The organism is Aeromonas sp. Y311-2 (genome assembly GCF_027706025.1).
Classification (GTDB): Bacteria; Pseudomonadota; Gammaproteobacteria; order Enterobacterales; family Aeromonadaceae; genus Aeromonas; species Aeromonas veronii.
Genome location: NZ_JAPDCL010000005.1, coordinates 187,541 through 234,901, shown reverse-complemented (window position 1 = coordinate 234,901; position 47,361 = coordinate 187,541). Strand labels below are relative to the sequence as shown.

41 protein-coding genes, 2 tRNA genes and 1 pseudogene are annotated in these 47,361 nt (G+C 58.5%); 24 read left to right on the top strand and 20 right to left on the bottom strand.

Annotation, left to right across the window (positions count from 1 at the left end; translation table 11 throughout):
* Positions 1-212: 212 nt before the first annotated feature.
* Positions 213-503: a hypothetical protein gene (locus OKC42_RS07530; RefSeq protein ID WP_042082561.1), complete on the top strand. Its 291-nt coding sequence runs from the start codon at positions 213-215 to the stop codon at positions 501-503.
* On the opposite strand, the gene OKC42_RS07525 is transcribed toward OKC42_RS07530, so the two are convergent.
* Positions 477-3,794 carry an ATP-binding protein gene (locus OKC42_RS07525; RefSeq protein ID WP_270819379.1) on the bottom strand — a complete coding sequence of 1,106 codons (3,318 nt, stop codon included), beginning with the start codon at positions 3,792-3,794 and terminating at the stop codon, positions 477-479. The genes OKC42_RS07530 and OKC42_RS07525 overlap by 27 nt on opposite strands.
* A gap of 248 nt (positions 3,795-4,042) precedes the next feature.
* On the opposite strand from OKC42_RS07525, the gene OKC42_RS07520 reads away from it, so the two are divergent.
* Positions 4,043-4,681 carry a response regulator gene (locus OKC42_RS07520; protein ID WP_103250811.1) on the top strand — a complete coding sequence of 213 codons (639 nt, stop codon included), beginning with the start codon at positions 4,043-4,045 and terminating at the stop codon, positions 4,679-4,681.
* Here the strand turns inward: OKC42_RS07520 and OKC42_RS07515 are convergent.
* The 4 genes from OKC42_RS07515 to OKC42_RS07500 all read right to left on the bottom strand — a co-directional run bounded on the left by OKC42_RS07515 (position 4,678) and on the right by OKC42_RS07500 (position 9,590).
* Positions 4,678-5,883 carry a hypothetical protein gene (locus tag OKC42_RS07515; RefSeq protein WP_270819378.1) on the bottom strand — a complete coding sequence of 402 codons (1,206 nt, stop codon included), beginning with the start codon at positions 5,881-5,883 and terminating at the stop codon, positions 4,678-4,680. The two genes, OKC42_RS07520 and OKC42_RS07515, sit on opposite strands and share 4 nt — an antisense overlap.
* Positions 5,870-8,287, bottom strand: a complete 2,418-nt coding sequence (locus tag OKC42_RS07510; protein WP_270819376.1) for a TcfC E-set like domain-containing protein — start codon at positions 8,285-8,287, stop codon at positions 5,870-5,872. The genes OKC42_RS07515 and OKC42_RS07510 overlap by 14 nt, the downstream gene beginning before the upstream one ends.
* Before the next feature lie 64 nt (positions 8,288-8,351).
* Positions 8,352-8,840, bottom strand: coding sequence for a CS1 type fimbrial major subunit (locus tag OKC42_RS07505; protein WP_270819375.1), 489 nt, complete (start codon positions 8,838-8,840; stop codon positions 8,352-8,354).
* Between the two features lie 45 nt (positions 8,841-8,885).
* A complete protein-coding gene (locus tag OKC42_RS07500; protein WP_270819374.1) occupies positions 8,886-9,590 on the bottom strand; it encodes a hypothetical protein in 705 nt (234 codons plus the stop codon).
* Positions 9,591-9,865: 275 nt separating this feature from the next.
* On the opposite strand from OKC42_RS07500, the gene OKC42_RS07495 reads away from it, so the two are divergent.
* The 3 genes from OKC42_RS07495 (at position 9,866) to OKC42_RS07485 (ending at position 12,471) form a co-directional block, all read left to right on the top strand.
* Positions 9,866-10,603 carry an EAL domain-containing protein gene (locus OKC42_RS07495; protein ID WP_270819373.1) on the top strand — a complete coding sequence of 246 codons (738 nt, stop codon included), beginning with the start codon at positions 9,866-9,868 and terminating at the stop codon, positions 10,601-10,603.
* 256 nt (positions 10,604-10,859) lie between these two features.
* Positions 10,860-12,221 (top strand): prephenate-dependent tRNA uridine(34) hydroxylase TrhP, encoded by a 1,362-nt coding sequence (gene trhP / locus OKC42_RS07490; protein ID WP_005334895.1) that lies wholly within the window; start codon positions 10,860-10,862, stop codon positions 12,219-12,221.
* A gap of 1 nt (position 12,222) precedes the next feature.
* Positions 12,223-12,471, top strand: coding sequence for a YfhL family 4Fe-4S dicluster ferredoxin (locus OKC42_RS07485; protein WP_005334896.1), 249 nt, complete (start codon positions 12,223-12,225; stop codon positions 12,469-12,471).
* Positions 12,472-12,545: 74 nt separating this feature from the next.
* Here the strand turns inward: OKC42_RS07485 and OKC42_RS07480 are convergent, their stop codons facing one another.
* Positions 12,546-12,938 (bottom strand): DUF1090 domain-containing protein, encoded by a 393-nt coding sequence (locus OKC42_RS07480; protein WP_270819371.1) that lies wholly within the window; start codon positions 12,936-12,938, stop codon positions 12,546-12,548.
* Positions 12,939-13,096: 158 nt separating this feature from the next.
* Between OKC42_RS07480 and OKC42_RS07475 the strand changes: the two genes are divergently transcribed.
* Positions 13,097-13,450, top strand: a complete 354-nt coding sequence (locus OKC42_RS07475; protein WP_167574305.1) for a DsrE/DsrF/TusD sulfur relay family protein — start codon at positions 13,097-13,099, stop codon at positions 13,448-13,450.
* Positions 13,451-13,625: 175 nt separating this feature from the next.
* Positions 13,626-14,708: a diguanylate cyclase domain-containing protein gene (locus tag OKC42_RS07470; protein WP_069526364.1), complete on the top strand. Its 1,083-nt coding sequence runs from the start codon at positions 13,626-13,628 to the stop codon at positions 14,706-14,708.
* 34 nt (positions 14,709-14,742) lie between these two features.
* Here the strand turns inward: OKC42_RS07470 and OKC42_RS07465 are convergent, their stop codons facing one another.
* Both OKC42_RS07465 and sohB read right to left on the bottom strand, forming a co-directional pair.
* Positions 14,743-15,966: an MFS transporter gene (locus tag OKC42_RS07465; RefSeq protein ID WP_270819369.1), complete on the bottom strand. Its 1,224-nt coding sequence runs from the start codon at positions 15,964-15,966 to the stop codon at positions 14,743-14,745.
* A gap of 199 nt (positions 15,967-16,165) precedes the next feature.
* The gene (sohB, locus tag OKC42_RS07460) at positions 16,166-17,173 is read right to left on the bottom strand and encodes a protease SohB (RefSeq protein ID WP_103250804.1); all 1,008 of its coding nucleotides are present in this window, start codon (positions 17,171-17,173) and stop codon (positions 16,166-16,168) included.
* Positions 17,174-17,395: 222 nt separating this feature from the next.
* On the opposite strand from sohB, the gene OKC42_RS07455 reads away from it, so the two are divergent.
* Together OKC42_RS07455 and OKC42_RS07450 are read left to right on the top strand one after the other, a co-directional pair.
* Complete coding sequence (locus OKC42_RS07455) at positions 17,396-18,151, top strand: YciK family oxidoreductase (RefSeq protein WP_005334909.1); 756 nt, start codon at positions 17,396-17,398, stop codon at positions 18,149-18,151.
* Positions 18,152-18,278: 127 nt separating this feature from the next.
* Positions 18,279-19,175, top strand: a complete 897-nt coding sequence (locus OKC42_RS07450; protein WP_270819368.1) for a LysR family transcriptional regulator — start codon at positions 18,279-18,281, stop codon at positions 19,173-19,175.
* Positions 19,176-19,208: 33 nt separating this feature from the next.
* Here OKC42_RS07450 and OKC42_RS07445 read toward each other — a convergent pair whose 3' ends face one another.
* Positions 19,209-20,381: an MFS transporter gene (locus tag OKC42_RS07445; RefSeq protein ID WP_270819367.1), complete on the bottom strand. Its 1,173-nt coding sequence runs from the start codon at positions 20,379-20,381 to the stop codon at positions 19,209-19,211.
* Between the two features lie 182 nt (positions 20,382-20,563).
* Between OKC42_RS07445 and OKC42_RS07440 the strand changes: the two genes are divergently transcribed.
* Positions 20,564-21,709: a MalY/PatB family protein gene (locus tag OKC42_RS07440; protein WP_236767428.1), complete on the top strand. Its 1,146-nt coding sequence runs from the start codon at positions 20,564-20,566 to the stop codon at positions 21,707-21,709.
* Positions 21,710-21,790: 81 nt separating this feature from the next.
* Positions 21,791-23,203, top strand: coding sequence for a TAXI family TRAP transporter solute-binding subunit (locus OKC42_RS07435; protein WP_270819365.1), 1,413 nt, complete (start codon positions 21,791-21,793; stop codon positions 23,201-23,203).
* A 124-nt stretch (positions 23,204-23,327) separates the two neighbouring features.
* On the opposite strand, the gene OKC42_RS07430 is transcribed toward OKC42_RS07435, so the two are convergent.
* On the bottom strand, positions 23,328-24,242 hold the full coding sequence (locus OKC42_RS07430) for a LysR family transcriptional regulator (protein WP_005353868.1): 915 nt from the start codon (positions 24,240-24,242) through the stop codon (positions 23,328-23,330).
* A 170-nt stretch (positions 24,243-24,412) separates the two neighbouring features.
* Here OKC42_RS07430 and OKC42_RS07425 point away from each other — a divergent pair, with 170 nt between their 5' ends.
* The 4 genes from OKC42_RS07425 to ygjK all read left to right on the top strand — a co-directional run bounded on the left by OKC42_RS07425 (position 24,413) and on the right by ygjK (position 29,891).
* On the top strand, positions 24,413-25,669 hold the full coding sequence (locus OKC42_RS07425; protein ID WP_005334922.1) for an adenylosuccinate synthetase: 1,257 nt from the start codon (positions 24,413-24,415) through the stop codon (positions 25,667-25,669).
* 198 nt (positions 25,670-25,867) lie between these two features.
* Entirely contained in the window at positions 25,868-26,404 is a 537-nt protein-coding gene (locus OKC42_RS07420) for a YbhB/YbcL family Raf kinase inhibitor-like protein (protein ID WP_270819364.1), read from the top strand.
* Between the two features lie 11 nt (positions 26,405-26,415).
* Complete coding sequence (locus OKC42_RS07415; RefSeq protein WP_270819363.1) at positions 26,416-27,216, top strand: helix-turn-helix transcriptional regulator; 801 nt, start codon at positions 26,416-26,418, stop codon at positions 27,214-27,216.
* Between the two features lie 194 nt (positions 27,217-27,410).
* Positions 27,411-29,891 (top strand): alpha-glucosidase, encoded by a 2,481-nt coding sequence (ygjK, locus tag OKC42_RS07410; protein ID WP_270819362.1) that lies wholly within the window; start codon positions 27,411-27,413, stop codon positions 29,889-29,891.
* Positions 29,892-29,991: 100 nt separating this feature from the next.
* On the opposite strand, the gene OKC42_RS07405 is transcribed toward ygjK, so the two are convergent.
* From OKC42_RS07405 to OKC42_RS07395, 3 genes are all read right to left on the bottom strand, one after another.
* A complete protein-coding gene (locus tag OKC42_RS07405; RefSeq protein ID WP_005362195.1) occupies positions 29,992-30,543 on the bottom strand; it encodes a hemerythrin domain-containing protein in 552 nt (183 codons plus the stop codon).
* Between the two features lie 70 nt (positions 30,544-30,613).
* The gene (gene ung, locus OKC42_RS07400) at positions 30,614-31,291 is read right to left on the bottom strand and encodes a uracil-DNA glycosylase (RefSeq protein WP_005353881.1); all 678 of its coding nucleotides are present in this window, start codon (positions 31,289-31,291) and stop codon (positions 30,614-30,616) included.
* Between the two features lie 69 nt (positions 31,292-31,360).
* A complete protein-coding gene (locus tag OKC42_RS07395; RefSeq protein ID WP_270819361.1) occupies positions 31,361-32,095 on the bottom strand; it encodes a substrate-binding periplasmic protein in 735 nt (244 codons plus the stop codon).
* 369 nt (positions 32,096-32,464) lie between these two features.
* Between OKC42_RS07395 and grcA the strand changes: the two genes are divergently transcribed.
* Positions 32,465-32,845, top strand: coding sequence for an autonomous glycyl radical cofactor GrcA (gene grcA, locus OKC42_RS07390; RefSeq protein ID WP_101529498.1), 381 nt, complete (start codon positions 32,465-32,467; stop codon positions 32,843-32,845).
* Between the two features lie 118 nt (positions 32,846-32,963).
* Here grcA and OKC42_RS07385 read toward each other — a convergent pair whose 3' ends face one another.
* The 7 genes from OKC42_RS07385 to hemA all read right to left on the bottom strand — a co-directional run bounded on the left by OKC42_RS07385 (position 32,964) and on the right by hemA (position 40,149).
* A complete protein-coding gene (locus OKC42_RS07385; RefSeq protein WP_270819360.1) occupies positions 32,964-34,244 on the bottom strand; it encodes a dicarboxylate/amino acid:cation symporter in 1,281 nt (426 codons plus the stop codon).
* Between the two features lie 301 nt (positions 34,245-34,545).
* Positions 34,546-35,400 carry a 3-deoxy-8-phosphooctulonate synthase gene (gene kdsA, locus OKC42_RS07380; protein WP_270819359.1) on the bottom strand — a complete coding sequence of 285 codons (855 nt, stop codon included), beginning with the start codon at positions 35,398-35,400 and terminating at the stop codon, positions 34,546-34,548.
* A 183-nt stretch (positions 35,401-35,583) separates the two neighbouring features.
* Positions 35,584-36,384: a SirB1 family protein gene (locus OKC42_RS07375; RefSeq protein ID WP_005334938.1), complete on the bottom strand. Its 801-nt coding sequence runs from the start codon at positions 36,382-36,384 to the stop codon at positions 35,584-35,586.
* A gap of 12 nt (positions 36,385-36,396) precedes the next feature.
* Entirely contained in the window at positions 36,397-36,780 is a 384-nt protein-coding gene (locus OKC42_RS07370) for a SirB2 family protein (RefSeq protein WP_005334939.1), read from the bottom strand.
* Between the two features lie 56 nt (positions 36,781-36,836).
* A complete protein-coding gene (prmC, locus tag OKC42_RS07365) occupies positions 36,837-37,688 on the bottom strand; it encodes a peptide chain release factor N(5)-glutamine methyltransferase (RefSeq protein WP_270819357.1) in 852 nt (283 codons plus the stop codon).
* Positions 37,689-37,749: 61 nt separating this feature from the next.
* Positions 37,750-38,838 (bottom strand): peptide chain release factor 1, encoded by a 1,089-nt coding sequence (gene prfA, locus OKC42_RS07360; RefSeq protein WP_042061304.1) that lies wholly within the window; start codon positions 38,836-38,838, stop codon positions 37,750-37,752.
* Positions 38,839-38,889: 51 nt separating this feature from the next.
* Positions 38,890-40,149, bottom strand: coding sequence for a glutamyl-tRNA reductase (gene hemA, locus OKC42_RS07355; RefSeq protein WP_005362209.1), 1,260 nt, complete (start codon positions 40,147-40,149; stop codon positions 38,890-38,892).
* A gap of 126 nt (positions 40,150-40,275) precedes the next feature.
* Between hemA and lolB the strand changes: the two genes are divergently transcribed.
* The 8 genes and pseudogenes from lolB to OKC42_RS07315 all read left to right on the top strand — a co-directional run bounded on the left by lolB (position 40,276) and on the right by OKC42_RS07315 (position 47,360).
* Positions 40,276-40,854: a lipoprotein insertase outer membrane protein LolB gene (lolB, locus tag OKC42_RS07350; RefSeq protein WP_005353907.1), complete on the top strand. Its 579-nt coding sequence runs from the start codon at positions 40,276-40,278 to the stop codon at positions 40,852-40,854.
* A pseudogene (ispE, locus tag OKC42_RS07345) lies at positions 40,854-41,724 on the top strand (4-(cytidine 5'-diphospho)-2-C-methyl-D-erythritol kinase). The gene lolB and the pseudogene ispE overlap by 1 nt, the downstream one beginning before the upstream one ends.
* Positions 41,704-41,778: transfer RNA gene (locus OKC42_RS07340), tRNA-Gln, on the top strand. Before ispE ends, OKC42_RS07340 begins: the two are co-directional and overlap by 21 nt.
* Before the next feature lie 195 nt (positions 41,779-41,973).
* Positions 41,974-42,921 carry a ribose-phosphate pyrophosphokinase gene (locus OKC42_RS07335; RefSeq protein WP_005343846.1) on the top strand — a complete coding sequence of 316 codons (948 nt, stop codon included), beginning with the start codon at positions 41,974-41,976 and terminating at the stop codon, positions 42,919-42,921.
* A gap of 116 nt (positions 42,922-43,037) precedes the next feature.
* The gene (locus tag OKC42_RS07330; protein WP_270819355.1) at positions 43,038-45,026 is read left to right on the top strand and encodes a bifunctional metallophosphatase/5'-nucleotidase; all 1,989 of its coding nucleotides are present in this window, start codon (positions 43,038-43,040) and stop codon (positions 45,024-45,026) included.
* A 218-nt stretch (positions 45,027-45,244) separates the two neighbouring features.
* Positions 45,245-45,841: an aminoacyl-tRNA hydrolase gene (gene pth, locus OKC42_RS07325; protein WP_058059203.1), complete on the top strand. Its 597-nt coding sequence runs from the start codon at positions 45,245-45,247 to the stop codon at positions 45,839-45,841.
* A 116-nt stretch (positions 45,842-45,957) separates the two neighbouring features.
* Complete coding sequence (ychF, locus tag OKC42_RS07320; RefSeq protein WP_005334961.1) at positions 45,958-47,049, top strand: redox-regulated ATPase YchF; 1,092 nt, start codon at positions 45,958-45,960, stop codon at positions 47,047-47,049.
* 234 nt (positions 47,050-47,283) lie between these two features.
* Positions 47,284-47,360: transfer RNA gene (locus tag OKC42_RS07315), tRNA-Met, on the top strand.
* Position 47,361 lies beyond the last annotated feature (1 nt).

Sequence of the window (47,361 nt, the reverse complement as noted above, 5' to 3'; positions counted from 1 at the left end):
CGGCCAAAGGGATCAGACTGTAAATCTGACGGCTCTGCCTTCGAAGGTTCGAATCCTTCTCCCTCCACCATCATTCAAGAAAACCCGGCCTCGCGCCGGGTTTTCGCTTTCTGCTATCCCCCTCACACTTTTTCGGCATTGTCAGATCTGACAGTTGCAATTGCATCCCATCTTGCTCATCGTGGCATCATCGACATCAGAGTGTTCACATCATGTTTGAAGTCTGGGACGAGCATGGTCACGCCACCGGTCTGACATTGCAGGCGCTCAAAGTCAGAATCAGCAACGACTATCAGGGTGATCTGATGGTGCGCTACAGCAACAAGCTGGGACTCCCCACGACCCTCTTTCTGACCATTCATCAGGGCGTTGCCTATCAACGCTTCAAAGCGGGCTCGCCAAAACTGGATTGGGAATGGCTGGCCACCGCAGGCAATGGCCACAGCCCCCGCAATTTTATGAGCGAACAGTTCCCCTTACTCCAGCTCTCCCTCGATAACTGAATGCCCCTCTCTTTCGCTCAATAACGTCAATTCATCGATGATTTGCTGTAATTGGGTACGAAAGCGTGTCAGCTCATCGGTACAAGCTGGCGATCCAAACTGACGGATTTTTTCTTCCAATCGCCATGCCTGTTCAGCCAATTCCGGCGCCATCATCATGCTGATGGTCCCCGCCTGACGATGCACCCAATTGGCCAATGCATTGTCATCAAGTGGCTCCTGCACCATCGACTGTTCAAGCTCCTGGCGAAATAGTGGAAACATCTGCTGCAACTTGTCACCATGACCAAAAAATGCCTCCATAGCTGCAATATCAATCAAGGTTGGCGCGGGTAAGATCTGCCACTTCTGCAACATCTGATGCAGAGCATCCAGCAGCACCGGTTTGCCCAACAGATCGTCCATGCCCGCGGCAAAACAGCGCTGAGCCTGCTCTGGCAACACATTGGCCGTCATGGCGATGATCAGCTGCCGCTCGCCTTTCTCTGCAGCCCGTATTCTGCGGGTAAACTCGTAACCATCCATCACCGGCATCTGACAGTCACAGAGCACCAGCTCATAGGGATGCTGCGCGACCATCTCGAGAGCCTGCTGGCCATGCTCTGCCACATCGCAGTTCATCCCAAGTTGCCTGAGCTGGCGTATCACCAGCGACTGGTTGAGGGGATTATCCTCCACCAGCAATACCCGGCAGGGCTGCATGGGTGCGCTCTTTCGCATCGCTTTCGTTGCCGTCCCATCGCTCAAGCCAAGCTGGCGATAGCAAACTTCCCGCACCGCATGCCAGGTCATGGGATTGCTGTTGAGGATGTAACCCTCCTCATCACAACGATAACCGAGAGGGGTTGCCAGCGGCAGCACCCGGATGAGCCCGTTGCCCGCCAACTCATGGTCTGTGAAACGCAAATGAGCATCACCAGACTCCAACGTTCGTGTTACCCCCAAGGCATCAAGATGCAACAGCAGGGTGTGGCACAGCTTCTCGTCATGGAGATCGATATGGGCTTGCACGCCATTGAGACGGAGATCAGGCTCTCGCTGTGCCAGCACTGGCAACGTGACCGTCAGGCTGATGAAAGTGCCCAGCCCAGGAGCACTCTCCAGCCGGATCTCGCCACCCATCAAGGTGGCCAGGGTCTGGCAGATACTCAGGCCCAAGCCGGTACCACCATAACTGCGGGTGGTGGAGCTCTCTGCCTGTTCAAAGGCATTGAAGATCCGGCCAAGCGCCTCTGGGCTCATACCGATGCCGCTGTCGCGCACACCGAAGCACAATTGCTGATGCCCCTCCCCCTGCGACAGCAGTTGCACCGAGATCTCGATAAAGCCCCGCTCGGTAAATTTGATGGCATTGCTGACAAAGTTGAAGAGGATCTGGCGCAGACGCAGCGCATCACCACTAACCCGAGCCGCCACACCGGCATCCGCCCAGAGATAGACGCGCAATCCCTTGCGATGTACTTCGCTCACCGTCATGGTCAGCACGCTGTCGATCAATTCACGGATGAGAAAAGGGGCCTCTTCGAGTTGCATTTTGCCCGCCTCCAGCTTGGCGAAGTCGAGCACGTTGTCGATCAGCGCATGCAACCCCTGGGCACCGCGGTTGATAACCTCGACCATCTGGCGCTGATCCTGGGTCAGCTCGGTAAAAGTGAGCTGTTCCGCCATACCGACAATGCCATTCATGGGCGTGCGAATCTCGTGGCTCATGGTGGCCAGAAACTCCCCTTTCTGGGTGGCGGCAGACTCCGCTTTGGCCTTGGCTCTGGCCAATGCAGCCTCAACCTGATGACGACGGACTATCTCCTGACGCAGCCGCCAGTAAGCCACCGACAACACCAGAATAAAGAGCGTGATCGCCACCCCGGCGGGCAGCAGGGTACGCACCAGTTTCGCTCTGGGGATACCTTCGCTGTAATTGAGCGCCAGCCAGCTGTTGCGTATCTGGCGCTTCTCCTTGTCGCTCATGCTGGCAAGCACCCGGTTGGTCAAGGGCAGCAAGGGGACGTAAGGCTCACGTACTGCAACGGCCAACTCATCCTTGAAGGGGGTGGGTGCGGCAATATGAAGTCGGTCATCAAACTGTTCGGTGATAAGACGGGAAACCACCACCAGATTGCCGATATAGGCATCCCCCTGCCCTGCTGCAACCCGGGCGAGCCCCTCGCCAGCACTCTTGGTCGTGATCAGTTTAAGGTCAGGCACCATTGCCCTCAGCTGGGGGATCAGCATACTGTCGGTCAGCAACAGCTTTTTACCAGCCAGATCAGAGAGATCCCCGATCGGAATACTACCGCGCGCCGTCACCAGCACCATCGGGAATGATGCGAAGGGTTCGCTGGCATGCCAACCCACCAGCCGCTCGATAATGCGAGCGGGTAATACCGCCAGGTCGACTTCGTGATGCAGCAGTTGCTGTTGCAGGTCAGGCCAATCCTTTACCGATATTCGGCTGTAAGCCAACCCTAACTTCTCTTGCAACACCTTCAGATAATCCGCTATCAAGCCGACCGAGTTGCCCTCCTCATCGAGATGGGAGAAGGGCACCCAGCCGGGGATCAACCCCAGCTTGAGCGGTGGCAGCATCGAGAGCCAGCCACGCTCATCAGGACGCAGTAAAAAATGACTGTGCCCCATAAAGTTGGGCTCCAGGCTCTCCCCCAACCAGCGTTTCTCCAGTTCACTGCGCGCCTCGACCGTTAGCGACTGAATGGCAGTATCAAGCCGGATAGCAAGAGTGTGTTTCTGGCTGGCGACGCCAAGATGCAGGGTTTCCATCAACAAGGGAGACTGGGCAACCACCGCCAACGCCGGGTGACGCTCGATAAACAGATTGGCCACATGAAGGTTGCCGATGTAGGCATCTGCCCGACCTTGCTCAACCGCCAGCAATGCACGGTGCGTATCGACAAAGAGTCGCGGTGTGACATTGGGATAGTGCAGCTTGACCAGCTTCTCGGTCAGAAAGCCTTTTTCGATAGCAATGCTGGCGGACTGCAACCGGCTCACATCCCGAAACAGGGGGCTGTCCTGACGAACCACCACCACGGTCGGCGAAGTGTAGTAAGGCAGGCTATAGGTGACACACTGACGCACCTCAGAATTAAATGCATCGAGCAGGATATCCAGCTTGCCACGGCAGGCATCGGCATACATGGTTTTCCAGTCAGGGTAGACCTGCCAGGCAATCCGGTAGTCAAGCTTTTTGGCTATTTCCTCCATCAATTCAACACTGAAGCCAGCGGCGACCTTGCCGTCCCACTGCTGGAATGGTCCCCATCCGCCAGCCAATATGCCCACTTCAATCGTTGGTACAGAATGTACCTCCGCCGAAAATACGGAAGGCGTCAAGGAAAAAACAGCGACAATAATTATGAATCGCTTGATTAATGACATAAGCAAACAATACATAGACATAACGATTCACATATATTTGTCAAAAGATATATGCTCCTAAAAAAATGGGGTGCGCACGGTAGTATAGAAATGTTAGCTTTGGTAGCCTGAATATTATTCACCGTTTTATAAGAGGCTCATCCATGTCCTTCAAGATTATTCTTGCTGATGACCACCCCTTGATTCTGACCGGGATCCGTAGCCTGATTGACCAGATAACACCCCATTGTGAAGTGATCGCCGAGGCATATCAGGTATCTGACTTGCTGAAATTATTGCAACAGCATCATTGTGATCTGTTGATCACTGATTTCAGCATGCCGGGAGATATCCGCTGTGATGGACTGGTGATGATCCAGCAGTTGCGTCGGGATTATCCAAACCTGCCCATTATTGTGCTGACCCAGATCCAGAACAGCGCCATCTTGCAATCTCTTATTCAGGTTGGGGTCAACGGTCTGATACTGAAAAAATCGGTTATCAATGAACTGGCCGATGCCATTCGCCAGATATTGCTCGGTCATCGCTATATTGGTCCTGCGGTAAAAATACTGCTGGCCAATGCCGGAATCTCTGCCCAAGGCGAACCCCACCCGCTTACACCAAAGGAGAGCGAAGTGGTGCGCCTACTTGCCAGCGGCATGTCCGTCACTCAGGTTGCCGACTATCTTCATCGCAGTGTCAAAACCATCAGCACCCAGAAAAAGAGCGCAATGATACGGCTGGGTATTAGCAGCGATAGCGCCCTCTTTGACTATGCCAAAAGCAGCGGACTCTATTAATCAATAGCCGCATCAAATATCAGGGTAACATCACCTTTAAAGGAGGAGCCAGGGTATTTCATCATCTCGGCGACCGTCCCACCCACAATCTGAAATCGAATCGCTCTGGCAGCATTGATAACCGGACTTCCCTGTACAGGAAGTACAAATCTGGTTTTATTTGTAGTCAACAGAAACATTTCATTTATGCTGTTAACATAGTGCGTTTTTAAAGGCACTGTTCGCCCCTTGCTATCTTTTAATGCGCACTCGCCACTAGTAGACCATTGATATTGGCAACGAAGTGAGACAGTAAATGGGGCACTAAACCATATTCGAAAAGGAAGATCTTGCTGCAATATGCTTGGCTCTCGCTTTCCACTATGAATCCAATTACTCCACCCACCTGGTGGCAATAAGGTTACTTGGCTATGGCCATCGCTATCTCCTTTGGGAAAATCAACTTTCAATTGATGACGGACTGTCAGTGTAAATTTAAGTTCATGCTCTGTTCCCCCAGAATAGGTTGCATCACCCAGGTCAATATCCTTATTACGCCCCACCATTATTTTTAAACTACCAGTATACTTTCCGTTTGACATAGTCAATGGATTAGGTGCTTTGATACGAAAGCCATAATTCAGCCAATCGACAGAGTATGATGTTCCATTACCAAGTTGGCTATTGTGATAGCACTCAGACGCGCCATTTTGAGCTAAATCATTAATAGAATATAAAAAAAGTTGCCCAGTTACTACAGACCCGAACCACCCCCAAGTACTAAAGCTTTGATAGCAATCACCACCAATAGTATGCATGGGCCATCTATTATTATTGACAATTGGATACTCCATTTTTATTACCTTGGCACCTATATTGGTTGGAATAAATGCCAATTCATGGCGTTCTCCATTGTTGCTATTTGTCAACGTGACCTTTTTAGGCCCAGAAAGTCGATAGTAACTTAGGTAGTTCTGTTTACCCTTCGCCGAATTTATTGTTTTTCCTATCGACACAGGGAGTTTTACTATAACCGATGACTCTAGCGGCTTCAGGGGATCACAATAAGAAATCTCATTGCCGACATCGCACGGAGTGGTGTTGATAAAACGCCCACCACTCACTTCATAACTCTCCGGTTTATAGTCTGCCGTAATATCAATCACATCAGCCAAAGAAGAGTGACTGATAATCAGTAGAACTAATATTTTAATGCTTTTCATTTTTTACAGTAACACCAGGTGAACATATTAACTCTCCCAACATAATAATCTCCGATGCCTCCGTGCGACTCTGCACTCCTGACGAGTTGTTGCAACGGAGAGTGCCATTATGTTCCACGCTAAATTGTGGCTGTCGTCGACTCGCCTCCAGCGCAAAGAAGCCATCGTTTTCGGTAAATGCCCGCCCTATGGGGTTGCTGACCATGGCACCACGCAGCGGCCTATTTTGCTCGTCGAGCAGGCGACCAATCACAGTGACGGTACTTATGGCGTTCACCTGGCCATAGCCCACTCCGCCGCGATTAAGGTGGTAGGGGAGCACGGTGGGCTTGATGGTGAGCGGCGTCCCCTCGTGGTCGGCCATCTCCAGTTGCAAGGCACCGCTCTGCAAGGCTGGCACCGAGACCAGATGGCGACCGGGCCCAAGGGTCTGTACGCTGCCGTGATCATCGCTGACCCGGATCCGCGCCGCCTCATCATCGGCCGCAATATCGAGGATCATCGCAGCCTCATTGCCCATGCCGCCCATCTCGCGAGAACCCAGTGCTAGCTCCCCCTCCCGTCCCAGTGCCACCACGCTCTCCAGATTGATACCGCCAGTCACCTGTTCGTTATAGGAGGAGTGCTGGGCAAACAGGTCGCCCCCCAACCAGGGAGCCGCGAAGCGGCCATAGCCGGATAGACCGGTACCATAGCTGTCGTGGGTACTGCCGACGCTGACCTGACGCAACGGGCCCCAATCCACCTCCTGCTGGTAGTTGAGATAGGCGCTGCGCTGGGCACCGCCCGAGCGGGAGGTATTGCTGCCCAGCCCCAGCGACAACTGGCGATCATCTCCCCCCAAGTTGATAGTGAGACTCAGCGTGCTACCGCGATCCCGCTGCTGCGCCGTGCTCTCGCTGCCAGGACGATCGAACAGGGTCACCCCCCAGGTCACCCAGCGCCCCCACAACCGATCGCTATAGTGCCACCCCACATCAGCACCATTGCCACGACCAGACTGGTGAGAAACATAGAGACTGAGGGAGCCCCACTTTTCCAGCGACTGCTGCAGTGACAGACTGGACACCGCAGTTGCTTCAACCTGCTTGCGCAGATTGCGCGAATGGCTGGCCACCAGACTGCTGTTGCCATGCCAGTAGATCCCCTGCAGATCGTAGCCCCACCCCATGCCAACACTCTGGTTGAGGGAGGCAAAGCCGTGAAGCTGACTGGTCGCCTCCCAGTCGAGCGAGAGGGAGTGCTGAGTCCGTCTGTCCACATACTGGCTACCCGCCCCCACCACCAACGAAGGAAGCAACAGGTGGTTCACCGCTACGCCGCCACTGGCGCCTTCCAGATCGCTATCTCCCTGCCGCACCAGCCAGCGGGTCTGACGCCCGGCAAAGAGGTTGAAGCGCCACGGCTCTTCCGGCGTCTGCCAGTTGGAGGGTTTGTAGATCATCTCGCGCCAACGACGGGTCTCCTGACCATCCTCCAGCAGCCGCAGCTCTACCTCGTAGATACCGCCGGGCAGCGAGCGGGTATCAAGCGCCTGCAGACCGGATACGACCAGCTGGGACTGGATCAGGTTGCCGTCCCGATAGATCTCCACCATGCCCGGTCGTGCCGGTGCCACCTGGATCGGCGCCAGACTGGGCACCCCGCGTTCCCGACGTAGCAGATCCGAGCTGCCCCACATCACGCCAAGCACTGTGGGCGTCGCACCACTGTAGTAGTTGGGTTGACGCACCAACCCCTGCGCCGAGGGAAAGAAGAAGCCGAGACGATAAAAATTGGCCTCATGGAGCCGTTCTCCATAGACCTGAGCCATCCCGAGATCAGTTGGCCCACCCTCTTGCCAGGTGGCATCCCCCTCCATAAAAGGGGTCCACTGTCCCCAGCTGCCCTCCAGCTGCAGGTTGTAGTGACCGTTGCGCTGACTGCCCTGTACCAGGTTCAGCTGGTTCTGGACCAGCAACCCCCTGCTCTCTTGAGGCAATGCTATAAAGCGCTGATCCCGCGCCTCCTGCTCTACCTCACCGGTCAGTACCGAGAGCTGGGACTCCTCCAGACTATATTGCAATCCCACGATGCCTTCGGGACAGGCACGGCTGCACTCGCCGAGCGGCAGGTGCGACCCCAACCTGGTCAGCCAGCGTTCACGCGCCCCCTCGTCAAACTCGCTCTCCTGCACATCCACCAGTGAAAGCAGCTGTACCGAGTTATCCCGCCCGAGCAGCACTTCCCCATCCCCCAGCAGGCGACCGTCGACGGTCACCCGCACCATCAGGGGAACACCAAAAAAGTGCGCTTCAAACCCTTCTGGCAACTGCCGCGCCTGTTGCAGCAACAGTGCCGGGTCTGCCGCCGCCAGTGAGGCAAAGAGCAACGACCCGAGCAAGAAAAGAAGAGAACGAACCATGAAGTGCAACCTGAATGCCTGGAATATCAATTAAAGGGGGCCTGATGACCCCCACATACTCATGTCAGCTGCCTTGAGCAGGCGGTACCTCCGATTCAAACATCATGCTGACAATCCCCTGATAGTTGCCGGGTTTGTAGCCACCGGTTGGCGCCGCGGCCGGAATAATCTCCAGCCCTACCTGTTTGCCAGTATTGGCATCCGCTTGGTTCAGCAAGTCGGCGGATGTAGTGGTCAGCGCAACGCCTGCCACCTTGACCGTCAAGCCGATACTCTCCTTGCCGCTGGCCATGGTTGCGGGATAAACCAGATAACCCTTGATGGGACCAATGGTGCTCTTCATCTCCAGCTGCTTGGCCAAGGGATCCAGCTTTTGGCTAAAGGGGTTGAAGGTCAGTTTCTGTGGGGTACTCATCCAATCACCCACGGGTTGCACATAAAAGTTTTCGGTCGGGATCTGCGCCGTTACCGTCACCGTATGCTCAATGCGCTCGGCCGCCATCAGCGATCCGCTCGCCAGCAACAGGGCGGGAAAAAGCGATAACATCTTCATAGCCACTCCTTCAGGTGTGATTGTCGTTCTTGTGATATATCGGGATCAGAGCTTGAACTCCCTGAATACCGATTTTTTCCCTTCGATCAGTTCAAAACGAACCAATCGGGTTGCCTCTTGACTGACCCGCTTTTTAACGCCGGGCAGCAGATGCAGCTTCTCCGGTTGACTGCATGACCTCTCTTTTTGGTCACACAGTTCCAGATAATCGAGAATAACGGTGGCATTGCCCCGGTTCTCCACATAGAGAACACCGTTTTTACGGTCAATACGGGTGTCATAACGGGTCTCTTTGGGGGCCACAAAGAGAATGGTGCCAAAACCGGTCATGATGCTGACCCCCGCGCTAATTTGTTGCTGTGGTGGTAATTCGGTTATTTCATCATCCTGCGGTTTGACCGGCACAAAACGCACCCGAAAATAACGTTCTCGCTCCCGCACGCCCATATAGATAAAACGGGTAGCCTGCATACCACCTGCCGGAATAATCAACCGAGATGGACTTGTCACCAGCTGACGAACGCCCTCCTCCGGTAACTCCCGCTCCTTCGGCACGCCATCGGCACCATATATAATTTCGGCCAAGGTTATTTTGACAAATGCCGTCTCATCACCAAGATTTCTAACCCGCTTGAGCAGCGTAGTTTTTTCTGCCGACATATAATCATATAAGGTACCAACGCTAATATCCGGCGACGCCAAGGCATTGCTGCTGAATATAAGCAGCAACACAGTAAAAATCTTATTCATGAATAATAATCACACTGTAAAAACGATAGAGAGTAGTGCCTTCATTGCAGGCTCCGAAAGATATATTAGTTCCATATATGCAAATCGCCAGATGGTCATATTTGGCTCGGCGATTCGTCATTGAGGCCAGTTTAGATAATCCACACAGCGGACTTAATCGGAATAATCTGATACTGCCAAAGTATTTTTTCTGCAAACAATCAGACAATTCCTACAGCCAGCTTTCAACATCCTCCCCTATTATCCGAAATCATCTCAGTCAGCAGGGAAGTGACATGTTTGCGTTTAAAGAAGAGTTTCCGGTCGGTGACGTGGCATCCCTGACGACAGCGGACATTACCGTGCCCTTTTATCAGCCAATCGTTGACCGGGATCGCCAGATCATCGGCTTTGAGGTGCTGGCCAGACGCTGGGAACCCCACCAGCAGCGCTATCAGGGAATAGACTTTCCCTCTCTCAGCGATGAGGAGTCCCTGCATGTGGATATCGTTATGCTCAGAGCCATTTGGCGTGATCTGACCGCGCTGGCACGCCATGCTCCTTGCTCCCTCTCGATAAACCTCAACCCCGCTTTTGAGAGCACAACATATAAGAACCTGCTGTTACTCACCCTCTTACAGGCCCGCAAGCTGGATATCGCAATCTGGTTCGAGGTGGTGGAGTACGCCCCGCTAGAGCGCAAGGAGCTGGCCCTGATCGAGGTACTGCGCAGCCACGGCGCCCATATCGCCTGCGATGACTTTGGCACCCAGGAGTGCAATTTTCAGCGAGTGATGGCGCTCCCCTACGAGATCATCAAGCTGGATCGCTCCCTGCTGCTGCAAGCGACCAAGAGTAGCCATGCCTTGCGCATGCTGACCGGACTGGTGGAGTACCTGCAGCGACTCGGCATGAAGGTGGTGTGCGAAGGGGTGGAAAACCAGACCCATATCGAGATTGCCGATCAGCTCGGCTGTGACTATCAACAGGGTTACGTCTACGCCATGCCCTCCCCCCTCTCCCGTTGGGCCTGAGCGGCGGTTTCATTTCGGCATCCTATCGGCTCGCGCAGCCAATAATTTCCTGCCAAATTGCATGATGACGTGGGGGCGAGTACAATCTCGCACCCCGAATATCCGGCGCATCTTCTTTCGATAGCCCCGGATATGCCGTCATCGGGTCGCGCTGCATTGAGCCTCCTCTCGGAGGGCATCTTGCACCGCAGCTCAACCACTACGATGCCATCAGGTGGCATCGTCCTGATTTGCAATCAGATATAAAGAGTCCGCCATGTTTAAACCAGAATTGCTCTCCCCCGCAGGTTCCCTCAAGAACATGCGTTACGCCTACGCCTATGGCGCCGATGCCGTCTATGCCGGTCAGCCCCGCTACAGCCTGCGGGTGCGCAACAACGAATTCGATCACGAAAACCTGCAGTTGGGCATCAACGAAGCCCATGCACTGGGCAAGCAGTTCTATGTGGTGGCCAACATCCAGCCCCACAACTCCAAGCTCAAGACCTTTATCCGCGACATGCGCCCCGTGGTGGAGATGAAGCCCGATGCGCTGATCATGTCCGACCCCGGTCTTATCATGATGATGCGTGAAGCCTTCCCGGATATGCCCATTCACCTCTCGGTGCAGGCCAACGCGGTCAACTGGGCCACGGTGAAGTTCTGGCATCAAATGGGCCTGACCCGCGCCATCCTCTCCCGCGAGCTGTCGCTGGACGAGATCGAAGAGATCCGCATGCAGGTACCGGAGATGGAGCTGGAAGTGTTCGTTCACGGCGCGCTGTGCATGGCCTACTCTGGCCGCTGCCTGCTCTCCGGCTACATCAACAAGCGTGACCCCAACCAGGGCACCTGCACCAACTCCTGCCGCTGGGAGTACAAGGTGCACGAAGGTAAAGAAGATGACGTGGGCCAGATCGTCCACCGTCAGGAGCCCATCGCAGTGCGTCCGGACAACACGTTAGGCCTTGGCAAACCGACCGATGCGCTGGTGCTGCTGGAAGAGTCCAACCGCCCGGGCGAGTACATGAGCGCGTTCGAGGACGAGCACGGCACCTACATCATGAACTCCAAGGACTTGCGCGCCGTCGAGCACGTCGAGCGACTGACCAAGATGGGCGTTCACTCCCTGAAAATCGAAGGGCGCACCAAATCCTTCTACTACTGCGCACGTACCGCGCAGGTTTACCGCAAGGCCATCGACGATGCAGTGGCGGGACGTCCGTTCGACCGCAGTCTGATGGGCACCCTCGAAAATCTGGCCCACCGCGGCTACACCGAGGGCTTCCTGCGCCGTCACAACCACAGCGAATACCAGAACTACGACTACGGCTACTCCGTCTCCGACACCCAACAGTTTGTCGGCGAGATCACCGGTCGCAAAGGTGACATGGTCGAGGTCGAGGTGAAGAACAAGTTCCTGGTGGGCAACAACCTGGAGCTGATGACCCCGCAGGGCAACGTCCGTTTCAATCTGGAGCAGATGGAGAACCGCAAGGGCGAGCTTATCGACACCGCGCCGGGCAACGGTCACGTAGTCTATGTGCCGGTCCCGAAAGATCTGGATGTGAACTACGGCATCCTGCTGCGCAATCTGGGCGACAGCCAGGATACCCGCAACCCGCACACGGCGGCCTGAAATGGCGCTGCTCATCACCGACAAGTGCATCAACTGTGACATGTGCGATCCCGAGTGCCCCAACCAGGCCATCAGCCTGGGTGAGGAGATCTACGAGATCGACCCCAGTCGCTGCACCGAGTGCGTCGGTCACTATGAGAAGCCGACCTGCATCAGTGTCTGCCCTATCGACTGCATCATCTGGGATCCCGCTCATGTGGAGACCGAAGATCAGCTGATGGAGAAGTTTGTGCGGATGCACCGGCAGTAGCGGATACACAGACCGTAAAACGAAAAAAGGCCGAGCAATCGGCCTTTTTTGATCCTGCGTGCAGCGGCTGGCCATCACTTGCCGACCAGCCGGATCAGTTTGTCCAGCTCACGCTGGGCCTCCAGCATCCGGGTCTGGGACTCCTCCAGCCTGGCCTGCCGCTTGGCAATCTTCTCCGGTTTGCCACTGACTCTCGCCTCCTGCAACTCGAGCAGACGCTCACCCACCTCGCCACGCAGTTTGTTAACCCGCTCTTTCTGCTCCTTAAGCAGACCTTCATCGGTACAGTTGGCCTTGATATTGCGCGCGGCCTGTTCCAGCCCGGCAATCTGCCCGGCGTTATTGTGTGCTTTGGCAAACACCAGCTGGTCGTTGACGGCCTGCAGACGAGCCTTGCAACCGACCGCCTCACTGCCAAAGGCCTGACCCGCCAACAGCAGCAAGCCGGCTCCCAATACTTTCCACATCTCGATTCATCCGGTCTTGTTTGCGAGCTGACCATAAAAACCTCGATCGGCAGCAGGGTCAAGCAAGCGGGAAAAAGGTGTGACAGAAGTTGTGCAACATCACGCAATTGCCACCCTGTTGGTTCTACAATGGCGCTCTTTCCAATCGGGAGTCTGTTATGAATCAACAAATTGTGGTCATTGCCAACGGTGCCCCCTATGGCAGCGAATCCCTGTTCAACGCCCTGCGTCTCGCTATCGCCCTCAACGAACAGGGTGGTGCCAGCCTGAAGCTGTTCCTGATGTCCGATGCGGTGAGTGCAGCACTGGCCGGTCAGGCACCGGCCGAAGGGTACAACCTGCGCCAGATGCTGGAGATCCTGCTGGCACAAGGCGCCACCATTCGCCTGTGCAAGACCTGCACCGATGCCCGTGGCATCACCACCCTGCCGCTGATCGAGGGCATTGAGGTCGGCAACCTGCCGATGCTGGCCCAATGGACCCTGGCTGCCGACAAGGTGCTGACCTTCTGAGCCCCCCCTCCGGATCTCTTGCCCCTTTAGCTCTCATCTGACCCTCCATGGCCCCCGCCATACGGGGGCATTGCGCACGCCGCCAGCCTCACTGACTACACTATCAGTTGCCACGCCAGCTTGTTTGTCCCACCTCACGGACAGCGTAACGCCCAGTAATAAACCGAGGACGACGATGAATCCGACCGAACAGACCCTGCTTGAGCAGATGAGGATCACCGACTTCGAGATTGCCCATCGCAAGGAGTTATTGCTGCTCAATGAGCAGGATGTGGCACGGCTGGCAAGTTATTGCAGCAAAATAGAACCACGGATCGACGCCCTGGTGGATCGCTTCTACCAGCAGCAGACAGCCATCACCGAAATCGCCCTGTTGATCGGGGATGCTGATACCCTCATACGGTTGCGCACCGCGCAACGGCGCTATGTGCTCGATCTCTTCAGCGGCCATTACGATCTGGAGTACGTCAACAACCGGCTGCGGATCGGGCTGGTTCACAAGCGGATCGGGGTCGAACCCAAGCTCTATCTGGCCGCCATCAACACCCTCAAAGCCCTTCTGATCGAGGATATGTTCGAGCAGATCCACGATGAGCCGGAGCGCCTCGTCATGCTGGCCGCACTGGACAAACTCTTTCTGTTCGACATCACTCTGGTCTTCGAAACCTACATTCGCAGTCTGGTGTCGGAAATAGAGTCATCCAGAGAGAAGTCGGAGAACTATGCCAAGAGTCTGGAGCAGAAAGTACGCGAGCGTACCAAACAACTGGAGGAGCTGAACCGCACCGATGCCCTGACCGGATTGCTCAACGTTCGCCACCTCAACGAGCTGTTGCTGCTAAGCCTGCGCACCTGTCAGCGCCGTGCCGAACCCATGGCCATCGCCTATCTCGATATCGACAACTTCAAGCAAATCAACGATACCGAAGGTCACCAGCGCGGAGACGAGATCCTGCGCATCGTCGGCAACTGCATCCGTCAGGTATTTCGCGCCGAAGACTGCTGCTTTCGTTATGGCGGAGATGAGTTCTGCCTGATCCTGCCCAACTGCAACGAGAGTCAAGCGCGGGATATCTATCTCAAACGATTGATCAACACCGTCAAGGAGCAGCTGGGCGATCTCACCCTCAGTATCGGCATCGTGCAGACCGGGCCGGAGCACTACGACGACGGGCTAAACCTGATCCGGCTCGCCGACGAGAGGATGTACGCAGCCAAGAAGGCGCTCAAAGAGAAGACGCCGGGTAGCACGCACTGAACATTCAGCATCACAGATCCCCGCATTAACCGGGTCAGCTCCGCTCAACCACAGAAGAGGCCACTGCGGGACGCTGTACTCTGGCCCCCCACTCATAGAGCGCAAAAATCGCCACACAAAGCAGCGCCATCAGCACATAGAGCAACTGCCCGCTCCACTGCTCGAGGATCCAGCCTCCCAGCAGGGCGCCTGCGGCCCCTCCCAACCCGGCCAGTGCGCTGGCACCAAAGTAGCTCCCCTTGAGGTGGGTAGGAGCCATCTGGTCGATCAGCACGTTGAGCAGGGGGAACAGGATGGTCTCGCCGATGCTGAGCAACAGCACGGCGCCAAACCAGTGGCTGCGCACCATCGGGTCCCCCAGCGCGAAGAGCAGCTGGGCCGCCAGAAAGAGCGTCATACCGATATGAAGCCGCACCCGCACCGGCCAGCGTGACAACAACCGCAGCAGCGGAAACTGCAGCAGCACCACGGTCAGGGCATTGGTCGCCACCAGCAGGGCAACCAGCTCGGCCACCTGCGGCATACCGGCCCGGGTCAGGTATTGCACCAGCGGCGAGTGAAACTGGGAGTAGACCAGCACCATCAGGAGATTGGCCATCACCAGCAGCAGGAAGGCGCGATCCGCCAGCAACACCTTGATGGCATCCCGCAGTCCGGGGCCAGCAGCACCCGGCTTGCCTGTGCTGCCAGCCCGGCGAAATCCCCAGCCAAAGGCCAGCGCCAGCAGCAGATAGCTCACCACCAGAAACAGGAAGGTCTCCTGCTGGGCGTTGATCCCGAGGGTCACCCCGAGCAGCGGCCCCAGCGCGGCCCCCAGGTTGAGCAGAAAATAGCGCAGGTGCAGTGCCAGCTCCCGCGCCTTGGCCGAGGCCAGACTGTCAGCCATCAGCGCCTTGCCGGGGGCATCGATGAGCCCTGACGAGAGGCCGCTGCCCATCACCCCGATCCCAAGCCAGAACACCGCATGGGAGAAGCCGAGCAGGGCGAAACAGATCATCGCCACCAGACAACCGGCCAGCAGTATGCTGCGCCGCCCGAAGCGATCAGAGAGCCAGCCGCCGTAAAAACTGACCAGGGTAGAGAGGGCCATCGAGCCACCCAGCAACAGGCCGATGAAGGTGGCCGAAAGGTCATACTCCCGATAGAGCAGAATGGAGAGGAAGGGCCACACCATGTAGTAGCTGGTACGCACCATGAAGGTGCCCAGAATGACGATCCAGACCAGCGGGGTAAATTGCCTGAAGGTGCTCCATGACATCGCTATGCTCCATGCCCCGCAGCTCTTACCACAAGATCCTGTCATAAACGGGGAAAGCATTCAGTTGTAACAGAGGGCCTCAATAGAAACAACCTTTGCTCACCGACAAGGTGCAACCGGATGCAAAAAGGCCAGCCGATGGGCTCGGCTGGCCTTTTTATCACGGGATTTCCCTCGGGCTAGCGCCAGAGGGCCAGGCTTAGCGCCAAGGGCTTTGCTGCCACAGCCGCCCAAGTCCTGCCTCGAGCGCCTGCGCGCCCTGCTGCCCCAGCTTCTGGGTCAGGCTTTTTGGCTTACGATAGCTAATGCCGATCACCTTGTGGTGGCTGGCCTGCGCCAGCAGATAGTCATCGCTGGTGCAGAGGGTATCCACCAGCCCCAACCCCTTGGCCTGACTCGCCAGCCAGTGTTCACCGGTCGTGACCTGATCGATATCGAGTTGCGGGCGGTGTTCGGCCACAAAGGCCTTGAATCGCTCGTGGATCGCCGCCAGCTCCTCGCGAAACTTCTCGCGCCCCAGATCGTCGTTCTCGCCAAACATGGTGATGGTGCGCTTGTACTGACCGGCGGTGTGCATCTCGAATTCGATGTCATGCTTTTTCAACAACTTGTTGAAGTTCGGCATCTGGGCGATCACCCCGATGGAGCCGACGATGGCAAAGGGGGCAGCCAGGATCTTGTCCGCCACGCAGGCCATCATGTAGCCGCCGCTCGCCGCCACCTTGTCGATAGCCACGGTGAGCTTGATGTCACGATCGCGCAGCCGCTGCAGCTGGGAAGCGGCCAAGCCGTAACCATGCACCACGCCGCCACCGGATTCGAGCCGCAGCAGCACCTCGTCGCCGGGCTGGGCGACGCCGATCACCGCGCTCACCTCCTCGCGCAGGGAGGCCACCTCTTTGGCATCCATGCTGCCGTTGAAATCGAGCACGAACAGGCGACTGCGCTCATCCCCCGCCTTGGCGCGTTTTTTCTGCTCCTCTTTCTGCTGCTTTTCCATCACCTTGCGCTCGGTCTTGCTGGCGAGCGCGCTCTTGAGCGCAAACTGCCCCTGCTCCAGCTCGCTCGAGAGATCGGTCACCACCAGCTCACCCTTGCGCGCTTTCGGCTGGCGAGTGCTGACGATCATCAGGATGATGGCGCCGATGGCCAGCAGGAAGGTCACTGTCTTGGCCAGAAACAGGCCATATTCGGTCAGAAATGTCACGATGGACTCCAGAATGGATCGGTTTTCGTCACATTCTAGGGAGTTTGATGGAGGCGCGCAAAAAATCGCAGCCAGTGCCAGGAAAAACCAACCCGAGCATCACAACCTCTCTATTTTCTTCACATTTTTCTTGCCGCTGGCTGGTCAAACAGGCGCGCGGATCAGTACACTTGGCGCCGATTGCCATGCACTTATGGCCGGAATTTGTTAACAGGAGTTGTCATGCTCGATTATCAGGCGCCCCGCGATCTGCTCAAGGATAAAGTCATTCTGGTCACCGGTGCCGGCGACGGGATCGGCCGCGAAGCCGCCCTCACCTACGCCGCCCACGGTGCCACCGTGATCCTGCTCGGCCGCACCAGCGCCAAACTCGAAGCCGTGTATGACCAGATTGAAGCAGCCGGTTATCCGCTGCCCGCCATCGTGCCGGTGGATCTGAAAGGGGCCACCGCCGCCCACTACCGCGGCATGGCCGAAACCTTCGCCCAGCAGTTTGGCCGCCTCGACGGCGTGCTGTTCAACGCCGGTCTGCTCGGCACCCTCTCTCCGTTTGAACATATTCAGGAGAAGGAGTGGGACGAAGTGATGCAGGTCAACGTCAAATCGGAATTCCTGCTGACCCAGGCGCTGCTGCCGCTGCTACGCCAGACAGCCAAGGCGCAGGGCGATGCCTCTATCGTCTACACCTCCTCCAGCGTGGGACGCAAGGGGCGCGCCTACTGGGGCACCTATGCCATCTCCAAATTTGCCATCGAGGGGATGATGGAAGTGCTGGCCGACGAGCTTGAGAACACCGGCGTGCGGGTCAATACCCTCAATCCGGGCGGTACCCGTACCAAGATGCGCGCCAGCGCATTCCCGGCGGAAGATCCCATGAACCTCAAGACTCCGGCCGATCTGATGCCGCTCTACCTCTACCTGATGGGGTCGGACAGCCGCGGCAAAACCGGCCAGACCTTTGTGGCTCAGCCAAAATAAACAGGCGGCTCAGCCCAAATAAATCAATAAAATACCCAGAGTGTTGTGCGGCAGGGGTTAAATTGAATAGGGGGCACAGGCTCCCTGTTCGAACCACTGACCATCCTATCTCCAATCAGGTTGAACTATGTTTCGTCCCAAGAGCACGTTTGAGCAATGGCGGATCTTTCAGGCGGTGGTCGACTGCGGCGGCTACGCCCAGGCGGCCGAGGCGCTGAACAAGAGCCAGTCCTCCCTCAATCATGCGGTTGCGAAGTTGCAGCAGAGTCTGGGGGTGCCCTTGCTGGAGGTGCGCGGCCGCAAGGCGGTGCTGACCCCGGCGGGCGAGATCTTCCTCAAGCGGGCCCGTCAGTTGAGCCAACAGGTGGAAGAGCTGGAAAATCTGGCCAACAACCTGGAGCGGCAATGGGAGCCGCAGATCAACCTCTATGTCTCGGCGCTGCAGCCAAGGGATCGCCTCTATCGGGCGCTGGCCAGCTTCTATCCCCGCAGCCGGGGTTGCCGGGTCAACCTGCACGAACGCATTCACTGCCACTTCAACGCCCTGCAACCGGGGGATCTGATGCTCTCCGAGCACCTGCCCGGCGATCGCACCGGCCTGTTGCTGGACGAGGTGTGCCTGCTGCCTCTCTGCGCCGCCAGCCATCCGCTGGCACAGGAGGAGGGGGCCATCCGCAGCGATGTGCTGACCAGCCACAACCAGATCAGCCTTCATCCCCCCATTCACCGCTCGGTGGACTGGAACGATGCGGATGACACTGGCTGGAAGGCCACCCACTACCACGAAGTGCTCGCCATGCTGCGCCTTGGCCTCGGCTATGCCTGGCTGCCGCGCCATCTGGTAGAGCGGGAGCTGGCGGAAGGGTCACTCATACAGCTGGATCTGGAGAGCGGCAACGAGCGCCACCTCTACACCTATCTGCTGACCCTCTCACCCGAATCTCTCGGCCCCGCGACCGAGCTGCTGCTGCGCTGCCTGCGTAACGAGTATCAGGGCGAATCAGCGCCGCTTCCGCACGCCTAGCCCCAACACGACAAATAACAGCCAGCCCCCCTGTCAGACGTTGGGCACCCGCCAGCTGGCGGCCAGTGCCACCAGTGCCAATCCCAACGCCACCATAAAGACCCCGTGGAAACTCCACACCTCCGCCACCACACCGGCGATGGCCCCTGCCATGATGGAGCCGGTGCGGATACTGTTGGCAAACAGGGTGGTCGCCACCCCGGCTCGCCCCGGCATCAGATCCTGAAAGTAAGACATGCCGATCCCCGCCACGATACCGATGAAGATGGCGTTGAACAGCTGCAAGGCGATCAGGGCGTATTGGTCGGTGAGAGTCACCAGACCGGTGTAAAAGGCCGCGCCAGCCAGCACCGCCAGCAACATCATGGGGCGCTTGCCAAAACGGGCCGTGTAGTAACCCGCCAGCAGCATGAAGGGGATCTCGAGCGCAGCTGCCGTGCCCATCAGGATACCAGCAAGCTTCTCATCCATCCCGAGCTCTCGGGTGATGTAAAGCGGCATATTGATGAGGTACATGCTGTTGCAGGTCCACATCAGGGTTGAGGCGATAAAGAGTGCCCGCACCGCCGGATCCCGCCAGCTGCTGACCCGCTCGCTCTCTTCAGCCAGCTTGGGCAGCGGCAGAGAGGGCAGCCAGCGCCACACCACCAGGGCGCAGAGCAGGTAGGCCAGTGCCGAGGCCAGATACATCAGCTCAAAACCGTAGCCGATGGCCAGCGCAAAGGCGATGGGCGGGCCTATGACCCAGGCCAGCGAAAACTGGGCGCGCATCACCGAGCTGAACATGTCCGCCCGCCGGTTGCGGCTGTCGGAGTACTCCCGCGCCAGCGCAAACAGCTGGGGACTGGCAGTGGCCGCCAGCGCAGCCAGCATAACCCCCAGACTCGCCAGCAGCCAGTAGTTGCGGTTCCAGGCAAACAGCAAGGAGAGCGCCACTCCGGCAAAACAGCAGCGCATGATCAGTCGCTTGCGATCCCCCTTGTTGTCGGAGCGATGGCCCAGCCACTGGCTGACCAGAATGCCCACCACCGCATTGATGGTATAGAAGAGCCCGACCAGAAAGGGGCGCACCTGCACCTCTTCGGCCAGAAACAGACTTAAGGTAGGCACCTGCAGTGCCACCGCGACGCCAGTCATAAAGGTCACGGCAAGAAATGAAAGAGAGACGGGGTCAGGGCGTTTGACCGCCGCTATCGACAAGCTCATAGGGTTACCACTGGTTGGAGGGACGATACGGGCTAACGGGCGGCAGCCGTATGAAAATTCGGCGCCTATCTTATGTCACTATCAAGAGCGGGCTCAAGGATGGCATAAGCGGGTGTGCGCCTTGCGAGGGAGGCCGCGACCCCGTAGAGTGAAAGCCCATCCTGCCAGCACAAGGAGTTCGCATGTTTGATTTTGATCAGGAAGTAGACCGCAGTGGCACCATGAGCCTGAAATGGGACAAGTACAAGGGTCAGGATGTGCTGCCCATGTGGGTTGCCGATACCGACTTTGTCTCCCCCCCGTCCGTGATCGAGGCGTTGACCAAACGGGTTGCCCACGGCATTTTCGGCTATTCACGCCCCTCGCCGCGCCTGATCGAACTCATTATCGAACGGATGGCGACCCGCTATGGCTGGGCCATCGAGCCCGAATGGCTGGTGTTCCTACCCGGCGTGGTGCCGGGGCTCAACCTCGCCTGCAAGGCGTGGAGCCAGCATGGCCGCGGTATCATCACCCCCAAGCCGGTCTACTACCCCTTCCTGCAGGCGCCGGGCTTCAATGATCGTCCCCTGCTCACCGTGCCGATGATTGAAGAGGCCGGGCGCTGGGTGCTGGATCTGGCAGAGCTTGAGCGTCAGGCCCCCGCCGCAGATCTGCTGCTGCTCTGCAACCCCCACAACCCGGGCGGCACCATCTTCACCCGTGACGAGCTGCTGGCCATCGATGCCATCGCCGCGCGCCACAATCTGGTGATCTGCTCCGATGAAATCCACTGCGATCTGCTGCTGGATAAGAATGCCCGCCACATTCCCTACGGCGCCATCAGTGCACAAGCAGCCGAGCGCTGCGCGGTGATGATGGCCCCGAGCAAGACCTTCAATATCGCCGGTCTCTGTTGCTCCTTCGCCATTATCCCCAACGCCCGTCTGCGCTTCAGGCTGCAACAGGCGATGCGCGGCATCAGCGCCGACGTCAACCTGCTGGGCTTTGTCGCCGCCGAAGCGGCCTATGAGGGTGGCGAACAGTGGCTGACCGAGCAACTCGACTATCTGGCAGCCAATCTGGCCCTGATCCAGCAAGCGGTTGCCCGCTGGCCCGGCGTCAAGCTGGCCTGTCATCAGGCGACGTATCTGGCCTGGATCGATGTGAGCGCCCTTGGCCTTGCCGATCCCATCGCCTTCTTCGAGCAGGCCGGCGTTGGTCTCTCCCCCGGCGCCCAGTTTGGCGACGGTCAGTTCGTGCGGCTCAACTTCGGCTGCACCAGAGCACGGCTGACCGACGCGCTGGCGCGGATGGAGCAGGCAATCCTCAACCACAGCAAGCCCTGATCAGCCAGCAACGGGATGGGCAAGCCCCATCCCTTTTTCCCTGTGTCATCAGCCAGCAGTCAACTCAGTCAACGGTCAATTATGTCTCTACGGATCTTGCATCACCTTCTGCTTCCCCTCTGTGCACTCTCTGCGCTGCTCCCCTTTGGCAGCCAGGCGCTGACTATCGGAACGGGCCCGCTCAATGGGGTCTACTACCCGACCGGTGGCGCCATCTGCCGGGTGCTCAATGCCGGCCATGCCCTGCATGGGGACAGCTGCACCGTGCAGAGCACCCGTGGCTCGATGGCCAACCTCAAGGCACTCGACAAAGGGGACGTACAACTGGCGCTGGTGCAGTCCGATGTGTTGCACCACGCACTGCACGGCACCGGCCCCTTCAGCGGGCAGGGGGCCAACAATGAGCTGCGCAGCCTGTTTCGCCTCTATCAGGAGTCGCTGACCCTGCTGGCTGCCCCCAATAGCGGCATCACCACCCTGGCAGATATCGAAGGGAAGCGGGTTTATCCGGGCAACAAGGGCGCCGGTGAGCAGATCACCAGCCAGGCCCTGATGGCGGCCATGGGATGGCAACCCGGGCAGTTTGCTGCCTATCAGCTCAAGTCGGACAGCGAACCGCTGGAAGGGCTGTGCGATGGCTCGCTGGATGCCGCTTTTGTGGTGGCCGGTCACCCCAGTCTGGCGGTCGGCGACCTGATCAGCCGCTGCAAGGTGCGCCTCATCCCCATCGAAGGGGAGCAGATCGACACGCTACTCAAGCAGCACCCCTACTACCAGCGCAGCCGCATCGCCGCCAACCTCTATCCGGGGCAGACTACTGCCATCAACAACATCGGGATGAGTGCCGAACTGGTGGCGCTGGCCAGCCTGCCGGACCCCATCGTCCGTACCGTGCGCGATACCCTGCTGGCCCGGGTCAAACAGTTCAGTCGGCTGCATCCTGCCCTGAGCAAGGTGACCCCCGAGCAGTTGCAGGCGCAGACCGAGCTGCCCCTCCATGCGGGGATGTCGGATCAACCGCCAGCCCCCTTGCCACTGACCCCCGAGCAGTTAACTGCGGAACAGCTGACACCGGAGCCGTTAACACCAGCGCCATCGGCCTCGGAGGCGGTGCCCACGACAGTGCCGGTGAGCGCCGCCAACGGGACGACTGCGCCCTCTGACGCGACCGCCACCAGCAGTGCCGCAGTGGCAACAGAAGCCACAGAGGTTAATCCCTTGCCCGAAGAGGCACTTGAGGTCACCTCCGAGCTCACTTCTACGCCAACCACCGAGGGTGAGAGCATGGCTCCTTCTGCCGCAGCGTCAACGGTTCCATCACCATCGGCTGCCGTGTCGACTCAGTTGCCACAGAGCGCCTCTGCGGCCACTTCGCTACAAGAACAGGCAAACCAGCCGGCCAGCAGTGCGGTGACTGGCGAAACCTCGCAGCAGGATAAAACCGATACACTGCCCTCCCCTGCCGCCAACGCAGCCACACAGCTGCAACCCTGAATGGTCAGCACCCACAAATGCATCAGGGCAGCCTCGGCTGCCCTGATTGTTTACGCGCGTTCGATAGTGACGCAATTGATGGCAGCACAGTCACCCCGATAGGCCTGCTCACCTTGCCGCCCCGCTACGGCTCCATCACACGGGTCAGATAGGGGTTGGGCTTCTGGATCTCCTCCTCCACCCAGTGCAGCAACTGCTTGATGGCCCGCGACAACACCTGATTCTGGCGCACCACGTAGCCCAGACTGGTACCGGGAAAGTCGCCGAGGCTGGTGACCGGCGCGGTGAGGTTGAGGCGCGGATGCAGGGAGAAATCCGGCACGATGGCGACACCAAAGCCTGCCTCGGCCCAATCGAGCTGGGCGTCCACGCTGCCCACCTCCATGATGCGACAGGGGGGCAAGGCCAGCAGCGGCAGGGACGGGTCGATCAGCGCCCGGGTGCGGGTGTCGTGACCGAGCAGGATCAGGGTCGGCTCGTCGAGGGGGTCGCTCTCCCCCGCCACCGCCCGCGCCTGCCAGCGGGCAAGGCCGTGGCCCAGCGCGCACCAGGTCACCTGTTGCAGCTCGGTGTAGAAGAGCGGCTCGCTGCGCTTTTGCGCCATGACAAAACCCAGATCCGCCTTGCCCGCCTTGACCAGCTCGGCGGCCTGATCCGAAGTGGTGTTGAACAGGGTAAGGTCGATGCCGGGGAACTCCCGCTTGAAGCGCTGGAACGGCTGGATCAGCAGCAGGCGGGAGATGATGTCGCTGGCGGCGATGGCCAGCGTCCCCTGACTCAGCTGGTTGAGGGCATTGAGATCGGACTGGCAGAGCTGCAACTCGGCGATGGTGCGCTCGGCGCTTTGCAGCAGCCGCTCCCCCGCCTGCGTCAGGCGAAACGGACTGCGCTCGATCAGCCGCACCCGGGTCGCCTGCTCCAGCCGCTTGATATGCAGGCTGACATTGGGCTGGGTCATGTGCAGCTCGGTGGCGGTCTGGCCAAAATGTTGCAATCGGGCCAGGGTGACAAAGGTTTGCAGCCAGTGAATATCCAGCATAAGAGTCCCTCAACCCGCGATGTGCGGGGCTTGCCAGGCAAAATCGGACGGTTTGCCGCTTAATTGGCCATAATTATATGGCTCTCTTATCGGAATTATAAAGATAATTAATTTTTCTAATCCGCATCAGGCTCCTAGGATGGACGCCTAACGTCTTAGGAGAAAGAGTCATGTCGTCTATCGTAGTCGTAGGTGCTAACTGGGGTGATGAAGGCAAAGGCCGCATCGTGGATTATCTGGCAGGTCAAGCTGGCGCCAGCATTCGCTTCCAGGGCGGCAACAACGCTGGCCACACCGTGGTCAACGACCTTGGCACCTTCAAGCTGCACCAGGTTCCGAGTGGCGTATTCAACCCGGATTGCCTGGTTGTCCTCGGCCCGGGCATGGTGATCAGCCCCGAGAAACTGACCGTCGAGCTCGACGAAGTCAAAGCCTCCGGCGTGACTCCGAAGCTGGCCATCTCTGACCGCGCAACCCTCTGCCTGCCGCTGCACGCACTGGAAGATACCCTGGAAGAGCAACGTCTGGGTGACGGCGCCTATGGCTCCACCCGTCAGGGCATCGCTCCTGCCTACGGCGATCGCGTGATGAAGAAAGCGATCCTGGTCGGCTGGCTGAAACAGCCGGACGTGCTGGTCGAGCGCATCCAGTTCATGCTGGACTGGAAACTGCCGCAGATGAAGGCTATCTACCCCTCCTTCGAATTCACCCAGACTGCCCAGGAGATGGCCGACTGGCTGCTGGAAGTCTCTGCCCCCTGGATCGACGCCGTGTGCAACGTCAGCATGCCGCTCAAAGCGCTGCAGGCAGAAGGCAAGACCCTGCTGTTCGAAGCGCAGCTGGGCGCTGGCCGTGACCTGATCTACGGCGAATACCCCTGGGTCACCTCCTCCCACGTATCTGGCGCCTACGCCGGTATCGGTGGCGGTCTGCCGGGTCTGCGCCCGGAGCGCGTCATCGCTGTGGCCAAGGCATTCAGCTCCTCTGTCGGTACCGGCACCCTGCTGACCGCCATGGAGAACCAGGACGAGTTCCGCAAGATCACCAACGAGTTCGGTGCCACCACCGGCCGTCCCCGTGATGTCGGTTACTTCGATGCTGTCGCCACCAAGAACGGTGTCGAGCTGCAAGCCGCCACCGAAGTGGCCCTGACCAAGCTGGACTGCCTGACCGGTCTGCCAGATCTGAAGATCTGCGTGGCTTACGAAGGTGCCCACACCGAGAACCCGATTTGGCCGCAAACCGCTGCCCTGAAGCCAGTTTACGAGCAGATGGAAAGCTGGAGCGAAGACATCACCGGCTGCCGCACCTTCGAAGAGCTGCCCAAAGCGGCCCAGCAGTACGTGCTGCGTATCGAAGAGCTGCTCGGCGTACCGGTTCCGATGGTTTCCGTCGGCCCGGGCCGTGACGAGATGATCCTGCGCTAAGCCGCACCTCTTATCGTCAAACAAAAAACCGGCATCCCTGATGCCGGTTTTTTTTATGGCTGCTATTTACCTTATCGCCATAAAAACCACCCAAAGGCTCAATTAACTCAACAATCGACCTCACATTGAGCCGTTCTGCAATATTATTCTGCCCTGCTCTCGCTAAAGTGAACCCGTTACCACACGAGGAGTCACCCGATGAAATTGCTCAAACACAGTGCCCTGTTGCCACTGCTCTGCCTGACGACCATGCCAGCCTTTGCCATGACCCTGAAGAGCACGGACATTCACGAAGGCCAGCTGATGGACAAACAGTTCAGCTTCAACGGCTTTGGCTGCAGCGGCGACAACCACTCGCCCCAGCTGAGTTGGCAGGATCTGCCGGCAGGCACCAAGAGTGTTGCCATCACCGCCTATGACCCAGATGCCCCCACCGGCAGCGGTTGGTGGCACTGGCTGGTGGTTAACCTGCCTGCCACCCAGAGCGAACTGGCCAGCAATGCCTCCGGCAAGCTCAAGCAGGGATTGGAGATCCGCACCGACTTTGGCAGCCAGGGTTATGGCGGCCCCTGCCCGCCCGCTGGTCACGGCATGCACCGCTATCAGTTCACCGCCTGGGCCCTGCCCCATGATCTCGAGGTAAAGGCTGATACCCCGCCGGCTATGGTAGGCTACATGCTCAACAGCATGGCGCTCGGCAAAGCCACCCTGACCACCACCTTCGTCACCCCCTAGGAGCCAACCGGATGAGCACTCCCCTGCTGCAACAGAGCCACTATCTCGGGATCCGCCAGCAGCCCCTGCATCGGGTGCTCATCTACGCCCCGACCCTTATCTGGGTCACCCAGGGGAGCAAGCAACTGTGGTGGCGCGAGCGACGTCTGTCGTTTGACAGGGAGCGATGGCTGCTGATCCCGGCAGGCCACCAGCTCACTTTCGTCAATCAGCCGGAGCAGGGCAAGTTTCGCTCCCACGCCATCACGCTGCTCACCCCGCCGCCACCAGAATGGCTGGCCGAGTCAGCCCCTTCCCACGCCGATCTGGAGGAACCTGCCGTCAAGGTCACCCCCGGGCTCGCCTTCTGCTTTGAGCTCATCAGCACCATGGCCGAACGGGGACTGAGCGAGGCGACCCAGGCCGAACTGCTGCGCGGCTTCTATGCCGAGCTGCGGGCCGCCAACGCCCTCGGATTGCTCTTTCCCGCCAGCACCATGACCCTCGCAGAGCGGCTGGCACGCTACCTGGCGGTGGAACCCGGAATCGACCACACCCTGGAGGCGGTGGCCCCCCACTTCTCCATGAGCCGCGCCTCCATGGTGCGCAAGCTGGCCGCCGAAGGTCGCAGCTTTCGCCAGTTGCTGGCTCAGGTGCGCATGAGCCACGCCCTCAACCTGTTGCAACAGGGCCTGACCCCGCTGGAGGTCGCCCTCGCCTGCGGTTATGACTCCCCCAGCCGCTTTGCCGCCCGCTTCAAGCAGGAGTTCGGCCTGACGCCCCACCAATACCTGCACACCTGCCCTGCCAGATTGGCGAGCAATGAACAGTAAAATATTACTTAAAACCAATTCTGTGTAACCTGATGTAACCCGGTGATCCCGCTCACATTGCCACCTCTTCAGAGTGTGATCTCGCGCCAGCGCTCCCTTTTCCCTTGCCATACAATGGCTACCGAACACCTTTTCACTAAAATAAGCGTAAAAAATCTTCCTTTTAACCTACATAAACGGAATTGGAGCGAGCGATGTTTCGTAAAACTTTACTCTCGGTAGCCCTCGGCACCGCCCTGTTCGGACTGACTGCCTGCAACGATAACCAGACAGAGAGCAGCACAGTCGCCAAACCGGAGCAGGCCATCCAGTACAAGGACGTGATCGACCGTCGGGGAACACCGACCCAATTCCGCGACTTTGACAGCTACTCCAACCTCAAATACAACCCGCTGCTCGATCTGGGGGCATGGCACGGTTTCCTGCTGCCTGCCAGCGACAAGGAGTGGGGGGGCTTTACCGGCCCCATGGTCATCTCCGAGGAGTACAGCCTCTTCTTTGCCAGCGAGCTGGACAAGCTCACCCTGAGCGATGCGAGCGGCCGCCCGTTCCCGCTCACCAGCGCCCGCAAGCAGGAGGTGTACGCCATTCCCGGTGCGCTGGTGCAACGCTTCGAGTTCGAGCCCTTTACGCTGGAGCTGGAGCTGCGTTATGGCGATGCCCGCACCACCCTTATCCGCACCCGACTCATCAATCAGACCGATGCACCGCTCACCCTCAACCTCAACTGGCAGGGCGAGTTGCTCAATCAATGGGACGCCAAGGATACGATTGCCAGCAAATATCCAGGCTGGACTCGCACCATCAGCGAGAGCGACAAAGGAATCGAATTCCAGTTCGGCAAACTGCGCAGCACCTGGAACATCATGCAGAGCGGCAGCGCCCGCTATCGCATCGACCGCACCCTGCCAAGCCGCACCACCCTCGACCAGAAAACACTGGGCTACCAAAGTGACGCCAGCATTACTCTGGCTGCCAAGGGGAGCGAGGATATCTACACCCTGCAGAGCTATCTCCACTCCGCAGATGACGCCAGCCGCCATCAGCAGAGCCGTCAGGCCCTGCTGGCCAACCCGGCCAGCTATTTTGCCGACTCCATCCGCCGCTGGGAGGACTACCTTGCCAACGGTCTCTCCAATCAGGGTATCCCCGAGTCGGAGCGCCGCATCGCCGTCAAGGCGATGGAGACCCTCAATGGCAACTGGCGATCCCCGGCTGGCGCCATCCTCCACGACGGGGTAACCCCTTCCAATACCGCCCGCTGGTTCGACGGCGTCTGGGCCTGGGACAGCTGGAAGCACGCCTATGCCATGGCACACTTCAACCCTGAGGTAGCCAAGAACAACGTGCGTGCCATGTATGACTATCAGGTACAGCCGGATGATCCGGTACGACCGCAGGATGCGGGCATGGTGATCGACGCCGTCTTCTACAACAAGCTGGCGGATCGCGGTGGCGATGGCGGCAACTGGAACGAGCGCGATACCAAGCCGCCCCTCTCCGCCTGGGCCATCTGGGAAATCTACAGCGCCACCAAGGACAAGGCCTTTATCGCCGAGATGTATCCCAAGCTGCAGGCCTACCACGACTGGTGGTACCGTGCGCGGGACAACAACCGCAACGGCATCATCGAATATGGCGCCACCAAGCATGTGGAGCACAATGACGAGTACGGCAATATCACCTTCAAGGTGCAGTACTCCAACGGTATTCCCGCCGGGCTGGATCTCTCCAGCTGTACCAGTGAGGGGGATGGCTGGTATGCCTGCGCCGGTATGCCGCTCTATCAACAGGTGTTGAACGTGGGTGGCTACAGCGACATGGATATCGGTGCCCAGCACGGCGCCGGTTGGGAGTCAGGCATGGACAACGCCGCCCGCTTCGGCTTTATCGAACCGGGCCAGCTGCAACGCTATGCCGACAAGACCTATGGCGGAGATTTGGCCAAGGCTCGTCAGGACTGGAACGTCGCCTTCTTTGAAAACCATCAGGACAATGGCGATTTGATCGGTTTCTCCATCGATCAGGAGTCGGTGGAGCTCAACGCCTTCCTCGCCAAGGAGAAACGCATTCTGGCCGACATGGCCGACCTGCTTGGCAAGCCGAACGACGCAAGCCGCTACCGCGATGGCGCGACCCAGCTGGCTGGTTACATCAACAGCTGCATGTTCGATGAGGCGTCAGGCTTCTATTACGATCGCCAGATTGGTCAGGGGGATGTGGCTGACGGCAACGGCTGCGTCGGCAAATTGCTGACCGCCCGCGGCCGTGGCCCGGAAGGGTGGAGCCCGCTCTGGGCTGAGGTCGCCGACAAGGAGAAAGCTGCACGGGTGCGCGAGGTGATGCTCAACGTCCAGGAGTTCAACACAAAGATCCCACTGGGCACAGCCGCACTCACCAACCCGGCCTACGACCCCAATATCTACTGGCGCGGCCGGGTATGGCTCGATCAGTTCTACTTCGGGGTGAAGGGGCTGGAGAACTACGGCTACCGCAGCGATGCCGAAGCACTGGTCAACAAACTGTTCAACAACGCAGAAGGCTTGGCGGGCAGCGGCCCCATCCGCGAAAACTACAATCCGGAGACCGGCGCCATGCAGGGGGCCAGCAACTTCAGCTGGAGCTCGGCCCACCTCTATATGCTCTATCGCAACTTCCTGAAACCACAGGCGTAAGCTTGCTCCACCATGCAAAAGGCCTCCGGATGGAGGCCTTTCTGTTTTCACTCAAGTTGCACTCATACAATACCTGCCACGCTGCGGGTACGGGCTCGTCTTAGCCGTTCGTGAGCGGCAGAGAGAGGCGTTTGGCCAGTGCCTGGAAGTGCTGGCTCACCTCAGCCCCGAACAGGGGGTCGCCAATGGCGCGGTTCTGCCAGTTTTGCTCCAGATGACGCCAGTCATCCTCGGTCAGGGAGTCACGCAGATGGGGGAAGATCACCCCCTCTTCATAGTTCATGTGTGCCTCTTGCAGCTCCACGAAGCGCTCCAGCTTGGTGGTGAACTGATCGAGGGGGATCACCGCATCCATCAGGATCATCTCCACCATCTCCTTGAGATCGGCCCCGGCCTCCAGCAGCTTGACGTGCTCCTCCTGCAGGCGGTTGGCGACCTCCCCCTCCACCACCCGATATTTCAGGTAGTAGTCATAGATGAGGTCTTCCTTGGGATGGTGGTACTTGTCAGAGACCTCCCGCAGGTAGTCGATGACATCGCGCACCAGAAAATAGCTGATGGGCTCTTCGGCACGGATGGCTGCCAGCTTGTGCTTGAGCAGCTCCAAAAGTCGGGCGATGTTGAGATGGTCCTTGTGCAGACTGGATAACATGGGCACTCCTTGGCTCTGAATTAATCTTATGTCCCTGAGTATACGGTCATTTGTCGCCCGAACTTTGCACTCAATCAAGTGGGATGCAGACAGATTTCCACTCTATCGGACTCTTGCCCTGTTGTTCCAGCAAGCGATTGGTCTCGCTAAAGTGACCGCAACCGATGAAACCGCGGTGGGCAGAGAGTGGGCTCGGGTGCGGCGCGGTCAGCACATAGTGACGCTGGCGGTCGATGAAACGTCCCTTCTTCTGGGCGTGGGCCCCCCACAGCAGGAACACCACGCCCTGACAACTGGCATTGATCTGCTCGATGACCCGGTCGGTAAAGGTCTCCCATCCCAGATGGGCGTGGGAATGGGCCTGACCGGCCTGCACCGTCAGCACAGTGTTGAGCAGCAGGACCCCCTGTTTGGCCCAGGATTCGAGAAAGCCGTGGTTGGGTGTGACGAAACCTGGCAGGTCACGCTGCATCTCTTTATAGATGTTGACCAGTGAGGGAGGCGTACGCACGCCGGGCAGAACGGAGAAGCAGAGCCCGTGCGCCTGATTGGGGCCGTGGTAGGGATCCTGCCCCAGGATCACCACCTTGACCTGATCCAGCTCGGTCAGCTTGAAGGCATTGAACACATCGGTAGCTGGCGGGTAGATCACCTTGCCCGCTTCCCGCTCGGCTCTGACAGTTGCCAGCGTACTCTTGAAATAGTCCTGCTCTTTCTCAGAGCCAATCACATCACTCCAGGTCAGCACCCCGGCCTCCTCACTTGATACGGCGAAGGGCTCAGGATAGGGGGCCAGCCCGCAAGACGCAACCGTGGCTCACGCTTTCCAGAGCCTGGCGAGGCGCCCCGAGCGCTCCAGCTTGCGCAGGCCGGTATTGAACAGCAGCATCAGACTGCGCGCCTCGGGATCGGCCTTGCGCATCAGCAGGTATCCCGGTTGCGACCAGATGGGGGCGGCGGCACCGGTCAGTGACAGCGATTGGGGATGACGAACGAGCGCCTGCTGGAACAGAGTCTGTGCCACCTGCTCATCCATCACCAGATAGTGGATCCGCCCGTCGAGCAGCTTGCCCATGCTCTGCTCATCGGAATCTGACCACTCGAGGGTGAGCCCGGCTTGGCGAGCGGCAAAACCATCGCCATAGAAATAACCACGGGTCACCCCGACCGGCTCGTGTTTCAGCTCACCCAGATTGACCGCGGGCGTACCGGTCAGCGTCATCAGGCGAGTGGTGAAATGGCCGAGCGAGGCGGAGAGATAGAAAAGCTGCTCGCGGGAGCGAAACCAGGGCATGGTGACCACATAGCGCCCCTCCAGAGTCAGTCGGTAAGCCTCGGCCCAGGAATAGAAGTGAAAGCTGACATCGAGCCCCTCTTCGGCAAAGGCCTGGCGCACCACCTCACAGAGAAAGCCCTGATTGGGCAACGACTCACTGATATAGGGCGGCCACTCGCCCACAGCAATACGCACCGTCTCGGCCCGCACCGCAACACTGCTTGCCCAGCAACAGCACAGGGCGAGCCATACCCACTTTCGCCACCCATTATTCACCCGGACCTCTCCTCGTTTTTTTTGCTGAGTGTAGCCAACCCCTCAATTGACCTCAGAAAAAAGCCGAAAAGATGTAGTTAAATTACTAGATTAGTGAGATAAAAGATGCATAATTTGGATATCTTACAAAATCAGAAAAATGACCTATTTTTGATTCAACTCAAGAATTTAATCCCATTGAAATGGCGTTTTGTCGGATTTTCTTGATCTAGATCAATTTTGGTAATATTACCACCGTGGTATATATGACCCCATCAAAGAAAAGGTGTAAGGCAAGGGCCCTTTAAGTCATCGCCATCGACGGTAGCTTAAATACATCAGGGTAATTTCCTTACAGTTGGATTCGCGTTCCCATTGAGGAGTCATACCATGATCAAAGGCATTCAAATCACCCAGGCCGCCAACACCGCTCTGCTGAACTCTTTCTGGCTGCTGGACGAAGAGAAGCAACAAGCTCGCTGCATCTGCGTCAAAGGCGATGCTTTCGCTGCCGATCAAGAAGTGCAACTGGCTGAGCTGGGTCAGTTCGAATACCGCGAACTGCCGGTTCAGGCTGAGCCTGCTGTTGAAGGTGGCCAGCACCTGAACGTCAACGTGCTGCGTCGCGAAACTCTGGAAGATGCTATCGAAAACCCGGAGAAGTACCCGCAGCTGACCATCCGTGTATCTGGCTACGCAGTGCGTTTCAACGCCCTGACCCCGGAACAGCAGCGTGACGTGGTTACCCGTACTTTCACCCAGAGCCTGTAATCAGCGCCCTGCAGTGAATAGTTGATACTTGCGGTATCAGCACAAAAAAAAACGGCCGATTGGCCGTTTTTTTATTGCCCCCGCACCAGCCAACGCGGCCGTGCGGGGGAAACAGCGCTTACGCCCTGTCCGCTTCCAGTTGCCCGACCTTGCCGCCGAGCACTGCATCCATTTTCTTCTCGTCCAGTTGCTTGCAGTATTTGGCGACCACCACGGTGGCAACCCCGTTACCGATCAGGTTGGTCAACGCCCGCGCTTCGGACATAAAACGGTCGATCCCCAGGATCAGCGCCAAACCAGCCAGTGGCAGATGGCCCACCGCCGAAATAGTCGCCGCCAGCACGATAAAGCCACTACCAGTCACCCCTGCCGCCCCTTTCGAGGAGATCAGCAGTACCACCAGCAGGGTGATCTGTTGGAACAGATCCAGCGGCGTATTGGTAGCTTGGGCGATAAAAATAGCCGCCATGGTCAGATAGATGGAGGTGCCATCCAGGTTAAAGGAGTACCCAGTCGGAATGACCAGCCCCACCACCGATTTCTGACAACCCAGCTTCTCCATCTTGTCCAGCATCCGCGGCAGTACCGACTCGGAAGAGGAGGTCCCCAGCACGATCAGCAGCTCCTCGCGAATGTAGGAGATGAAACGCAGGATGCTGAAGCCTGAGGCTTTAGCGATGCTGCCCAGCACAATGAAGATAAAGAAGAGGCAGGTGAGATAGAAGCAGGCAATAAGCTGGCCCAGCTGTACAAGTGAACCTACTCCATATTTGCCGATGGTAAATGCCATTGCCCCGAATGCACCGACCGGCGCCAGTCTCATTATCATATTGATAATGCCAAATATGACTTTGGAGAAACTGTCGATGACGCCGAAAATAATCTGTCCCTTTTCACCGATATGATGCAGGGAGAAGCCGAACAGCACCGCAAACAGTAACACCTGCAAGATATTACCGCTGGCAAAGGCACCGATCACACTGCCCGGAATAATATCCAGCAAAAAGGCGATAATGCCCTGGGACTTGGCCTGCTCCGCATAGGCGGAGATGGCGCTGGCATCCAGCGCAGCCGGATCGACGTTCATACCGGCACCCGGTTGCAGCAGGTTGACCACGCACAGCCCGATGATCAAGGCGATGGTGCTGACCACCTCGAAGTAGATCAGAGCAATGGCGCCGGTCTTGCCAACCGCCTTCATGCTCTCCATCCCGGCAATGCCGGTAACCACGGTACAGAAAATAACGGGGGCGATGATCATCTTGATCAATTTGACGAAGCCATCACCGAGGGGCTTCATATCGGCGCCCAGTTCCGGATAGACATGCCCCAGAAATACCCCAAGGGTAATCGCGAGCAATACCTGAAAATAGAGGCTGCTAAATAGTTTCTTTCGCATTATTAACGTCCTGTTAATTTAATTGCACATTGTTATGGCAGCAATAAACATGCAGATAGCCGGACGAGATATCTGCGTACCTCACCCGATCCATGCTGTTTCTGCATTACTACGGTCACCACTTTACATGTAATAAAAAACAATTAAGAGACATCAATCACACAACAAAATTAACACCATTAACACCGCGGCAACCAATAATTGTTTGCTCACAGATTAATTTGAGTCTTCAACTAAATATGGCAGATATAAAAATACCCCGCATTGCGGGGCATTTTTATCAGGCATGACTACGTCGGGATCAGGCCGAGGTATCGAGGGGTTCGAAGCTCTTGATCAGGTCATCGATGGCCTTCATCTGTTTGAGGAAGCCTTCCAGCTTCTCCAGCGGCAGGGCGCTCGGGCCATCACAACGGGCAATTTTCGGATCCGGGTGGGATTCGATAAAGAGACCGGCCAGACCGACCGCCATACCGGCGCGTGCCAGTTCGGTCACCTGTTCGCGACGACCACCGGAGGCGGCACCCAGCGGATCACGGCACTGCAGGGAGTGGGTCACGTCAAAGATCACCGGATAGCCACCGGTGCTCTTCTTCATCACGCCCAGACCCAGCATGTCCACCACCAGGTTGTCGTAGCCGAAGTTGGCACCGCGCTCGCACAGGATCAGCTGGTCGTTGCCGCACTCCTCGAACTTGTCGGTGATGTTCTTCATCTGGCTTGGGCTGAGGAACTGCGGCTTCTTGATGTTGATGACGTTGCCGGTGCGGGCCATGGCTTCCACCAGATCGGTCTGGCGTGCCAGGAAGGCGGGCAGCTGGATAACGTCAACCACCTCGGCGACCGGCTTGGCCTGATGGGGTTCGTGCAGATCGGAGATGACCGGCATGCCGAAGGTCGCTTTCAGCTCCTGGAAAATCTTCATCCCCTCTTCCAGACCCGGACCGCGGTAGGAGTGGATGGAGGAGCGGTTGGCCTTGTCCCAGCTCGCCTTGAACACGAACGGGATGCCCAGCTTGCTGGTCACTTCCACGTACTTCTCGCACACCGCCATCGCCATGTCGCGGGATTCCAGCACGTTCATGCCGCCAAACAGCACGAACGGTTTGTCGTTTGCAACGTCGATCTGGTTGATCTTGATATTCTTCTGTTCCATCTAAGACTTCCTTAATGAAGGGGCCTGAAGCCAAGTTACTCCGTTGCAGCCGAGCGCAGCGGCCTTGATATTCTTCTATTTCAACTCCAAGACATCCTTAATAAAAGGGCCTGAAGCCTAGTTACTCCGTTGCGACCGGACGCTGCGGCCTTGATATTCTTCTGTTTCAGTTTCAAGCCGCCCTTAATGGAGGGGCTTGGGGCTCAGATCCAGCGCGGCCAGTTGCACTTTCAGCACATCGGCGACCGGATCGTCCGGGCATTGTTCAATAAAATATTCAAAATCGTCGGCAGCCTGGCGCGGGCAGTCGAGCTGCTCGTAGATAAAGCCGCGATCCCGCGTCTCCAGCGGATCGCCAGGCTTCATCCGCAACAACAGCTCGCTGCAACGCAGCGCCTCGGGCATGCGATCTTCCCGCAGCAGGGCACCCTTGCTGACGTTGAGCAGCCGTTCGATGATCTCCCACTGGCCGGAGGGCTGCAGGTAGTCGGGGGTCAGGGTTGCCAAGTCCCCCAACGCACCGCGCAGCAGCAGCTCGATGCGGGCCAGGCTCAGCTCGTCGCCGGTAAAGGGGTCGACATAGACCTCCCCCTCGCCGCCAGCAAAGCTCACCAAGAAGTGGCCGGGGAAGCAGATCCCCTCCACATCGAGCCCGAGCTTGCGCCCAAGCTGGATGATGAGAATGCCGAGGCTGACCGGGATCCCTTTGCGCTGAACCAGCACCTGATTGAGATCGCAGTTGTTGGCAGAGAAATAGTCCTGCCAGTCGCCATGAAAACCGAGGCTGTGGTAGAAGCCCTGCAGCAACTGCTGGCGTACCTCGTCGCAGGTGCCCTCTTCGATCTGCTCGTCCAGCCACTCGTCCAGCAGGTTCAGCTCGCGCATCCCCTCCTCGACCGAGCCATAAATTTCGTCACTGACAGACAACGCCAGCTCGGTGATGTCGTGGGCTTCGAAATCGGTCCATTCGTCTATGTGTAACATTCTCTTCATGCCTTAGCCGAACACACTCGTCTGTTTGAGCACTGCCAACTTGGCAATAAAGTAGATCCAGCCGAGCGCCCCCAGAAAGGAGCACCAGCGCACCAGATTGCTTTTGGCCAACCGCAGCGCCATCGCCGCCAGAAATACCAGCACCAGAATGGCCATCAGCTTCTCGCTGAGCCAGGGCGTTCCGTTATTGAGCGGGTTGAGATCCAGCACCATGCAGAGCAATACGCCGGAGAGCACCACCAGACCGTTGAGCCAGCCGCTGACCTTCATCACCGGCGCGCTATAGGCTCGGCCAGTGGCGGTCTGTACCCAGTAGAAGCGGAGCATAAACATCAGCACGGCCCCGGCAATCAGGGTGAGGTGCAGGTGTTTGAGCACAAAAACCATATTCAATCCTTGCATGGGGGCGCACAGGCAACCCGCCGTGTAACAGTAAGGGGCTGTCAGCGCAGCGGGCAGAGGCCCAGCGTAACCCTGTCGTTATCCCCGTAATCGCGCACCGTGGCTACCTCGCGGTAACCGCCATCGCGCAGCAACTGACGCACCGCCTCCCCCTGATCCCAGCCATGCTCCAGCAGCAACCAGCCATCGGTCAGCAGATAAGCGGGAGCATGGGCCACGATGTGGCGGATATCGGCCAGCCCGGCGTCATCGGCAACCAGCGCCGAGCGAGGCTCAAAGCGCACATCCCCCTGCTCGAGATGGGGATCGGCGCCATCAATATAGGGGGGATTGGAGACAATCACCGCAAAACGTGGCGTATTGTCGCGATCCGGCTCACCAAGGGGCTCGAACCAGCTGCCATCGCGCACCTCGATGGGTAACCCCAGCGCGGCGCTGTTCTCGCGGGCCAGCGCCGCGGCATCCGCCATCCGATCCACCGCCCACACATCGACCTCGGGCCGCTCGGACTTGAGCGCCAGCGCGATGGCGCCGGTGCCGGTGCCGAGATCCAGCACGGCGCAAGGCCCTTGCGGGATTCTGGTCAGCGCCTGCTCGACCAGCACCTCGGTATCGGGGCGCGGGATCAGGGTCGCCGGGCTCACCTTGAGGGGCAGCGACCAGAACTCCCGCTCGCCCACCAGATGGGCGATGGGTTCACCATTGAGACGACGGGCCAGCCACCCCTGCAGGGTGGCCTGCTGGGCGGCATCCAGCTCATGTTCGGGCCAGGTCATCAGATAGCTGCGACGACACCCGAGCAGATGACAGAGCAGTACATCGGCATCGGCGCGGGGGGACTCCCCCTCAGCCAACACAGTCATGATATGGGCGCGGGCCTGCTGGATCTGCATCAGTGCCACTCAACCTTACGGGCACCACACTTAATGCGAGCTTGCCGGATCACCATTTGCATCAGTTGTTCTCGGCCAGCGAGGCGAGCTGATCGGCCTGATACTCCTGCACCAGCGGGGTGATGACGCAGTCCAGATCCCCTTCCAAAATTTCGGAGAGACGGTAGAGGGTCAGGTTGATGCGGTGCTCGGAGAGGCGGCCCTGCGGGTAGTTGTAGGTACGGATGCGCTCGGAGCGATCGCCGGAGCCCACCAGATTGCGGCGGGTGCTCTGCTCGGCGGCGCGGTGGCGCTCATCCTCGGCCGCTTGCAGGCGGGCGGAGAGCACCGACATCGCCTTGGCGCGGTTCTTGTGCTGGGAGCGCTCGTCCTGACACTCCACCACCAGCCCGGTCGGCAGGTGGGTGATACGAATGGCCGAGTCGGTCTTGTTGACGTGCTGACCACCGGCACCGGAGGCGCGGAAGGTGTCGATCTTCAGATCGGAAGGGTTGATCTCGATCTGCTCGGCTTCCGGCACTTCCGGCAGCACGGCGACGGTACAGGCGGATGTGTGCACCCGGCCCTGGGATTCGGTCTCCGGCACCCGCTGTACCCGGTGACCACCGGATTCAAACTTGAGACGGCCATAGACGCGCTCGCCGTCGATCTTGGCGATCACCTCCTTGTAGCCACCATATTCACCGTCGTTGCAGCTGACGATGGAGACGCGCCAGCCCTGACGCTCGGCAAACCGTGAATACATGCGGAACAGGTCACCGGCAAAGATGGCCGCTTCATCGCCACCGGCACCGGCGCGGATCTCCAGATAGCAGTTGTTGTCATCCTTGGGATCCTTGGGCAGCAACATCAGTTGCAGCTCCTGCTCCAGCGCCTCCAGATTGGCCTTGGCCAGCGGCAGCTCCTCCTGCGCCATCTCGCGCAGGTCGGCATCCTCCTCCTCCAGCATCATCTGGGTGGTCTCCAGATCATCCTGAGCCTGACGGTAACGCTGGAAGGCGTGAACGATATCTTCCAGCTGGGCATATTCGCGGGTCAGGGCGCGGTAGCGATCCTGATCCGAGACCACGTCTGGCTCGCCGAGCATGGCCTGTACTTCTTCGTGGCGCTCGATGAGGCCTTCCAGCTTTCTGATCAGTGACGGATTCATAACTCTTGCATTCTCAATGGAGGACGGGACAACCGGCAGGTTGCCCGAAAATTATGGCTCTTGTGACAACCCCAGCGCCTGCCGCAAGCGGGAGAGCTCGCTCTGATCCCCCTGGGAGGCAGCCTGGCGCAACGCCTGGGTCGGCGCGTGGATCAATTTGTTGGTGAGGCGATGGGCCATCGCCTTGAGCGCCTGTTCGGCACTCTCGCCCTGCGCCAATGCCAGCAGGGCCCGTTGCAACTCTTCATCAGCCACTTGCTGTGACTGATGGCGGTAATCGCGAATGAGATCGACCGAGCTCTGGCCGCGATACCAGCCCATAAACTCGTCGCGCTCTTCCTGCACGATCACTTCCGCCTGCGCGGCAGCCCGTTTACGGGTTTCGAGGTTCTGCTCGATGATCCCCTGCAAATCATCCACCGTGTAGAGATAGGCATCGGAGAGCTCATCGACTTCGGCTTCGATGTCGCGCGGCACGGCAATATCCACCAGAAACATGGGCTTGAAGCGGCGGGCCTTCAGCGCGCGCTCCACCATCCCCTTGCCGATGATGGGCAGTGGGCTGGCGGTCGAGCTGATGACAATATCCGCTTCGTGCAGATAGTCGGGGATCTCTTCGAGCGTCATCACCTGGGCGCCGAATTCGGCAGCCAGGGTCTGGGCACGCTGCAGGGTGCGGTTCGCCACCATCATCTTGGTGACGTTCTGCTCGCGCAGATGACGGGCCACCAGTTCGATGGTCTCCCCCGCCCCGACCAGCAATACCTTGGTCTGGGAGAGATCGGAGAAGATCCGCCGACCTAGGCTGACGGCGGCAAAGGCCACCGACACCGCACTGGCGCCAATCTCGGTATCTGTGCGCACTCTTTTCGCCACCGAGAAGGATTTCTGGAACAGCCGCTCCAGCGCCCCCTTCACCGACTCCGCCTGCTGGGCATGAGCGTAGGATTGCTTGATCTGCCCCAGGATCTGCGGCTCCCCCAACACCAGCGAGTCAAGCCCGCACGCCACCCGCATCAGGTGGCGCACCGCCTCTTCATCGTGATGCTGATAGATGGCAGTGACCAGTTCGGCCGCGTCCAGCCCGTGGAACTGCTGCAGCCAGCGCAGCACTTGCTCCTGCCGCTCCTCCTCCAGATTGCAATAGAGTTCGGTCCGGTTGCAGGTGGAGACGATCACCGCCTCGCTGACACCGGGTTGGCTCACCAGCTCACGCAAGGCGCGATCGATGCAGTCCGGGCCAAAGGCGACCCGTTCCCGCAAGGCGACACTGGCGGTGTTGTGGTTGATTCCGAGGGCAAGCAAACTCATGAGTGGGCGACGATCATTTCATACGCTGGGTGCAAAGGCTGCCAATTGTACGAGAAAGGGTAAGTCTTTAAAAGCAATACGGCCGCCCCGTATACTGTGGCAAATTCCTCTCTCTGGAGCCGTCTCTTGCTGCTACGTATTTTTACCCTCACCTGCCTGCTGTTGCTGGCCGGTTGTGCCACCACCCAGCCCCAGCGTGACCAGGTGAACTGGAACCAGGAGCGGACCCGTCTCGAGCAGCTGACCCACTGGCAGCTCTCTGGCAAGATGGCCATCATCACGCCACAGCAAAAGGGCAGCGCCCGTCTCAACTGGCAGCAGGATGGGGAGGATTATCGCCTCAACCTCACCAGCCTGATCGGCACCAGCATTCTGGAGCTCTCCCGCAGCAAAGGGGAGATCACCCTGCTCGACAGCGACGGCAATCGCCACCAGAGCCAGGATGCCGAAGCACTCATCTATCAACTGACCGGCTGGAATATTCCGGTTGCGGGATTGCCAGAGTGGATCAAGGGGCTGCCGGGTCAGGCGGAGTTTGAACTCAACCCCGACAGCAGTCTGGCCAGCGTGCGCGACGGCCAGTGGCAGATCGTCTATGGCGATTATCGGGATCAGGATGGCTACCGCCTGCCGCACCAGCTGACCATGACCGGCCAGAACAGCCGCCTCAAGCTTCAGATCAACCAATGGACTCTTGCACGTTAATGGCTTCCACACGCTGGCCGGCACCGGCCAAACTCAACCTGTTTCTACACGTCAATGGCCGTCGTCCCGATGGCTATCACGAGCTGCAGACCCTGTTTATCTTCCTCAACCACAGCGACTGGCTCGAGTTCGAGGTGATACCGAATAGCGACACACTCACCCTGAGCCCGGCCATTCCCGGGGTGCCGGATGAGCAGAATCTGATTATCCGGGCGGCGCGCCTGCTGCAAGCAACCCTGTCGAGCCCGCAAGGTGCCCATATCCGGCTGGAGAAAGTGCTACCCATGGGTGGCGGCATTGGCGGCGGTTCGTCCGATGCAGCGACCACACTGGTAGCGCTTAACCACCTCTGGCAAGCGGGTTTGAGTGAAGATGAACTGGCAGCGCTTGGCGTCCAGTTGGGGGCCGATGTGCCGGTGTTTGTCCGTGGCAAGGCGGCCTTTGCCGAAGGCGTGGGCGAGCGGCTGCAACCGGTCGAACTGCCCGATGCCTGGTATCTGGTGCTCAAGCCCGATTGCCATGTAGCGACCGCAGCCGTATTCCAGGATCCGGACCTGCCGAGAGCCACGCCGAAAATGGCGCTGGACAACCTGCTGGAAGGCGAGTGGAAAAACGATTGCGAATCACTGGTGAAAAAGCGCCACCCCGAGGTTGCCAATGCGCTCGGCTGGTTGCTAGAATACGCGCCGTCAAGAATGACGGGCACAGGAGCCTGCGTCTTTGCTCAATTTGAAGACGAAGTGACTGCTCGGGAAGTGTTGGCCTGCGTGCCGAAGGGACTTGATGGGTTTGTCGCCAAGGGCGAGAACATATCACCTCTCTTCTCCACATTGCAACAGTTCAAATGATTGGGGTATCGCCAAGCGGTAAGGCAGCGGGTTTTGATCTCGCCATTCCTAGGTTCGAATCCTAGTACCCCAGCCAATTTTACCGAACGGTATTGATGATGATTAATGTGGCCGGTTTTGCACTCGGCCACGGATTCGGGTTACCGGTATCATCACAATCATTGGGCAGCAGACACCTTGTACGTTATCTTGATAAATCGTTTGCCCCAAAACGATAGGGTCTGATTTCAGACTCCCCCACATACTGGATGCAACCCCGAGGTTTCAAACCGTGCCTGACATGAAGCTGTTTGCTGGTAACGCAACGCCGGAACTAGCCCAGAAGATCGCAGATCGCCTGTTTATCAAACTCGGCAATGCTGCCGTAGGTCGCTTTAGCGACGGCGAGATCAGCGTACAGATCAATGAGAATGTACGTGGTGGCGATATCTTCATCATTCAATCCACCTGTGCCCCGACCAACGACAATTTGATGGAATTGATCGTCATGGTGGATGCTCTGCGTCGTGCTTCAGCTGGCCGTATCACTGCCGTTATCCCCTACTTTGGTTATGCCCGTCAGGACCGCCGCGTCCGCTCCGCCCGTGTACCCATCACCGCCAAGGTTGTCGCTGACTTCCTCTCCAGCGTCGGTGTGGATCGCGTGCTGACCGTTGACCTGCATGCCGAGCAAATTCAAGGTTTCTTCGACGTTCCGGTAGACAACGTGTTCGGTAGCCCGGTGCTGCTGGAAGACATGAAGTCCAAGAACCTCGAGTCTCCTGTCGTCGTCTCCCCGGACATCGGTGGCGTTGTGCGTGCCCGCGCCATCGCCAAGCTGCTGGATGACACCGACATCGCCATCATCGACAAGCGCCGTCCCCGCCCGAACGTCTCCCAGGTCATGCACCTGATCGGTGACGTTGCAGGCCGCGACTGCATCATCGTTGATGACATGATCGACACCGGCGGCACCCTGTGCAAAGCCGCAGAGGCCCTGAAAGAGCGCGGTGCCAAGCGTGTATTCGCCTACGCTACCCACCCGGTCTTCTCCGGTTCCGCCGTCGAGAACATCAAGAACTCCGTGATCGATGAACTGATCATCACCGACTCCATCCCGCTCACTGCGGAGATGAAAGCGGTCGGCAAGGTCAAGCAGCTGACGCTGTCAACTGTACTGGCCGAAGCCATTCGTCGCATCAGCAACGAAGAGTCCATCTCTGCCATGTTTGAGCATTGATAGATTCAGCAATAACGAAAACCGCCATCAGGCGGTTTTCGTCTTTCTGGACCTTCTCTTTCCAACTTTCTGCTATCTGGTACGACCCTGCCCCCGGCAGGCTTAAGGATTTACCCATGAATTGCTTGCGTCCCCTCCTGCTCGCGACCCTCACCTGCGCCCTGTTCGCCTGTCAGCCCGTCAAAGAGAACCCGCCCTTCGTGCTGACCCTGGCTCACATGAACGACACCCACTCCCAGTTTGATCCGGTCAATGCGGAGATCAAAGGGCAGATCTTTGCCCAGCAGGGGGAGACGGACACCCTCTATACCCGCTTTGGCGGTTATCCGCGCCTGCTGACCATGGCGAAAGCCTATCAGGCCGAGGCGCTGGCCAAGAACCAGCCCTTGCTGCTGCTGCACGGCGGCGATGCCTGGCAGGGCAGCGGCTACTTCAAGCTCAACGAGGGGATGGCCAACGCCGAGTTGCTGAGCCAGTTCGGCCTCGATGCCATGGCTCTGGGCAACCACGAGTTCGATCTGGATAACCAGAAGCTGGCCCGCTTCATCGAGGGGGTCAACTTCCCGGTGCTGGCCGCCAACCTCGACACCAAGGCCGATCCGGCCCTCAGCAAGGCTGACAATCTCAAGCCCTTCGTGGTCTACGCCTTTGACGGCAACCAGAAGAGCCCGGTCACCGATCTCGACAACCTGCCGCAAGGCAAACAGCTGGTCGCCGTCATCGGTCTGGTACTGGAAGACATGGGCAATATCGCGCCCAACGTCGGCAAGCTGCGCTTTGGCAAGGAGGTCGCCTCGGCTCAGGCCACGGTCGACATGCTGCAAGCCAAGGGGATCCACCAGATCGTGGCGCTCACCCACATCGGCAACGAGCGGGATCTGGCACTGGCGGCCAAGGTAAACGGCCTCGATGCCATCGTCGGCGGCCACTCCCACAGCCTGCTCGGCGATTTTCGCAATATCGGCTGGGGCAAGACCGGCGACTACGCCAAGCTGGTGACCAATCCGGATGGCATCGGCAAAACCTGCGTGGTGCAGGCGGGATCCTACGCCCAGGCCATCGGTCTGGCACAGGTGACCTTTGACAGCCAGGGTCAGGTGACCGACTGCCAAGGCCACAACAGCCTGCTGGCCAGCCGCGACTTCTTCGCCGATGCGGCGCGCAAGCAAGCGCTCGACGACGCCCGCAGCAAAGAGGCAAGCCAGTTTGTCGACAACCAGCCAAATCTGGTGACCGTGGATGAAGATCCGCGCCTGCGCGGCATCATCGACAGCCACTACAAACCGGCGCTGGAGAAAGCCTACGGCCCGGTGATCGGCACCATCCCCGAGCAGCTGCAAAATGCCCGTCGTCCCGGTGACAACGGCAGCGACAGCCACGGCTCAGATGTAGCGCCGCTGGTTGCCGAAGGGGAGTTCTACTGGGCCAATACCCCGGCCGTTCAGGCCCTGACCGGTGGCCCGGTCGATTTTTCTCTGGTGGCGGTTGGGGGTGTGCGCGCCGACCTGCCTGCTGGCGAGTGGCGTGAGGGGGACAGCTCCCTCACCCTGCTACCGTTCAAGAACCAGCTCGCGGTGCTGACCCTGACTGACGCCGAGGTGCGAGCCCTCTTGACCGAGACCATCACCGCCACCCTGCCCGCCAGCGCCCATGCCGGCAAGTTCCCCTATGGCGGCCACCTGCGTTACACCTTCCAGGAGACCGACGCAGGCAAAGCGGGCACCCTGACCCAATTGCAGCGCAAGACCGCAAGCGGCGAGTGGCAAGATCTGGTGGATAGCCAGCACTATCGGGTGGTGATGAACGCCTACAGCGCCAACGGCAACGATGGCTGGCAGGCACTGGCCAATGCCCAGCGTCAGAAGAGCGAGCGGGTCGATATCGCCAGCGTCAATGGCAAGCTGACCGCCTTCCCGGTGCTGAAGGTGGCACAAAACGGCGAACTGCTGAGTGCCGTCTATGCCCCGGGCCAGCCCCTCGATTGCAAAGCCAGCGGCGTGGATTGCGGCACCGATGCAGCGTCTTTCGTGGAATATGTGCGCGATGCCCGTCCCACCCTGACCGCACTGGATGAAGAGACCGTCACCCTGCTGCGTGCCAAATAACGACGGTAGTCAACCGGGCATAATCCATCGGCAAGCTGAAACGGGCCTCTTGCAAGAGGCCCGTTTGCCCACCGTTAGCCACCCATTGGCCGCAATAATGCTGCAAATCCCGCCATAACATGCGCATTGGTTGAGTGATCGCCACTCGGCGGCTAGAATATTGCGTCCTATTGCCCTGGGTAGTGTGCCCATGGCAGCTGCGAGTGAAGACATCAAGCGTGACAAGCGAAATCAAACTGATCGTCGGACTGGGCAACCCCGGCCCGGAATATGCCAAGACCCGCCACAATGCGGGCGCCTGGTATGTGGAGCAACTGGCCCGCTGGCACAATGTCAGCCTGCGTGAAGAACCCAAGTTCTTCGGCCATACTGCCCGCATCCTGGTCGAGGGGCAGGATGTGCGGCTGCTCATCCCGAACACCTATATGAACCTCTCTGGCAAGGCTGTGGCCGCACTGGCGCGTTTTTATCAGATTGAGCCGGAAGCGATTCTGGTGGCCCATGATGAACTGGATCTGCCGCCAGGCATCGCCAAGTTCAAACAGGGTGGTGGTCACGGTGGCCATAACGGCCTCAAAGACATCATCGCCAAGATGGGCAACAACAATAACTTCTTCCGGCTGCGTCTCGGGATCGGCCATCCCGGCAGCAAAGAGCAGGTGGCTGGCTTCGTCCTGACCAAGGCCCCCAGCAGCGAACAGAACCTGATCGACGCCGCGCTGGACGAGTCCCTGCGCGCCACCGATATCCTGTTCAAACAAGATATGACCAAGGCCATGAATCGCTTGCACAGCTTCAAGGCTGAAAAGGGTTAGGTCGGTTTGACCCTGTACGGGCATTGTGCCGGTACATGAGCAACGACCAGAACAAGCATGACATGGGCCGCCTGCGGGCGACCCCCAACAGCATCCATCAAGTAAGGTAACAATCCATGGGTTTTAAATGCGGTATCGTGGGCCTGCCCAATGTAGGCAAATCCACACTGTTCAACGCGCTGACCAAGGCCGGTATCGAAGCCGCCAACTTCCCGTTCTGCACCATCGAGCCGAACACAGGTGTGGTGCCGATGCCGGATCCCCGCCTCGATCAGCTGGCTGCCATCATCAATCCGCAGCGCGTTGTGCCGACCACCATGGAATTCGTCGACATCGCCGGTCTGGTTGCCGGCGCCTCCAAGGGTGAAGGGCTGGGTAACCAGTTCCTGGCCAACATCCGTGAAACCGAAGCGATCGGCCACGTAGTGCGCTGCTTCGACGACGAGAACATCATTCATGTTGCCGGCAAGGTCTCCCCTGCTGACGACATCGAAGTGATCAACACCGAGCTGGCCCTGTCGGATCTGGACGCCTGCGAGCGCGCCATTCACCGTCAGTCCAAGCGTGCCAAAGGCGGCGACAAGGATGCCAAGCTGGAAGTGGAAACCCTGGAGAAGATCAAGGTCGCGCTGGAAAACGGCCAGATGATCCGCGGCATGAAGCTGGATAAAGAAGAGCTGGCCGCCGTGAGCCACCTCAACTTCCTGACCCTGAAACCCACCATGTATATCGCCAACGTGGCGGAAGATGGTTTCGAGAACAACCCCTATCTGGACAAGGTGCGTGAAATCGCCGCCGCCGAGAACGCGGTCGTGGTCGTGGTCTGCTGCGCCATCGAAGCGGACATCGCCGAACTGGACGATGAAGATCGCGCCGAGTTCATGGCTGACCTTGGCATCGAAGAGCCGGGCCTGAATCGCGTTATCCGCTCCGGCTACCAGCTGCTCAACCTGCAGACCTACTTCACCGCCGGTGTGAAAGAGGTACGCGCCTGGACTATTCCGGTCGGTGCCACTGCCCCGCAAGCGGCTGGCAAGATCCACACTGACTTTGAAAAAGGCTTTATTCGCGCCCAAACCATCGCCTTTGAAGACTTTATCAACTACAAGGGTGAGCAAGGCGCCAAGGAAGCGGGCAAGATGCGCGCTGAAGGGAAAGATTACATCGTCAAAGATGGCGATATCATGAACTTCCTGTTCAACGTCTAATCCCATGACAGGCCAGCATTTGCTGGCCTGTTTTTTATCTGCCATTGCCCGGGCAATCATGGCAATGTCTTAAAAAAAAGCAGATTGTTGGGCTTTTGCGCAACAGAGACCAATAACTGGTCAAACGCACTCAAATTGCGTTTTTCTGGCAAAAAAAGGGTTGACGCCCCAGAGCCAGATACGCATAATTCGGCCCGCACGGTGACGAGGTAACGACTCACCGGAAGCAAGGTTGGCTATGTAGCTCAGTTGGTTAGAGCATCGCACTCATAATGCGGGGGTCACAGGTTCGAATCCCGTCATAGCCACCAT

Coding starts and splice junctions, on each gene's coding strand:
- OKC42_RS07530 (WP_042082561.1), top strand. CDS start 213: ATGTTTGAAGTCTGGGACGAGCATGGTCACGCCACCGGTCTGACATTG.
- OKC42_RS07520 (WP_103250811.1), top strand. CDS start 4,043: ATGTCCTTCAAGATTATTCTTGCTGATGACCACCCCTTGATTCTGACC.
- OKC42_RS07515 (WP_270819378.1), bottom strand. CDS start 5,883: ATGAAAAGCATTAAAATATTAGTTCTACTGATTATCAGTCACTCTTCT.
- OKC42_RS07510 (WP_270819376.1), bottom strand. CDS start 8,287: ATGGTTCGTTCTCTTCTTTTCTTGCTCGGGTCGTTGCTCTTTGCCTCA.
- OKC42_RS07505 (WP_270819375.1), bottom strand. CDS start 8,840: ATGAAGATGTTATCGCTTTTTCCCGCCCTGTTGCTGGCGAGCGGATCG.
- OKC42_RS07500 (WP_270819374.1), bottom strand. CDS start 9,590: ATGAATAAGATTTTTACTGTGTTGCTGCTTATATTCAGCAGCAATGCC.
- OKC42_RS07495 (WP_270819373.1), top strand. CDS start 9,866: ATGTTTGCGTTTAAAGAAGAGTTTCCGGTCGGTGACGTGGCATCCCTG.
- trhP (WP_005334895.1), top strand. CDS start 10,860: ATGTTTAAACCAGAATTGCTCTCCCCCGCAGGTTCCCTCAAGAACATG.
- OKC42_RS07485 (WP_005334896.1), top strand. CDS start 12,223: ATGGCGCTGCTCATCACCGACAAGTGCATCAACTGTGACATGTGCGAT.
- OKC42_RS07480 (WP_270819371.1), bottom strand. CDS start 12,938: ATGTGGAAAGTATTGGGAGCCGGCTTGCTGCTGTTGGCGGGTCAGGCC.
- OKC42_RS07475 (WP_167574305.1), top strand. CDS start 13,097: ATGAATCAACAAATTGTGGTCATTGCCAACGGTGCCCCCTATGGCAGC.
- OKC42_RS07470 (WP_069526364.1), top strand. CDS start 13,626: ATGAATCCGACCGAACAGACCCTGCTTGAGCAGATGAGGATCACCGAC.
- OKC42_RS07465 (WP_270819369.1), bottom strand. CDS start 15,966: ATGTCATGGAGCACCTTCAGGCAATTTACCCCGCTGGTCTGGATCGTC.
- OKC42_RS07455 (WP_005334909.1), top strand. CDS start 17,396: ATGCTCGATTATCAGGCGCCCCGCGATCTGCTCAAGGATAAAGTCATT.
- OKC42_RS07450 (WP_270819368.1), top strand. CDS start 18,279: ATGTTTCGTCCCAAGAGCACGTTTGAGCAATGGCGGATCTTTCAGGCG.
- OKC42_RS07445 (WP_270819367.1), bottom strand. CDS start 20,381: ATGAGCTTGTCGATAGCGGCGGTCAAACGCCCTGACCCCGTCTCTCTT.
- OKC42_RS07440 (WP_236767428.1), top strand. CDS start 20,564: ATGTTTGATTTTGATCAGGAAGTAGACCGCAGTGGCACCATGAGCCTG.
- OKC42_RS07435 (WP_270819365.1), top strand. CDS start 21,791: ATGTCTCTACGGATCTTGCATCACCTTCTGCTTCCCCTCTGTGCACTC.
- OKC42_RS07430 (WP_005353868.1), bottom strand. CDS start 24,242: ATGCTGGATATTCACTGGCTGCAAACCTTTGTCACCCTGGCCCGATTG.
- OKC42_RS07425 (WP_005334922.1), top strand. CDS start 24,413: ATGTCGTCTATCGTAGTCGTAGGTGCTAACTGGGGTGATGAAGGCAAA.
- OKC42_RS07420 (WP_270819364.1), top strand. CDS start 25,868: ATGAAATTGCTCAAACACAGTGCCCTGTTGCCACTGCTCTGCCTGACG.
- OKC42_RS07415 (WP_270819363.1), top strand. CDS start 26,416: ATGAGCACTCCCCTGCTGCAACAGAGCCACTATCTCGGGATCCGCCAG.
- ygjK (WP_270819362.1), top strand. CDS start 27,411: ATGTTTCGTAAAACTTTACTCTCGGTAGCCCTCGGCACCGCCCTGTTC.
- OKC42_RS07405 (WP_005362195.1), bottom strand. CDS start 30,543: ATGTTATCCAGTCTGCACAAGGACCATCTCAACATCGCCCGACTTTTG.
- grcA (WP_101529498.1), top strand. CDS start 32,465: ATGATCAAAGGCATTCAAATCACCCAGGCCGCCAACACCGCTCTGCTG.
- OKC42_RS07385 (WP_270819360.1), bottom strand. CDS start 34,244: ATGCGAAAGAAACTATTTAGCAGCCTCTATTTTCAGGTATTGCTCGCG.
- kdsA (WP_270819359.1), bottom strand. CDS start 35,400: ATGGAACAGAAGAATATCAAGATCAACCAGATCGACGTTGCAAACGAC.
- OKC42_RS07375 (WP_005334938.1), bottom strand. CDS start 36,384: ATGTTACACATAGACGAATGGACCGATTTCGAAGCCCACGACATCACC.
- OKC42_RS07370 (WP_005334939.1), bottom strand. CDS start 36,780: ATGGTTTTTGTGCTCAAACACCTGCACCTCACCCTGATTGCCGGGGCC.
- prmC (WP_270819357.1), bottom strand. CDS start 37,688: ATGCAGATCCAGCAGGCCCGCGCCCATATCATGACTGTGTTGGCTGAG.
- prfA (WP_042061304.1), bottom strand. CDS start 38,838: ATGAATCCGTCACTGATCAGAAAGCTGGAAGGCCTCATCGAGCGCCAC.
- hemA (WP_005362209.1), bottom strand. CDS start 40,149: ATGAGTTTGCTTGCCCTCGGAATCAACCACAACACCGCCAGTGTCGCC.
- OKC42_RS07330 (WP_270819355.1), top strand. CDS start 43,038: ATGAATTGCTTGCGTCCCCTCCTGCTCGCGACCCTCACCTGCGCCCTG.
- ychF (WP_005334961.1), top strand. CDS start 45,958: ATGGGTTTTAAATGCGGTATCGTGGGCCTGCCCAATGTAGGCAAATCC.